We start from the raw sequence: 57,671 nt of genomic DNA on the forward strand, positions 1-57,671 counted from the left end.
AATGCCTGAGAAGCCTACACCATACCCGTTAGGGTTGGTGTAGGAGCGTCACTAACTCTTCAGCTACTGCTTTATAGAAACTAATCTCAGTTTGACACTTTCCATCTTGAAGCGACAGGTAAATCACCACATAGCGGCTGGGATCGTTGACTCGTTGCTGCCATGTCAGGAAAAAGTGATATAGTAACGATGATTTTCCAATGCGCTTGTCACCAACAACATTAATGCTTGTTGGCTGTACACCGCTCATCCGAGAGGCGATCGCCCGTAATTCATCCTTACGACCCACAAATAGTGTAGAGTCTTCAATCATTCCCGCAGCCACAAAAGGGTTGGAAGGAAGCGATCCGGAAGTCATGTAAAGATTTTGTGCCAGTGCTGGCGCTGTACATGTCGTTGATTACTTAAAAGGATAGCACCAGTCCAAAAATAGCTTTGCTATTTGAGTTACTATGCGATGACTTTGAAATTGTCGTTGTAGTTGGCGATCGCCCAAGGGCAGTGGCAAAGCCAATCGCATGACTGAGGAAAAAGCTTGACGATGGTGCTAAGCACGGGCAAATTTCACCGAACTTGTTGGCAATCTTAAGTGCTTGACACTCCCCACCCTGCCTGACGGCTGAGGATGGGGATTCTGTAATCTACGTTGCAACTTGCTCTACCAGGGTTGCCCCAAGTAGCGTAGTGGTCGCAACTCCTACAGCGTTACTTCGGGACTGCCCATCCCTAGCGATGCCGCGATTTAGAATATTTATCGCTGCGTTCACATCTCTTTGCAACTCGCATCCACAACTACATTTATGGGTGCGAGTTGAAAGAGATTTTTTCACAATTGCACCACAATCCGAACACTTTTGAGATGTCATGCTAGGGTTGACTGGTACAACTGTAGTGTTAAACTTAACAGCAAAATATTCTAACCAACGACGAAATAGACCCCAAGCCACATCATTAATGGACTTGGCAAGACAGTGATTCTTTACCATGCCTTTAACATTTAAGTTTTCATAGGCGACTAAAGCGTTAGCTTTACATACGTTACGCGCTATTCTCTTAGCGTGTTCATTCCGTTGCCTATTTACTCTTAAATGCTTCTTTGCATATCTCCGTCTAGCTATTCGTCGTTGGTTTTTGCCTTTTTCCTTTTTGTAAATCTGACGTTGAGCGTGTTTTATGGCTTTCTCAGCTTTACGAAGAAACCTTGGATTTTCTTCATGATGCCCATTTGAATCAGAATAGAAAAACTCAAGTCCGACATCGAGACCTATCTCACCATTACCCGTTCTCTGTTCGGGCTTAACTTCAATATCAACTGCAAATTGACAGTAGTAGCCGTCAGCTTTACGAACTAATCGAACTCGCTTGATTAATTTGACAGGGAAAGTATGAATATCCCACTTTCCTAACAACTTAACTTCACCAACAGCTTTCTTATCGGTAAAGGATATGCGCCTTTTAGTTGGGTGTAGCGACCATCCACTAGTCTTATACTCAACAGAACGGTTGTCTTTTTGAAAGCGTGGAAATCCCTTCTTACCAGGTTTATCAGACTTGCAATTGTCGTAGAACCTAGCAATAGATAACCACGCTCTTTCTGTTGCAGCCTGACAAGCCATTGAATTTAAATCTTTTACAAATGCAAATTCTTTACGCAGCGCTGTAGAGTAATTGTTTAGAGCAATTTTGTCAATCTTGGATTCACGAGGTGCATCCATCCAGTGACGAATAGCCTTATTTCTGATGAATTGAGTAGTTCTAATAGCTTCATCAATTGCTCTATATTGTTGTTGCTTACCCTTAATTTTGTACTCTAGTACTAGCACTGCGCCCTTCACCTCCTTGTTTCCTATTTGTGATATCATTACATTAACATAATAGGAAATAAATAGGAAACAAAATGAAATCAGAATATATCAGAATTCGTACTACACCACGACGTTTTAATAAGCTGAAGTTATTAGCAGAACAACGAGAAAAATCTATGACTCAACTTATAGAGGACTGGATTGACTCGTTACCCAACCCGGAGAGAGACAATTCCTCAAGCACCCCACTCACTCTTTGAGCAACGCTCATCTTCGTTCGGGAATGCTTTCGTTATTGTCCGCCTTATATCCCCTCCCTACTTCGTTGAGGAAGGGGTATTACGGCGCTTTTGATAAAAAGTAAGACTCACCCTTATGAAATAACAGAAGCGGTTAAGACCACCGCAAAACAAAAACTACAAAGGAACATCAGTTATGAGTTTTTCAGGTTCCAATGCCAATGATACCCTGATTGGCACTAGCGCAGATGAGACTTTATAGGGCGGTGCAGGCAACGATAATCTCAATGGCGCAGCCGGATATGATACCCTCTATGGCGATGCAGGCAATGACATTCTCAATTGCACTCAATTGAAAACGGCAATAATTCAAACAAACAATTTAAAAATAATCTAAAAAAAAATCATGGTTTAATGCCAAACAATTTTTGAAAATAAGAATGAATTTTCCACAGCATTTCTTCTAGCAAAAGCAAGGCAAGCAATGTAAACAGTTGGCTTGCCGCTTTCTTAATGCGATAAATATATAGGAATCCTATTTGATTTTTGAAACACACGTAGAGTGGGCACTGCCAGTCAGATTCTGCCCACTATATTCGGGTTTTAGTGGCAGTGCCCACCCTACACTACTCAAGATTTTTCATAAATGATTTAGGATTCCTATAACAATCTATAGCAACAGTTTTTCACCTATGGACACTATCAAATACACGCTTAGCGAAAACCAAATGCCCACAGCTTGGTACAACATCCAAGCTGATTTGCCCAAGCCCATGCCACCAGTGCTGCACCCGGCTACATATCAGCCGATAACAGCAAAAGACTTAGAACCCTTGTTCCCACAGCAGCTGATTTCGCAAGAAGTCAGCACTGAACGCTGGATTGAAATTCCTGACGAAGTCCAATCAATTTACCGTCAGTGGCGACCAACTCCACTTTACCGCGCCCGACGATTGGAAAAAGCCCTTGATACCCCTGCCAAGATTTACTACAAATATGAAGGTGTCAGTCCGGCGGGTAGCCACAAACCTAATACAGCTATCCCACAAGCATACTACAACAAGCAAGCAGGGGTAAAGCGCCTAACTACCGAAACAGGTGCAGGGCAATGGGGTTCTTCGCTGGCGGTTGCTGGTGCTTTTTTTGGCTTAGAAGTTGTGGTTTACATGGTGAAAGTCAGCTATCGGCAAAAGCCATACCGTCGTGCTTTTATGGAATCTTTTGGTGCGCGGGTAATCGCAAGCCCGAGTGATGAAACTGAAGCAGGGCGGAAAATTCTCCAAGAAAACCCTGATAGCACTGGCAGTTTAGGCATCGCCATCAGTGAAGCGGTGGAAGTGGCAGTTCAAGATGACAAGACGAAATATGCTTTAGGTAGCGTGTTGAATCATGTGCTGCATCATCAAACTGTCATTGGTCAAGAAGCACAGACACAACTAGAACAAGCAGGTGACTATCCAGATATTATTGTCGGCTGTACAGGTGGCGGTAGTAACTTTGCTGGTATTGCTTTTCCTTTCATGGGTGCAAAGCTGCGAGGTGAGCAAAGTGATATCAAATTTGTGGCAGTTGAACCAGCTGCTTGCCCAACATTAACTAAGGGCAAATATACATATGACTTTGGCGATACTGCACATCTGACGCCTCTTGTCAAGATGCACACGTTGGGTAGTTCCTTTGTCCCCCAAGGCATCCATGCTGGCGGGTTACGGTATCACGGTATGGCTCCTCTGCTGAGTCATGTTGTTGAGTTAGGTCTGATTGAAACAAGAGCTTTCACACAACTTGACTGTTTTGCGGCTGGTCTGACCTTTGCCCGTGCTGAAGGCATTTTACCTGCTCCGGAAGCCAACCATGCAGTGAAGGGAGCAATCGATGAGGCACTGCGCTGCAAGGAAGAAGGAGTAAGCAAAACTATTCTCTTCAACCTGTGCGGTCACGGTCACTTTGATATGCAGGCATACATGGATTATGAGGCTGGATTGTTACGCGATACTGAGTACAGAACTGAAGAGATAGCGATGGCGCTCTCCGGCTTACCTGTGATTGGTTGAAATATACCAGGATTTACGCAGAAAATGTCTGAAATAACAAACGTTTTGTAGGGTGAATTCCAATACTTCTCGGTTAACCTCTCCAGGTGCCCCTCTCCTTGCAGGAGAGGGGAGGTAGTTTCCCCCATTCCCTTATAGGGAAGGGGGGCTAGGGGGGTTAGGTCTGCCTTATCCTTTGAAGTATTGGGTTGAATTCATGAATTGCCCCTACAAAACGTTTGTTTTGCGTAAGTCCCATATACTCATCAAAAAGCCGCGAGATGTTAAAACTCAAAAGAACAATGACAGCGACTGCTATAGGAGTTGCATTACTGATTGGATTGGTGGCGGAACGTGCTTCAGCCTATCAGCTTTTTACTGATCGTGATACTTGGAACAGTGCGATCGCAGGAAAATCAATTCTTACCGAAGACTTTAACTCAGCCCCAAACGGGTTTGTAGAAACGGACAGGATTTTTCCAAGTGGGCTTAAATTTGTAGACTCTGGATTCTTTGGCGGTGCAGAAGTGTCTCAAGGCGCTTTGCGTGTAGGTTTAGCTTTCCCTGGGAGTGTTGAACAGTTCACCTTCCCTACTCCTATAGAGGGATTTGGTTTTGACTTTGGGAATTTATTGACTGGAGATTACGCTGATAAATTGTTTAGCGTTAGGGGTATTTTCGGTTCCTCTGATGTTTTACCAAAAAATGGTTTTTTTGGAGTCGTTGCTGAAGCTGGTGATTCATTAATAGGAAGTTTTCAGACTTTAGGTAGAGGCGAAATCGGCTCTTTATCTATTGATAATGTCAGTTTCACCCGTTCGGTTCCAGAAACAGGTAACGCTGTTGCTATAAGTGTTTTAGGTCTAGGCTTGCTGCTAGTAAAAAATAAAACAAAAGAGTGAAAATACTAACAGCTATTACTGGGGAAGTATTAATTAGACTACCTTGAAAAGATATCGTAATACTAGTTTATTGTGACGACATCAGGTATAAAATCAGGGAGAAGTTTTTACTTTAATGTTGAAGAGGAGTGACCATGAATATGAGTAAACTTGTTAGATCCATAGCAGTCTCCCTCATTTTTGGTGTGGCAAGTGCCATACCTGTTGCTAGCTTTCCATCACTAGTCCAAGCACAAACGACTAAACCCACAACAACTACACCCTCACCTAAACCCACAACTACAGCTAGACCTGGCACAAGTAAAAAGAAACCTAAACCCACAACTTCACCTTCACCTACAGGCACAGGTTCTGGCTCTGGCTCGTCTACATCCCCAGGCACAGGCACAGGCACAGGTTCTGGCTCTGGCTCGTCTACATCCCCAGGCACAGGCACAGGTGCATCACCGACACCGACACGTTCACCTAGGTGATAAAACAAAGCTTGGGTAAAACTCAAGTAAGCGATGCTCCAGAGGAGCCACCCTTTGGGCGATTGGGCTTTAGCCCAGTGCGATCCGCGCAATCGCCCTTCAATAACTGATACAAAAGCCCCTTGTGCCTTACGCCTTGGGGCTTTGTCATTGGCGTTAGTAAGAGAGCGGTTTTTTGTAGGGTGGGCATTGCTCATTAATCTCTCAAAAGTCAATCACATAGCCTTTTATGGGCAATGCCCACCTTACGATTGGGGCTTTGCCATGAGTCGTTAATTTAAGCTATTATCACAGGAATATTCTCTCAATTTCTATGCAAGAATCGGGCTATATCCTGGCATTGGATTTGGGTACAACAGGCAACCGTGCCTTTGTGTTTAACGCAGACGGCAAGATTGTTGCTCAGGCATATAAAGAACTGACACAATACTATCCTCAGCCTGGATGGGTAGAGCATGACCCTATGGAAATCTGGCAGGCGACTTGCTGGGTGATGCAAACTGCAATTCAAAATGCCCAAATTGCCCCAGGTGAAATTGTTGCGATCGGGCTAACTGTGCAGCGCGAAACTTGCTTGATTTGGGATAAAACCACTGGGCAACCCCTCCATCGGGCGATTGTATGGCAAGATCGCCGCACTGCTCCTCTTTGCCATCAGTTGCAACAAGAATATGCTCAGGAGATTTACGATCGCACTGGGCTGATCATCGATGCCTACTTTTCAGCTACAAAGTTGTCATGCCTCTTAGAACATTTTGCAGGCGTTGACCTCAAAAACCTCTTAGCTGGGACAATTGATACTTGGGTGCTGTGGAATCTAACGGGTGGGAAAGTTCATGCTACCGACCACAGCAACGCCAGCCGTACAATGCTGATGAATCTCGCAACTTGTGAGTGGGATGAGGCACTGTTAAATCTGTTTAAGATTCCTGCTCATATCCTGCCGCATATTCAGCCCAGTTTGGGAACATTTGGAGTGACTGATGCGAGCTTATTGGGGGTTGAGATTCCCATCACCGCCATTTTAGGAGACCAACAGGCTGCTTTATTTGGACATGGCTGCAATGAGCCAGGTTTAATGAAATGTACCTACGGCACAGGAAGCTTTTTGGTCGCTCACACTGGTTCTGAAATCGTGCGTTCCCAGCATCAACTCTTAAGTACCCTGGCATGGACTCAAGCAAATAGCGATGGTACTTTAGATGTGGGATATGCATTAGAAGGCAGCATCTTTACTAGTGGAGCGTGCATCCAGTGGTTGCGTGATGGCATCAAGCTGATTGCAACTGCTGCCGAAACTGAGGCGATCGCAAATCGAGTTGCAGATAATGGTGGGGTTTACTTTGTGCCTGCATTTAGTGGACTGGGCGCACCTCATTGGGATATGACTGCTAGGGGAGCGTTTTTCGGCATTACCGCAATGGCACAACGCGAGCATTTGGTACGCGCCGTACTCGAGGCAGTGGCTTACCAGGTTCAAGAAGTCGTGCAGGCAATTAATGCATCCAACAGTATTTCCATTGAACGGCTTAGCGTGGACGGTGGTGCTTGCGAGAACAACTTCCTCATGCAGTTCCAAGCAGATGTATTGGGAATTCCAGTTGAACGTCCTGTGATGCGCGAGATGACTGTGCAAGGTATCGCATTTGCCGCAGGGCTTGCGGCAGGATTTTGGGATAGCTATGCGGCACTAGTGCGCCAACGACAAATTGACCGCGTATTTGAGCCTGGTGTGGGAAGAAATCGCGCTTTGGAATTCGCTACTTGGCAAAAGGCAGTAGAACGCGCTAAGCGCTGGGCTGATTAACAGTTATCAGTTAACAGTTATCAGTGAGTCACTGCGGCTGGTACTGTTCACTGCTTTCACCTGCTAGTCCAGTCTTTCGGACTGCAAATTTCTCACCACTTTATTTTCTTGTTTGTTTAACTCCCCAGGCTGGATTCGAACCAGCGACCAATCGATTAACAGTCGATCGCTCTACCACTGAGCTACTGAGGAACGCTCCGATTTCTTATAGTAAGGCTAAGACTAGGATATGGCAAGTACTTTTGGAAAAAATTTTGCAATTTTTTTTTGGGAGAGGCGAAACACTAGTATTTGCAAGCCTTTGCGGTTCACACTTCCTCTCAAGGTTCACGAGGAAACTGCAAACAAAGTTTTCAACGCTGTCACAGAAACGTTCTACTGAGGACTTCACTACTTAAAAGTCAGCACTATTTAATTCAGCACTATTTACCCATCCGCAATTCAGCTAAACGCTGACGTGCCTTAGCGTCGATAGAATTAGCTAAAAACCTTGTGTTGGACTGTTTTCCTGGTTTATATTTTTGCCGCGCCCGACAAACGCTTGCTTGTACCTCATAACACAGTTGGTGCGCTGACATCCATTCAGCCCCGTAACCCTGTACCATCAACTGCTGCGGTCGGTCTGAGGTGGCAACAATCATGCGAGAAATAAGAGATTGGGCGATTGTTGAGCGTAAAGATGCACAGACTTTTTCAATGTAAGTGTCTGCTGTTTGCCCGAACTCTGTAAAATGAACTGATAAAAGCTCAGTAATCATTTCTTTGTTGCTACAGGTATTTTGATATTGGGCATCGAACACAATTTGAGTGTCATAACCCGCAAACGCACTGTAGCTGGTTAAAGCTTCAATCAGTTCGTAACGTGCTGCCTCTAGTCCGGCAGTATCACGGGTTTTTTTCAAGCAAGACCAAGCGCCGATGATGTTGTAGCCGTCCACAAGCAAAACGGCTTGAGGTGAGAAACGGGACATGATGTTGAATCACAATTTTCTAAAGTTAACAAAATTCATTCATAAGATTTATAGTAATTCAATCATTCCTTGTAACACTATGTTACAAAAAAAAAGGCATATAAGGGCTGTAGGCAAGAAGCCAAAAACAACAAGCCGATCAAAAAGTCACCTGCAGGAGGGTTACCTTCCTGCAGGTGACTGGCGTTCAAAAGTCAAAAGAATTTTTTTAACTTTTAACTTTTAACTTTTAACTTTTAACTTTTAACTTTTGACTTTTCTTGACTTACACCCCTAAGTTTGGTGAACTTTCGTCGTGCAATTCCATCAGGCGTCGTTTGAGGCGCTGCGGTTCACCCCGATCCACTAAAGAACCCCTTTCTAGTAGTAAAGCACCGTCACAGTAATTCAACTCGTCTAAGCGATGGGTTACCCAGAGGGCTGTAATACCCCGACTTTTGACTAGGCGGCGGACAGCAGCTACTAATTCCAATTGGCTATCTGGATCGAGTAAAGCAGTCGGTTCATCTAACAATAAGACTTCACAGCGACGGGCTAAAGCGCCAGCGATCGCAACTCGCTGTTTCTGTCCACCACTCAAAGCGTAGATCGGACGTTTTTGCAGTGATAGTAAATTTACCGCCCCTAGCGCCTCCTCAACGCGATCTCTGACAGCAGCTGGTGGCAGTTTTTCCTCCACCAGCCCAAAAGCCACATCAGCACCAACTGTTGGCATCACCAGTTGATGGTCAGGATTTTGGAAGACAAAGCCCACAGGATGCAAAAGTCCAATTTCACCAGACTGGGGAGTTAATAGCCTCGCCAGCAGTCTGAGTAACGTGGATTTGCCTGAGCCGTTTGTACCCAAGAGCATCCAAAATTCACCTCTGGGGACTTCTAGAGAGCAAGACTTTATAACATTCTCTCCCGACGACCAGCTAAAGTTTAAATCCTTGACCTCAATGCCTAGTTCCGCCATGAGTACACTACCAGATGGTTACTCAGCACCTATAGCGAAGAAACCAGGTGGTCTGCCAGTTCCAGCGGCTGAACCATCTTTCTGAGTCAGCTGCACCCCAGAAATTTCACTGGCGCGTACGGCAACTTTTTTCTCTGTCTTGCCTTCGCTCTCTAATTCCACAATATCAGGGTTGCCAGAGCGGATCGCTGTCAAAATGCGCTGATAAATCTCCTGGGCTTCCTCAGCTGACTTACGTTCTATGGATATAGGGAAAGCTGTGTTTCTTAGGGTTAAGTCGATGGTAAACATTTAGCCTTAATCAAATTTAACTGTAGAACTCATTTTAATGTTAGCTCGCAAGTCTAAGTTGGAAGTAGCAGAGGCAGTGCGTTGCTCCCGCCAGCACCTGTTTAAAGTAGCGTCGCAACAAGTGCCCATAGATAGACAAGCAGGCAACCCGGATTAGTTCCCTAAAAACGTACATTTAGACGTATTTATATATATTTAGTTAAAGAAATTAAAAATACACTGGAAAAATTACAGAATCTTACCTAGAATATATTAGAGTCGGTAAATAATTGTAAACTGGATTGACAACCCAGTTAACTTTCTGTTTTAAGCAGGCAGTCAAATGTCAGTCTTAGAATAGAGAAACCGAAAACCTGTAATTATAAAAGTTTGGAGATTTGTTGTAATGACCATCGCAGTTGGACGCGCCCCTAGTAGCAGAGGGTGGTTTGACGTATTAGACGACTGGTTAAAGCGTGACCGTTTCGTGTTCGTAGGTTGGTCAGGAATATTACTATTCCCCTGCGCCTTTCTAGCACTAGGCGGTTGGTTGACCGGTACGACGTTTGTGACAAGCTGGTATACGCACGGCTTAGCCTCATCGTATCTGGAAGGCTGTAACTTCCTAACAGTAGCTGTATCTACACCAGCAGACAGCATGGGACACTCACTGTTGCTGTTGTGGGGACCAGAAGCACAAGGGGACTTGACCCGTTGGTTCCAATTAGGCGGGTTGTGGCCATTCGTGGCGCTGCACGGAGCCTTTGGTCTGATTGGCTTCATGCTGCGGCAATTTGAAATCGCACGTTTGGTAGGGATTCGTCCTTACAACGCCATAGCATTTTCTGCACCAATTGCGGTATTCGTCAGCGTCTTCTTGATGTACCCCTTGGGACAGTCTTCCTGGTTCTTCGCCCCCAGCTTTGGAGTGGCAGCAATTTTCCGCTTCCTGTTGTTCTTACAAGGGTTCCACAACTGGACACTCAACCCCTTCCACATGATGGGCGTTGCGGGTGTACTCGGTGGAGCGCTGCTGTGTGCCATCCACGGTGCAACAGTAGAAAACACCTTGTTTGAAGACGGCGATGCAGCGAACACCTTCCGCGCCTTCAACCCCACCCAAGCCGAAGAAACCTACTCAATGGTGACGGCAAACCGTTTCTGGTCACAGATCTTCGGGATTGCTTTCTCCAACAAGCGCTGGTTGCACTTCTTCATGTTGTTTGTACCAGTCACAGGCTTGTGGATGAGTGCAGTTGGCATTGTCGGTTTGGCACTCAACCTGCGGGCATATGACTTCGTGTCGCAAGAATTACGTGCGGCAGAAGACCCAGAGTTTGAAACCTTCTATACCAAGAACATTTTGCTCAACGAAGGCATCCGTGCTTGGATGGCTCCTCAAGATCAGCCTCACGAAAAATTTGTATTCCCCGAGGAAGTTCTGCCTCGCGGTAACGCTTTGTAATAGTCTTCCTATTCCTAGCGTTTCATAGCTAAGTTTTCCCCGCCGAATGGCGGGGTTTTTTGTTATTTGTTCTTGTACTAATGACAAATCATGAATATGTGTTATATTGAGTAAAGGTGAATAACCCAGAGCTAAAAACTCTGCCTTTTTGAGACTAAGACCGTTTAGGCAACAAGGAGGTGATGCCCATGATAGAAAGTAGTAAACCCATGGGTCATCAGGTTGCAGTTAGCCGGCTGTGCGCCGGGGCTGTTCTCTAGAAGCTAGCCTTAGTCTTTTAGTAAGACTAAGTTAGACTAAGTGGCTAGGCAAGCTCGGAGTTCCTTCCGGCAGTCTGGTTGCAACCTGAAGACCCGCTAGACCGCTCTTACTTAGATCAACTGATCTGAGTAAGAGCGGATAGTTTTATGTAGGGAACGTCTTCTTAAGAAGAACAGGGAAAAAAGCTATTACAATAGACAAGATTGCACAAATATTATTTTGTTTCGCGCAAAGGCGAGGCAGCGCTGCAGGAGGGTTTCGCGACCTAGGCGACTGCCGTCGCAAAGACGCAAAGAAGAATACTAAGAAAAAGACTTTTGTAAGAAGTTTAATCAAAAGAAATAGCTTGTGTTTGGTTGAACCGATATAAATATTTCGTCTCTATCTTGCTGGAACATTTATTGAGCAAGTAACGTCAATTAAGATTGTCGGTCTAGGATTGTTGACTTTATACAAAATACAACAGTTACACTCAAAAATTTTGTAACAAAGACGTAGCTAGTACCACGTATGTAGCCATTACCTACAAAACGCGAGTACGGCGTCTGTGTGATCGGTTAAACAACCTTAAACAATTGAAGGAGTAAATTCCGCGTCCTATTTGCAAACTAGGGTCTTTTAAAAATTGTCAGGAGGAAGAGGAAATAGCAGCACTCAGCCTCTATATTCCAGAATGAAGAGGGCATAATGTCAGTGACTACCAGTCCTTTTTCAGTTCAAGATCCTACAAAAGAACAAAGAAATTCAGTTTTTGGGATTTCATGATATGGCGCAGCTACTTACTGAGGCAGAAATTCAAGAAAGGGTAAGCCATCTGCCAGATTGGACACGACAGGGGTCAACGTTGCAGTATAACCGCAAGTTTAAAGACTTTGTCCAGGCTATAGAATTTGTGAACAAGCTTGTTCAGCCTGCTGAGTCAGCAGGACATCATCCAGATATCGAGATTTCTTACAACAAAGTCAAAATTTTACTCACAACGCATGATGCTGGTGGGTTAACGCAGAAAGACTTTGATTTGGCAGAGGTGATTTCCCAAATCAATTAACTGATTTGCTTGCATTGCTATTTGCTTCAAATATTGCATATTTTGTTCATAGCTTTGTAAGTGGGAAAAAGCGCTTGCAGAGGAGGTTTTTGGCTTATTGTCATCTAGAAATTTATTTCCAGACACTGAGATGAGATGTGTGACAGTTTATAAGGCGATCGCTTCCATCTTGTCATCCAGTTTTTCCGACTTATAATTACGAGTAAATACAACTATGTTTTTGCATAAGTGAATTCCATGGTTTCTTTACCTAAACTTAATTGGTTCTTAGCTTAGCGGAAACTAAAATAGTGTTGAGGGCTAATATGCCTAATCCACAAGTATCAATAAAAACTCGCAAATTCGAGAATATTTCGAGAGTAATTGCAGCAAAAAAGTTATCTATAGAAGGTGTGAGGAGAACAGGAAAGATGTCTAATCTCTTGTGGAAATGCTTGATGGTCAGTCCAGCGCTTTTAGGAGCAACATTGTTGGTTCCCACAACAGCGATGGCTGGTCAAAACAACAGCAACAATCAAGTTGTGAAAACAGAAGTTTCACAAATCAACAATAATCAAGAAGCTTCTTCATCAGTATCAGTATCAACATCAACAACTTCAAATACAACTGAAGTTACCCCCAAGCCAGAAACATTGGCTCAAGCACAACAAACTGATGTCAATGTTTTGCAGCAAGTTAGCAGCTACAGCGACGAGGGGAAAACTTCTCAGTCCCAAGTGACATCAGTTTCCCAGTTCTCCGACGTGCAGCCAACAGACTGGGCTTTCCAAGCATTGCAGTCCTTAGTTGAACGCTATGGTTGTATTGCTGGTTATCCCAATGGTACATACCGTGGTAACCGTGCTTTGACCCGTTATGAATTTGCTGCGGGTTTAAATGCATGTTTAGACCGGGTCAATGAACTGATTGCTACAGCAACAACTGACTTGGTCAGGAAAGAAGACTTGGCTACGTTGCAGCGTTTGCAAGAAGAATTTTCTGCAGAACTAGCTACCCTGCGCGGTCGTGTAGATACATTGGAAGCACGGACAGCAGAATTGGAAGCTAACCAGTTCTCAACAACGACCAAACTCGTTGGTGAAGCAATCTTCGCCCTCACTGATGCTTTTGGCGAGACAGTAGGCGAAAACAACAATACTGTCTTCCAAAACAGGGTACGTTTAGACTTGCAAACAAGTTTCACAGGTAGAGACGTTCTGCATACCCGTTTGGCTACTGGTAACGCCAGAAGATTGAACACAGGTGGTAATATAGACGCCAACGGAAACGGAACTATAGATACCTCAGAGCTAAGTGGTGAAGGCTTTCAAACCTTTAACCTTACCGGGGATGCGAGCAACAGTAACGATATTGTCCTAGATTGGCTGGCTTACTACGTCCCTGTAGGACCTGCGCAACTTTACGTTGCAGCTACTGGTGGTGTTCACAGCGATTATGCTGCTACCAACAACCCCTACTTTGAAGACTATGACGGCGGTAATGGTGCTTTGACCACCTTCGCTTCGGAAAACCCCATCTATCGTATTGGTGGTGGCGCAGGTGCAGCACTCAACATCCCCTTTGGTAGGGGTGGTGGTATCCTCAAACCAAGTTCCTTAACCATAGGTTACTTGGGTTCTGAAGCGAATACTCCTAATGGAGGTTCAGGTATCTTCGAGGGTAACTACGCAGCTTTAGGACAGTTGAACTTTAATCTTGGTCAGCGGTTTGCATTAGCAGCCACCTACGTCCACGGATATCACGGTGCAGGTAGTGCTTTATTTGATGCCGGCGGATTCCAAGGCGCAAACGTCCCTGTAGTAGGTACTGCACAAGCCAACGCTCTCAGCGCCACCAACGCATCTTCTAGTAACTCCTACGGTTTGTCAGCAGCGTTGAGACCGAGTGACAAATTCTCTATTAGTGGCTTCGTTTCCTATCACGACATCAACGGCTTTGGTGCCAATGATAATTATGAAGCTTGGAGCTACGGAGCTGGAATCGCCTTACCTGACTTTGGAAAGCGCGGTAACGTCTTAGGTATTTTTGCAGGTGCACAACCCTATGCCCGTGGTCGAGTAGGAGGCGCTAATGATATACCTTACAGTATCGAAGGCTTCTACAAGTACCAGGTGAGCAATAACGTCTCCATCACTCCTGGTGTTATTTACCTGACATCTCCTGGTCAGAACAACAACAACGATGATGCGATTATTGGAACTCTAAGAACAACCTTCACCTTCTAGAGGGTTGACAATTCCTAGAACATTTTGTAAAGAAATGAATTGCTCCCCGCCTTACAGCGGGGCTTTTTATATTTTTGGGGGCTATACAGCAATACGGTTCAGATAAGACCAGAACCCTTATCAGGAACACAATGTAGAGACGCGCCACCTCTCGTCTCTACACACCTGATTTTGACACATCAACCTTAACTGAACCGTATTGGGCTATACAGGGCTTTCCTGTAATACCGATTCAAAAAATGTTTGCGACAGATACCCCACCCGCCAAAAGAGCGCACCCTCCCCATGAATCGGGGAGGGTTAGGGATGCGTATCTTACCATGTGTTGCATTCTTTTTTCACGCTTGGTATAAGGTGGGCATTGCTCACCAATATCTCAAATGTCCAGAAAGCTGTTAGGAGCAATGCCCAACGCCAGATGCGTGGCTGCCGGGAAACCCTTTCGCCAGTCGCCTGCGGAGGGAAACCCTCCTGCAGCGCTGGCTCACCAACGCACTGGCTCCCCTACGATTTGTGGTCTAAATGAAATACAAAACCTAACCCCCCAGCCCCCTTCCCTATGAGGGAAGGGGGAAAAGCCCCTCTCCTTGTAGGAGAGGGGTTGGGGAGAGGTCACAATGTACTGCACCCAAATGAAAACCGCTATAACGGATAGGCTTTGTACATAAGTCTTAATTTTCCTAATTTAAATTTAAAAAACCAAAACAACAAACCCCACCGAAGAACCGGAGTATACTAGTAAAGAGGACAAGAAAAGTAAAAAATAAAAAATTATTTTGACTTTTAACTTTCTCTGTATCTCCTCTGTTTTAAACCCATCACCTCTTCTAAAAGCTGCTGTGGAACTATCGTGTAAATCAGAATACGGAATTCTTGCTTTATTAGAGCTAGCAATTCATTACCAAAGCGGGGAACCCCTGCAAATTCGACAGATTGCTGCACAACAAAATATACCAGACCGCTATCTAGAACAGCTGTTGGCGACTTTAAGGCGTGGAGGTCTAGTCAAAAGCCAGCGCGGGTCAAAGGGCGGTTATCTGTTGGCGCGAGAACCCTGGAAAATCACTCTTTTCGAGGTTTTGAGTTGTTTAGAAGGGTTAGATGTGCGCCCATGTGAAGAAGATGCCAACCCTAAAACTCTAGACAGTGCTGTTGTAGAAGATATTTGGCAAGAGGCAAGGCTTGCGGCAAACACAGTTTTGCAAAAATACACGCTTGCGGAGCTGTGTGAAAAACGAGATTCTCGACGACAGTTGGACATAATGTACTACATTTAGTCAATAGTCAATAGTCAATGAGAAAAGAAGGTTGTTAATTTTTATGATTGACTGTTGACTAATGACTCATAACTAATAACTAATGACTAGGAACTAAGGTATGCGAATAGCTCGTGATATTACAGAACTTGTTGGCCGTACTCCTTTGGTGCAACTCAACCGTATCCCTCAAGCGGAAGGTTGTGTCGCACAGATTGTAGTGAAGCTGGAAAGCATGAACCCAGCGGCTTCAGTAAAAGACCGAATTGGCGTGAGCATGATCAACACCGCAGAGGCAGAAGGGTTGATTGCTCCTGGGAAAACGATATTAGTGGAACCCACCTCTGGAAATACCGGAATTGCCCTGGCAATGGTAGCAGCGGCAAAAGGCTATCGATTAATTTTGACAATGCCTGAGACAATGAGCGGTGAACGAAGGGCAATGCTGCGGGCGTATGGAGCCGAATTAGAACTCACACCAGGAATTGAAGGTATGAGTGGGGCAATTCGGCGGGCGCAGGAAATCGTTGATAACACGCAGGATGCTTATATGTTACAGCAGTTCCGTAACCCAGCTAACGCAAAAATACACCGGGAAACGACAGCAGAGGAAATCTGGGAGGATACTGACGGACAGGTGGATATGATTGTTGCTGGGGTCGGAACCGGTGGTACGATTACAGGTGTTGCCGAAGTGATCAAAGCACGCAAACCGAGTTTTAAGGCGATCGCAGTAGAACCAACAAATAGCCCAGTTATAGCTGGAGGAAAACCCGGACCCCACAAAATTCAGGGAATCGGTGCAGGGTTCATTCCCCAAGTGCTAAATGTAAATATGATAGATGAAGTGATTTCTGTTACCGATGAAGAGGCGATCGCCTACGGTCGGCGTTTGGCAAGAGAAGAAGGGCTACTCTCTGGCATTTCCAGTGGAGCTGCTTTGTGTGCTGCCATTCGTGTCGCTCAACGCAAAGAAAACGAAGGGCGCTTGATAGTAATGATTCAGCCGAGTTTTGGAGAAAGGTACTTAAGTACACCGTTGTTCCAAGATTTGGAGCCAAGGGTAGCAGTTAGCATCAGCTAACGATAAATTGGAAGAATGGCAGATAAGACGAACCACTACGAAACACTCAAAGTCAATCCCAACGCCAGCCAAGCGGAGATTAAGCAAGCTTATCGTCGCTTGGTCAAGATGTTTCATCCCGACAGCAATCAGGACACATCAGATCCTGATCAGATTATCCGCATTAATGCAGCATATGAGGTCTTGGGCGATGTTCAAAATCGCCAAAATTACGACCAAAGATTGCGTCAGCGCTCTCAAAAGACGACCAGCAATAGGCAACAGCGAGCTGCTGCAGCTCAACAGCAATACCAGGCGACCCGAAAAACAGGAAGGGATGCGGATGAACAAATTGAGGAATGGCTGCACCTGGTTTATCAACCAGTGAGTCGCCTGCTGTTTAGCATTCTCACTTCCCTAAAGGAGCAAATTGAGAAACTAGCAGCTGACCCCTTTGATGATGTCCTCCTAGAAGAATTTCAGGATTACCTAAACGCCTGTCGAGACGACCTGAAGCAGGCGCAAATTACTTTTCGTTCTCTACCAAATCCCCCTAGTTTAGCAAGAGCAGCAGCTCACCTCTACTATTGCCTGAATCAAGTTGGCGATGGGTTAGATCAGTTGGAATATTTCCCTCTCAACTACGACGAGAGTTACTTGCACGCTGGGCAAGAAATGTTCCGCACTGCTAGTCATTTATATCGTGAGGCACAAGAATCTGTGGGTGCGTATGTGTAGTGGTGATTAAAACAGTCAACACTCAACACTCACCTAAATAACACGGGAGCGTGGTAGCCCCGCATTTTTAAATCGGGGCCAAAGGAGAACACGTCGCATCTAATGCACGTGCTGTTATAATTACTAACAGTGGCAATGAGATACATACACCCATTAAGTGAAGGTGCGCAAATGCTTACGCCACGTTGTTTTTGTCCAAAATCCACGGTTGAAAGTACTGGGAAAAACTTGATTGGACAAGAAATCAGGAAAGTTTTCATGTAGGGGTTGATGCCCCAAGGACGGAGCCGTTCTGCTTGGAGGCATGAAAGCGTTGACCTAAACCGCAAGACAAGTAGGCAAGTCTGAAAGCCCGTGCCCTGATGAGCCAGTCCTGAAGGAGGGTTTCCCGACCTAGGGAACTGGCGTTGCCCGGTAGAGCGGTTCTCCTTATAGCTAGAAAAATATAGCCAGATAGTCATCTTGTGCAAACAAGTTCGGACGAAAAGCTATATCCAACTTCTAGCGTGAATCCACGCAATTCCCGCAGCGTGGTGTTGGCTCAACAGAATTAGTTTATGCTGGAAGCAGTGAAAAGTTAAGAAATTTCAAGTTTTGCTCCCAGCTTACTCATGCAATGTATTGTAAATCGCCGCGCTCAGTTTTCAGCAAGTCATCGCTATTGGTTGCCAGAACTGAGCGAAGCAGAAAATATTGAGAAATTTGATGCTTGCTCAAGATTTCCCGGACACGGGCATAACTATGTCTTATTCGTCTCCTTAATTGGGGAATTAGATGAATATGGCATGGTTCTCAACTTGTCCGATGTGAAACACGTTATTAAGCGAGAAGTGACCAGCCAACTGGACTTTTCCTATCTCAACGATGTGTGGTCAGAATTTCAACAAACTCTACCCACCACTGAGAGCATTGCACGGGTGATTTGGCAACGGCTTGCACCCCATTTACCTTTAGTCCGCATACAGCTTTTTGAACATCCTCAACTTTGGGCTGATTATTTAGGAAACGGCATGGAAGCATACCTCACTGTCAGCACTCATTTTAGCGCCGCCCATCGGCTAGCTCATCCTCGCCTCAGCAGCGAAGAAAACTTCGAGATTTACGGTAAGTGCGCTCGTCCCAACGGTCACGGACACAATTATCATCTGGAAGTGACTGTAAAAGGTGAAATTGACCCACGCACTGGGATGATTATTGATTTAGGCGCTTTCAATAAAGTTATAGAAGATTACGTTGTAGAACCATTCGACCACACCTTCCTTAACAAAGACGTCCCGCATTTTGCCGAAGTCGTTCCCACTGCTGAGAATATTGCACTTCACATCAGTCATTTACTGCGATCGCCCATCCAGGAATTGGGAGCCAAGCTTTACAAAGTCAAATTAATCGAAAGCCCTAATAACTCCTGCGAAATTTATTGTACTGAGTCAGATCCTAACTCAGTTAATGCTGCACAAAATGAACCTGTGTTAGTACGCGTGTAGCTGGTTTAAAGCTAATAGCGATTGATATTCGCTTATAAGCATTTGAAAGGGGCGCTCTAGTTTTACTAGTCGCCCCTTTTCAAGCTTGTTACCCTAAACGTTCCTTGGGTGTACGACTAGAGATGAGAGCGATTGCAAGGGAAAGCAGTGCCCTCGTGCCCAATCGCGATTCGGGGCAGAAAACGTCGCGTGAACTGGCGTGCTGATGAGCTTAACAGTTAATGCTGTGTCATGAAAAAGGTAAATCTAATTCTCTTGGGCAGTGAATCCAAGGGTATTTGTTTTCAACAATATGCTAATTTTTTATAAAAATAATAAATAAATCTCAAGGCTAGCAAAAAATTACTCATTGCGATGAATTAGTCAAATAATATAGATTTTTGGAAATTTTATAGCATTTATTAATTCGGTTCTCATACTCCTAAAGTTTAATGTCTGCATATTATACCGAGTTGCTTTCTCTATTGACAGGATTGTAGAAAGAAATCGAAAATATTTTTCATGAAAATAGAAAGATTAAGGAAACTTTTGCCTGCCTTGGGAGATTATTGTTTTCACAAGGTTGACTTAAATTAACATAGTCTTACCTTAGAGAGATAGCATCAAAAAGTTTTTAAATATAATAGTATTAATAGCTTTAATAATTATGCCAACACTGACTCAGTTCACAAATTTCACCAAATTTTTCTATTGAACTTGTACAGATAACCGTAAATTTGGGTGAAATCAAGCCATCATAAGTGTTAATTTTGGGCTTGGTAATACCCGGTTTATGAGGATTTTAGTGTGACAGAAAAAGCTCTAAAGGTATGCCTGACAATGATTATAGCGAATAACACCTATTCAATGAAAACGCAAAGTAAATTTGCTTATGTGAAAAAATAAGTAGGTGGAATTTCCTAATTCTTTTTTTAGAGTTTTTTGGAAACTAAATATTATTGTTTAACATCGAGTTTAAAGTTCCTTAATATTTACTTTACTTTGAGGATAAACAATAAGAAGAGCGTGTGCTAACACAATACTAAAGTCACCGAAAAAAGCTAAGGAGTAGAGGTTATGCAATTACAGCATCATTCAAATGAACCGCTGGTTAGCGTGATTATTCCCACTTATCATCGCCCTGATTATCTCAAAGAAGCTATAAAAAGTGCTGTTAACCAGACATACAAAAATATCGAGATTATTGTGTCTGATGATGCTAGCCCCGAGAATCCTCAAAAAATTATTGAATCTTTTCAAGATCCACGAATCCGGTTTCGACGCAATTCCAAGAATTTAGGAATTTCCTTGAATGTTATCGGAGCATTTCAAGAGGCAAAAGGTAAATATGTTGCTAGCTTGAACGACGATGATGTTTGGAACGACGACTTATTAGAAAAGCTTGTTCCACAGCTTGAAGCCAATCCAAATTTAGTCGTAGCTTTCAGCGACCACTACATTATGGATCCCGATGGCAAGATTAATCATGCAGCCACTGAGGAAAATACACAGCGCTGGAAACGAGATCAACTGAAAGAGGGAATTTATCAACCTTTTTATGAAATTGGGATAGTTCATCAAGCTGTCCCTTCTGCTGTGGCTACTGTTATCCGCAAGGATGCCATTGAATGGGATGATTTTCAGCCTCAAATGGGACCTTTTTGGGATCTGTACCTAACGTACTTGGCTTGTCGCAATGGCGGAGGAGCGTATTATTCTCCAGAAAGATTAGCTAGATACCGTGTGCATTCACAGTCGGAATCAATGATTAGTGGTGGTGTAAGCAGCCAGGCAAACATCCGGGCTGGCAAAGCTGGTATTTTTTGCTTCCGTAAGTTTATGGAAGATCAGCGGCTGCAAGAATTTAAGGACTATTTCCAAGAGAAATGGTTACAAGCACATACAACTCTAGCCATAGGCTTGCTGCGATCTGAACAAGTCAAAGAAGCGCGACCATATCTACTGCATGTTCTCAGACAAAAGTTCAACTTCAAAACAGTAGCAGCATTTGTACTCTCGTTGATTCCTCAACCATTGGCACGAAAATTGCTTGCTAGTAGTTAAGCAGTTAAAAATATCGACGCTGTGCTGAACGTCGCAAAGAGCGATAGATCACCCATGCCAAAAGTCCAAGGCTGAGATATAGCAATAAGCGACTAAGTGTAAATGATATGACATCAGGGTATAAAAGCTGAGACGGATTGAGGAAGCTCAGGCTTTTGGCTAAAAGAAACAGTCCAAAAAGAGCATTTCCAGCTAACATCAGGGTTAACAGCACCAAAGCTTGTTCTCGGAAACGTTGCTGAGGTGTACGACTAGAGATGAGAGCGATCGCGCCTTTGCCTTGCAACTTTCGCACGAACTGTTCTAGTCGCCAAAACATCCATACCAGAAACGGAAACAAACCGTAACTGAGCAAACGTAGTGGTATTGGATAGCGACCACTTATTGATAAAACATTTACTAAGGCATGACAAATCACAGCAAGAAGCCAAGCCCTAGGAACATGCTGCTGACATCGATGTAAATAGATGTTTGAGCCGATAGATATTCCTAGGGCATATCCCCAAGGGGCAGAAAACATGGCGTGAACTGGCGTGCTGATAATTCGCTCAAGAATTGATCCTGTGCCATGAAAAAGGTAAATCCAATTTTCTTCGGCAGTGAATCCAAGAGCAACAGCTATGGTAAAGAGGAAAATAGAAGTGGGGCGAAATCGGTATCGGCGTTGGAGATAGTAAGTCGGGAGCAAGACTGCTAGCAGCTTGCAGCCTTCTTCTATTGGACCGACTTCTATAAGTTGCCGCAGCATCACACCTGCAAAGAGACGCTGGATTCTCTGCCAGTCAACAACATGATTGGCTACTCTTTCAAAAACCAATTCTAAGTTAAGAGCAACAAAACCAGATACTGCTCCCAAGATAAAGAAAAACAGCAGCCGCTTCAACAATGGAACAGATGCAAGGCGGTTATAGTAGTAAACCAGAAGCAGCAGCGGTGGTATAGTTGCCCACAACAATTCCATGTAGAGACGTAGTATGCTTTTTTGACATCCTCACCGCCCTATAAGGGACGGTGATTCCCAAGACTCACGACTTGGGTTTCTGTTTCATAGCAACTGCCTCCACCCTTAAGGGACTTGGTCTTATGTTCGCTCCACAGACTGTAACGGTGTGTCCCACCGCCTCAAGTTCAGAAATCCAAAAAAGGAATTCTTATGCCTGCTTGTTGATTCAAGGGATATTCACCATTGCCCCATCCTCTTATCCCGATCTACCAATTTTTCTTCGCCGTTGCAGTATTGCAAACTTTGGTGTTAGGCTTTATGTCTCCATTGTTCGGGTGGGTCAGTGACCTCTTTGATTGTATCAGTAAAGCCGTCCTAAAAAGACGGGGTTTTAGACCCAAAAATTTCGATAATGTAATGAAACTGGATGTTACGTCTCTAAGCTTGAGCTATAACCGTGCGGTGGCGGGGGCTGTTAGGAGTGATGGTGGGAGCCTTAAACCCTGCCTCAATGATTGCTTGCTCAATATCTAAACTGAAATATTCATCTAAGTACGGTTCAGTACTTTTGAGCAGCGTCAAAATGTAAGGCGGTCTTTTCTTAATGACTTCAGATTGGGGATTCATGTCCATAATTGCCAAATGCCCACCCGGACGCAGTAAACGCCGCGCCTCACCAAAAATCTGTCGAGTCGCCGCTTGGGGAAGTTCATGGCACATCAGGAAAATGGAGATTAAATCAAACGAGGCATCTGGTAGCCCAGTGGATTCAGCTACAGCATGAATCCAGTTGATATTAGCATGGTGCTGCTCACTACGGTATTGAGCGACGGCTAAGAAGTAGGGAGATAAATCTAAGCCCGTAATTTTGGCGTGGGGATAAACTTTTTGTAAGGCAAAGGTACTCAAACCCACACTGCACCCCAAGTCTAGGATGTCTTGCGGGTCGTTGGAAATTTGCTTTTTCAGGATGTCGTGGTAACTCTGGCGTAGTTTGCCATCGCCGGAAAGGGACGGCTCCAAAGGAGCATCGCCCTGTGCGCCAGCATCAGGCCATATGGTAGCGTGAACAGTGTGTGCAGCAACTTCCACTTCTAGGGCGGCTTCCCAGCAGAGGTTACCTTTTTCGTAAGCGTGGAATGGGCGCAAGTAGTAGTCTGGGTAGGTGAACTGGAGGTTTTGTACTTTAGCCAAGTCAGTTTGCCAATCACGCGCTTGTAGCGTTTGCACTTCTTCGAGCCAATTTACCCCTAATTTCTGGGCGCGTTTAATCATCATTTGCCTCGCTTGATGCTTGGCTAGGTTAGCTAAAGGCTTGATTGCCAGTACCCCATTTACGAAGCGCGAAGCTAATCCCGGAGTATTTTTTACAGCCGTGTTCATCAGTAAAGTTGCTCAAACAATTTATCTACCTTTGGGAGCAGGAAAAAGCCTGCCGATATGAATCATAATCCACCACGTGAGCCGTGCTTTGTTTTAGGCTACAAGAATTTTATATTTTTTGATATGAACACCGCAGTACTTTAAGAAGAATGCACAATATCCCCACAGATGAAAACTGCGCTTGTTTAACAACGGAAAAATTTTTTGTTCTTCATCTGTGTTCATCTGTGGTTTTAAATATTTTTCTGTGACTTTTGCAAGAAGTCTAGAAAAAAAAGGGAGTTGCTTATCAAAAAGCAAACAAACCCAGTTTCTTGGAGAAACTGAGTTTGTTTTTGTTGAGATTTATAATTATAGCATGAGGGATGGGGTATTTGCTCCTAATTCCCAGTTTTCGGCTTGAGTGCGAGCAACATATCGACTTGGGTCGTCGTTTTGTCGGGGCTAGTAGCAGTGATACCCAAGCCGCGAATAGAATTCATGATCGCACTTGTTTCAGGAGTCATCGGCTGTTGTTGTGCGGTGGCGAGACGATTTAACAGAGGTAAAGTTTTGTCCATATCTAGGTAAAAATATCCACCGTTGGGTCTTTGCAAACTGTTAGTAACGGTTTTGAAGCTGTCGCTACCATCTAAGGACTGACCTTTACGGTCTGCGAGTGTTTCAGCGATGGGACCACCTATAGTGACAAATACAGAACCATTATCCAGCCAACCGTGTGCTAATAAAGCTCCTTGTTGAGGAATAAGCCATTCAGTGACTTCTTTCCCGCCGATATTTCTTTTGGCGACATTCACTGATTGTGCTTTGACGAGGTTATCGAGTTTGTCGAGGGTGGATTCAGCGGTTTTGCGATCGCTTGTATGAAAAACCAAAGCTCCCCCAAAACCAACCTGCGCCAACACGCCTTGATTTGATGGAATAGCTGCAAAACCGAATTCTCCATCCATCCACCCGAAAATCTCTTTATCCAGGTCAATATTAACTAATTTGAGTTGCGATCGCGCTTGTTCAACTGTGAGCTTCAACTCAGGAGCATCTTTTGATTGTGCCACAAGCCCTGACCACCAATTGGTGATTCCGTTTCCGCTTAAAAGAGCGATCGTATCAGCAGGAAATTGAGACACCACCTTAGCAGAACTATTTTGATACTGGTATGTGACCAATTGCGGATCTAACTTAGCAACGGCTTTCATCCGCACACCCGCATTATCAATTCCTACAGCCGCTACCATAGATTTCATCTGCTTCAACTGCTTCAGGGTTTCTGGCGGTATTGGGGTTGAGCGAGGATTGGCGGCGATTAATTGCTGTACCATGTTGCCATAATTAGGCACATAAATTTGTGCCAAGGTGTTATCTACATTGACACCGCTTGTCAGCATGCTGTTTGCACCTTCTTTACTGGCAAAAGAAGGTTCTCCTTTATAAGTGTCAATCGCATGTTCTACAGCTTGCTTGGACGGAGCAATGACAATATGGGTGTTATTCAAAACCGCAGTATAACTAGGTTCACTTTTACCAGTTGTTTCTATAATCTTTTCGCCTTTGTAGTCACTTTCCTGTACCTTGACATCTTTTTGTGCCTTCAATTTGTTCGCAAAATTCAAGGCGCTAAGTTTATCCTTAATCCCCACCACCATTAGAACCTTAGGTTCCTGTGACGCTTGCGGAGCATTCTGTGCAGCGGGTTTCACTGGATTTGGGGGTAGCATGGCAATCATCACACCACCTACCCAAGGTTTTAGATCTTTTTCATAAGAAATGTTGTTATCAGTTGACAGGCTTTTATTTAGGTTTTCCAAACCTTGTCCAACTATCTTTTGTGCTTCCGGAGTGCCAAACTGCTGCAATTTTGCCCAAACTTTTGGGTCAGTAGAAATGTAAGTTGCGAGTATTGCCTCATCTGGCACAACTTTAGCAGCACCCAAAGCGCTGGACATATCTCCAGAAGGTCCACCCTTAAAATACATATAAGCTGCTATTCCTCCTGCCACTACTATGGCAGTACCAACAGCAGGAATTAAAAATTTTGATTTACTCTCCGGCATTGTAAATATCCTCTTTTCCTCAACAAGTTGTCCTAGAGGTGAGTAAAAACGTCCGAAGTGGAGTTTTTGGATCTAGGACTCATCTCCACTAATTTTTCGGGATTTACTGATAAAATTAGTATTTCTATCTATTACGTTCTGGCTATGACAGCGCTCCTAGTATGACTTCAAAGGGGTTAAGAGCAAATCCGTAAACAATTTGTTTTTTCTGTGAAGAATATATTCCTTTCGACAGTTGCAAGTTATTCTAACTTATATAAAATTTCAGGATCTAATTAAAAAATGTTAAATGCTTAAGACGTAAAGCACTCTATGTCAAAAGACACTCTATGTCAAAAGACAACAGTGTACAAAATATTTCAGGGTGTATCGTGGGTTGATCTGGGAAGTACAGCCGATGAAGCTGTTTTTCCTCATAACATCAACTCAGAAGTTTCAGGGTTACCAAGATTCAGTAAACATCAATGTCGCAGTATTATTTTGATACAGAGAATAATCGGTATAAATCTTTTGAATTACCAGGGGCAAAACCGCACTACAATCCTGACCGTCCTGGACAGGTAGAGCATATTTTTCTAGACCTCCGCCTGGACATAAATAACAGCAGATACCACGGCAGTTGTAGTATAACACTCACACCAATCTGCAACGGTGTTTCCTTTTTGAATTTGGATGCTGTTAACTTAGACATTCAATCGGTGCAGGTGGATGGGAAAGCGCAAAACTTTGACTACGACGGACAACAGTTGTCTATCCACCTCTCACCACCCACACAGGTGGACAAGCGGATTGTTATTGCTATTGCTTACTCAGTAGACAAACCACAACGCGGTATTTATTTTATCCAACCAGACAAACACTACCCTAATAAACCCTCCCAAGTCTGGACACAGGGAGAAGACGAAGATTCTCGCTTCTGGTTCCCTTGCTTTGACTACCCAGGACAACTTTCGACTTCTGAAATTCGCATCCGAGTCCCTAAACCCCTAATCGCGATTTCCAACGGCGAACTGATTGCGACAGAAGAACAAGGTGATGACAAAATCTACCACTGGTCACAGCAGCAAGTTCATCCCACCTACTTGATGACTTTAGCAGTAGGCAAGTTTGCCGAAATTCGCGATGAGTGGAACGGTATACCTGTCACATACTACGTTGAAAAAGGTCGCGAGGAAGATGCCAAACGCTCTATGGGCAAAACTCCCCGGATGATAGAGTTTTTGAGCGAAAAATATGGCTATCGATACCCTTACCCCAAATACGCGCAAGTCTGTGTTGACGACTTCATTTTTGGCGGAATGGAAAATACTTCTGCTACACTGTTAACTGATAGATGTTTGCTGGATGAAAAAGCTGCATTAGATAACCGCAACACAGAAAGCTTAGTCGTCCATGAACTGGCGCACCAGTGGTTTGGTGATTTGGTGGTGATTAAGCACTGGTCTCATGCTTGGATTAAGGAGGGAATGGCTTCTTACTCGGAAGTCATGTGGACAGAACATGAATATGGTCTCCAAGAAGCAGCATACTATCGTTTACTGCAAGCTCGTAGTTATCAGGCTGAAGATAGCGATCGCTACCGTCGTCCAATGGTCACGCACGTTTACCGCGAAGCCATTGAACTTTATGACCACCACATTTATGAGAAAGGGTCTTGTGTTTATCACATGATTCGGGCGCAATTGGGAGAAGAATTGTTCTGGAAGGCAATTCAGACATTTGTACTGGATAATGCCCACAAAACTGTGGAAACAGTAGATTTGCTGCGGGCGATTGAAAAAGCAACTGGGCGCAATCTCTTGTTCCTCTTCGATCAGTACGTTTATCGTGGCGGTCATCCAGATTTTAAAGTCGCTTACTCTTGGGATGCAGATTCAAATCTGGCTAAGATTACAGTGACTCAAAGCCACGCAAATGCTGAAAGTCATAATAGCAGTGATTTATTTGATTTAAAAATTCCTATTGGTTTTGGGTACGTCCAAAATTCAGAAACCGCAGCTAGGAACTCAGAACCCAGCAAAAATTCAACACTCAGCACTCACAACTCAGTACTCAAGACTTTCACTGTGCGGGTGAATCAACGCGAACAAAGCTTTTACTTCCCTCTTGAGGAAAAACCCCAATTTCTTAGCTTTGATGTAGGGGATCATTTCCTAAAAACGGTGTCTTTAGAGTACCCAGTACCAGAGTTGAAAGCCCAGTTGGAATTTGACCCCAACCCCATCTCCCGCATTTATGCAGCGGAAGCTTTGGCGAAAAAAGGGAGTTTGGAGGCTTTAAAAGCGCTGTCTGCTGCACTCAAAAATGATTCCTTTTGGGGTGTACGCGTTGAGGTGGCGAAACAACTGGCGCAAATCAAGCTGGATCAAGTCTTTGATGAGTTAGTTGCTGGATTAAAAGATCAGAGTTCTTATGTGCGGCGTGCTGTGGTGGAAGCACTCGCAAAAATCAAAACTCATGAAAGCTATAAGGCGTTGAAAGAACTGCTGGAGGTGGGCGATCGCAGCTACTATGTGGAAGCCGCAGCGTCTCGCGCTGTGGGAGCGATCGCTGCTGCGACAACATTCGAGAAACCAAAGGAAGAAAAGGTTATTAAGCTGCTGAAATCTGTCTTGGAAGACAAGGCGGGTTGGAATGAGGTCGTGCGGATTGGTGCGATCGCAGGTTTAGCCGAACTCAAAACTTCAGAAGCTGCTTTAAATCTCCTAACAGAATACACAAAGCAGGGTGTACCGCAACCTTTGCGTTTAGGAGCAATTCGCGCTCTCGGGAAGATTTCTGTTGGTCAAAGTAGTGTGAATGTGGAACGGATTTTAGAGCGATTAACAGAAATTTCTAAGGATACGTTCTTTTTAACTCAATTGGCGGTAGTCACAGCCCTCGGACAAATGCAAACCCCCAAAGCAATTGGGATTTTGCAAGCCGTGGCTGACCAAACACCTGATGGACGCGTACGCCGCTATGCTGAGGAAGAGATTTCCAAGGTGCAAAACAACATCGGCTCCGAAAGTGCTATTCGTCAGTTACGTTCTGAACTTGACCAACTCAGACAACAAAACCAAGAACTCAGAAGCCGCTTAGAAAACTTGGAAGCCAGAGCCAAGTAGCCAGAAACACAATATGTGAAAGCAGATTGCACGCGTTAGGGAACATTGCTGTGCCTTTACGCGTCTTTCCCTATTTGGGCGTAGACTGTGAAGTTTACGTCCTCTTTTATATTTTTTATATTTTAATTTCTTAAAATATTGTAAAGTTTCTTTATAAACAAAAGTATAAAAAAACCGTTATATCATAAAACGTTTACTTATAAGATAAAAATTATACCTTAAACTATAAAATTTTTGTAAAGATTAGAATTACTGAGTGAAAATCGGCTCCAGAAATACTACGATTTGATAAGTGTAATTAAGCTTATGTGTAAAAATCGCACAAAAGCTGTGTGCCTTTTTGATAGGTGGAAATCCTTCTCCGTATTTGTACGAAAGTTGTCAGAGTCGGAAAAATGTGTCAAAAATGTGTAAACCCATGCTGACGATTTTTCACCCGTTCATTCTTCGGAATATTTCTATCGGAGGAATGCATACACTCATAAAAATCTTTAATCTGTAGGAGGGCATTTCTAAAGTTTTTTTGAGTGTTTTTGAAAATTGGAATACATTTAAACTTTTGCACGCAAATTGTGCAGGGTGATTGCCATGCGTAAACCTGTTGTCACGATTTTTTACCAGTTCAATCCTTGGAACGCCACAATCGGAGGTATACAAACACTCATCAACACTTTTATCAAGTACGCTCCAAGCGAGTTTCAGGTAAGACTCGTAGGAACAGGAGTCGATCCAAAAAAGCCTGTTGGTGAATGGCAACAAGCAGAATTTGCAGGCAGAGAAATTAGTTTTCTACCTTTATTTACATTGCAAAATGACAATGTTAGAAACTTAATACCAACAACACTCAAATATACTGCTGCTCTTTTAGGGCGTGACTTTGCCTCTGACTTCATGCACTTTCACAGAATAGAGCCAACAATAGCCGCCATAAATTGGCAGGGAGAAAAAACTTTATTTATTCACAATGATATACGGACGCAAATGCAAGCTGCGGGTAATAAGAAAGCGATTCTTTGGCGAAGATTTCCCGCTGCATATTTTGCTCTGGAAGGTTTGTTAGTTCGCCAGTTTAGCCAAATTCTTTCTTGTAATACGGATGCAGCACAGTTATATAAGGAGCGTTATCCTAGCTTGCAAGACCGTGTTGCATACATCAAAAATTCTTTCGACAACGAAATTTTTTATCCGTTAACAGAAGATGAACGAATAGTAAAAAGAAAGGAATTGGCAGCTCGGCTAGGTGTGGATGAGGAAACACGTTTTGTTTTATTTGCTGGTCGGCTCCATCCTCAAAAAGACCCGATTCTTTTGGTACGTGCATTTGCTGCTCTTACCGTTTCTAATGTGCACTTACTGATAGCGGGTGATGGCGAGTTAGGGGCAGAAATTTGTGCAGAAACTGCTAAATTGGGGATTTCTCATCGGGTAACAATGCTTGGAGCCCTTACCCAAGAGAAGCTTGCACAGATCCATCGTGTCTGCAATGCTTTTGTTCTAAGCTCTGCATATGAAGGTCTACCTTTGGTAGTTCTTGAGGCGCTGGGGAGCGGAACTCCTGTAGTCACAACTGAATGTGGTGAGACCCCAAAATTACTGAGTGCAGACAGTGGCGTTGTTTGTTCCGAACGAACGCCCGCGTGCATAGCAGATGCCTTACGCAAAGTGCTGCTGCATCCAGCAGATTATCCCACTCAGTCTTGCGTGCGGACTGCAAAACCTTATGCAGCTAGTACAGTCGTTCAACAAGTTTACAACGAAATGTGGAATCGCTGGGAACAGCGAGCTAGCACAGTCGCTGTTCGCGTGTGAGCGTTGCTGACGCTCAAAGTAGATACAAAAAACATAGTTCTTGGGGGAGAGGCAATCATGCTTTTTTAAAAAAAAATGAAAATTGAAACAAAGACACGGAGCTTTTTTGTGTTCCCACCTGCTGTGTTCTTATTTCAATCTCTGTCAATTTATACAAGCGTGTCCATAGCAAAACCAGCACAACGAAACTCGTATGAAAATTGCTGTCATTGGTGCAAAAGGTCTACCGCCCAAACAAGGTGGCATCGAACATTACTGTGCAGAAGTTTATCCTCGCATAGTCGAACAGGGACATTCTGTTGATTTATATGCCCGCTCCTCTTACACTGACTGTTCCTGGCAGGATCGTTATGACTATCAAGGCGTCCAAGTGATCTCATTACCAGGTTTGCCTTTGAAAGGAGTGGATGCTTTTACTACCTCGGCAATAGGAGCAATTGCAGCCTCTGCTACAAAATACGATATCATTCATTTCCACGCTCTTGGTCCATCTTTATTTACTTGTTTACCAAGACTTGTCAACACTGCAAAGATTGTCGTCACCTGTCAGGGGTTAGATTGGCAACGTGCCAAGTGGGGCAGTTTTTCAACTCGCGTGATTCAATTAGGGGAGAAGGCAGCAGTCCGTTTCGCCCACGAGTTAATGGTCGTATCAGATGCGCTCTCTACCTACTTTTGGCAAACTTATGGTAGGGATACGGTTTACATTCCCAATGCTCCAGCAGGCTATGGTAAGTCAGACCCGAATTTTGGTTACGGGACTCAACTAGGTCTTGAGCAGAAGCGCTATATTCTGTTTTTGGGCAGATTGGTACCAGAAAAGCGTCCCGACTTGCTGGTTGACGCCTTTAGTGCTTTGAACCCACCTGGATGGAAACTCGTTCTGGCTGGCGGTGTGAGTGATACGAAATCATTCACCTCAGAACTATTAGAAAAGGTGGCAAATAATCCAAATATTATCTTTGCAGGCGAACTTCGCGGACAACGCCTTTGGGAAATTGTCCGGGGAGCAGGGTTGTTTGTCCTTCCTTCTGATGTAGAGGGGCTCCCTCTAGCAATGTTAGAGGCGATGCAGGAAGGTATACCAGTCGTGGCAAGTGATATTCCTCCTCACAAGCAATTGATTAGTGGAGGTCGGGGCAAGCTGTTTGAAGCTGGAAACCTCAACTCTTGTATTAGTACGCTCGACTGGGCAATTCATCACCCCCAAGAACTAAGAGTTATGGCTGTGAATGCACAAAGGCATATACAGCTGAACTATAGCTGGGATCACATCACCTCTGAAACCCTGAAACTCTATACAAAACTTCTAAACTCCCCAGAGCCAGTACATATCTCCGAACAACGCCAAACTGGACTTGCTGAGGTTGTGGGCAAAAAATAGGTTGCAGTGTTCTTTGTCATAAGTCATTCAATTTAAACGAATGACTTATGACTGATCAAACAAAGAGGGTATATGTGATGGAAAAAGGAATATCAAGTGTCATAGCAGTGCTGAGGCGGCGAAGTCTTCCCGCGATCGCTGCATTTGTTGCTGTCATTGGTGGGGCGAGCGCCTACCTTGCAGTTACCCCTAGTAAGTATGCAGCATCTGCGCGAGTGATGCTGGACGACAAAAGGGTGAGTGTTTCAGAATTAGGTCGTGACCTTACCCAAGTGTCTTCAAATGCACCAGGAATTAGTCCCTTGGCTGACCAAGCAGAACTCGTCAAGTCACAACGTGTTCTGGAACGAGCCATTGCGATTGCTTTTCCCGAAATTAAAGGTAATTTATCTCTCTCTCCCGTAACAACGGGGGAACTCAGTCATAATTTAAAAGTCACAATTGTCCCAGCAACCAACATTCTTGAACTGAGCTATCAATCTGAATACCCTAAGTTAGCAGCCAGATTGCTCAATGCCGTTGCTCAGGCGATGGTTGAAGATAATATTAAAGCCATTAGTTCTGAGGCTACAAAGGTCAAGGCATTTTTGGAGAAAAAACAGGTCCCCGAAGCTGAAAAACAGCTGCTAGAGGCTGAAGAGAAAGAAAACAAATACAGAAAATCAAGCGGAATTGTCTCCTTTGAAGAGCAAACAAAAAGCTTGGTGCAGAGTATAGCTACAGTGGAAGACCAAGAGCGTACTCTGTCGGCTCAACTTCAAGAGATAAAAGCGCGGGACGCATCCTTGCGCCAAATTACTGACTCAGGAACCCTCAACAAAGCCTATTCATCTGTTCGCAGTGGACAAGATGAGGAAATCAAGAAGTTGCGAGCCAAATTATCAGAATTGGAGAATAAGATCATCGAAGCTCGTTTGCGCTTTACAGAAGAGCATCCAACTGTGACGAACTTAGTTGGAGAACGGGACGCCTTACGCGCCATCTACTCAGAACAAGTTGCTCGTGTGTCACCTCAGGATCAAACTGTTTCCGCAAACAATTTCGCAGGTGATCAGCTTAGTCAAGAACTGAACTCCAAATTTATCCTCAATAGGATCGAAGAGTCTGCAGTAAATGATAGGCTGAAACTTTTGCAGACTAGGAAAACCGACCTCCAAAAGCGTCTTGCACAACTACCCATTAACCAGCAAACGCTCATGCTACTGACCCGTAAACGGGAAGAAGCTGCAGTGTCTCTGAAGTTCCTACAAAGCAAACTTGAGGAAGCACGTCTTACAGAAGCACAAAAAGTCAGCAACATTCGCGTGATCGAAAACGCTGTACCAGCATCATCACCATCTGATCCGAAACCGAATGTTATATTAGCACTTGCTTCCGTGTTTGGAACAATGCTAGCCGTTGGCGTTGTGTTGCTCCTGGAAATAATGGATAATACACTACGCGATGCTTCTGAGGCAGAGGAACTGCTGCAGCTACCCTTGCTGGGAGTCTTGCCACGTCTAAGCGCTAAGACACTGGTTCTTGAGCCAGCCAATAAATTTCTAGATAATATTGGTTTGGTTGAGCCTTACCGCACACTCTTCAAAACCTTGGAGTTCCGCAGTTCTGAACAATTGCGGCTAATTGTTGTTAGCAGCCCTATTTCTGGGGAGGGTAAGTCTGTAGTTGCATCACACCTTGCCGCTGTTGCAGCGATGCTGTCTTGGCGGACATTGATTATTGATGCAGATTTGCGAAGACCAGTACAGCACACGCTGTTCAACCTAACTGGCAAACCAGGGATTACCGATGTCCTTGAAGGAAATGTATCCTTAGTGGATGCCGTCCAGCCGACAGATATTGAAAACCTGGATGTGTTGACTTGTGGCGAACTGTACGGACGCCCCTCGCAACTGCTAGAATCAATCGCAATGAAGTCTTTGGTGGCAGAAGCTGCTGAAAACTATGATTTAGTCATAATAGATACAGCACCTCTATGTGCTTGTGCTGATGCTTCAACATTAGCTCGGCAAAGCGACGGAGTTATGCTGGTAACTCGTCCTGGCTTCACCGAGAAGGAAGTTCTCTCAAGAACTGTATCCGAATTAACACAAAATCGCATACCTATCCTGGGAGTCGTGGTGAATGGAATGACAAATCAGACAGAAAAGTATTTCCGATATCCTGTTGATGGTTACCAGCCTCGACTACCCAAATCTCAGAAGCGGTTGATTGGTGTCGCAGATGATACTAAAAATTCTGCGAACGGTTCGAGGCAGAGGTAACAATGTTAACCAAACAACGCTCAACTCGTTCTTCTCGTCTGGGACTTTTGATTGGGTTAGCAGGTGTGGGGGTTGGTGTAGCGACAGGGTTTTTTGTAGGTATCAACCCCTTGTACCTGGTGTTACCTTTAGGTGCAATACCATTTCTTTTTTACTTCTTTAGCAACTTTGAGCAAGCGGTCATAGGTCTATTGATCCTGCGTAGTGCTCTAGATCCTTTTTCTGACCAGCAGCTTCCAGCTCTATTCGCCATCGGGCTAGACGCTTTAACTTTGCTATATGTGATAGTGATGTTACTAACGCGTCGGACTGTCCATACTGATGGGTTTTGGTGGTTCTTGACTAGTTGGGTAGCGTTTCAGGGCTTGTGGTTAATACTTATGGCACTGGGAGGTCTGGGGTTAGATGCTTCATATTTATCTTCTAGCATCCGTGAGTGGGTACGTCTTTTTTCGTGGCTGATGGTCTACTTGCTGGTGATGCAACTCAAGGATCGATTTTCCCCCGACAAGATGATTTCTTGGCTGTTCCTCGCGCTTGTTATACCCCTTACAGTAGGGTTGACACAGATTGGAACACATAGAATCAACGGAACTCTTGGGCACTCTAATACCTTTGCCACCTTTCTGTTGCTGTTCCTTGGTCTGACCTGGTGGAAGTTAGGTCATTCAAGGCCACGCTTGCCTTGGGTTCTCTTGCTAGGCGTAGTCGCCTTTTTCTACGTGGGTACCAAAGCTCTGTTTAGCTTGATAATGCTTGCCGTATTTGTCCTGGTTCTCATTGCCCCTAGGTTGAACTTGGTCAACCTGATCGGCGGGATACTCCTTATTGCGTTAGTCATAGGTTTGTTCATGAGTACCGAGTTTGGACAAGAACGTCTTGCATCGATTGCTAACACACCGCTACTTAATCCCAATATCGATATATCGCGTGCAATTCTGCTGTCATACGGAGACCAAAATAGTTTTAACTGGCGGCTTTCCCACTGGAATTTACTTATAAAGGCTTGGCAGCAGTTTCCAATTTTCGGTTACGGTCTAGCGAGTGCACAACCAATTGGCAATGGGTTTCTTGCCCACAGTGATTACGTCCGCGCTTTAGTAGAAGGAGGAATCGTCGGTCTGGTAGCTTTTCTAGCCTTTATCGTTGCTCAGTTTGTACGTCTTGTTCTGTTAATCAGATCAGCACCTCGAGGCAGTAGACAACGCAGTCTGTGTCTGACGCTGTTGGCGATTCTTCTGTCGATATCGGTGGGGATGATTACCGAAAACATTTGGAGCCATACTACTTTATTTTTCTACTGGTGGTCCTTATTTGGGATTGCTGGTTGGAAGTGGAACGAGCTTGAGCTTTCGCAATCTCCTACATCCACGAAAACTCGTTGGCAACCTCTTTCATAAGCAGGCGATCGCCTGCTTATCAATTTGTAAATCAATTTGTAAAAGGATAGCGATAAGAAGGAAAACTTAATGCAGAATTCTTCAACTTCTACTAAAAGGCTAAATCTCATACAGGTTTTTCGAGGAGTGGCATCAGTCCTTGTATTATTAGCTCATGGAGACCTTATATTTAATCAGAATCTCAATCAAGATTTTTTGTTTAAAATCTTCACTTTTGGTGGTTCCGGCGTAGATTTCTTCTTTGTCTTAAGTGGATTTATTATCTTTTATGTTCATAAGTCTGATATTGGTCACAGAAGTAAGCTGAAATCATTTTTATTCAAACGATTTACACGAATATACCCAATCTATTGGGTTATCCTGACACTCAAAATGTCTGCTTCTTTCTTCTTTTCTTACGACTTAGATGCTAATCAGCGAAATTGGCTTGAAATTATAAAAGCTTTTTTACTGTTTCCTCAAGACCGAGAAATTCTCTCAAGTAGCTTTCTTGGCGTCAGTTGGACATTAAGTTTTGAAATTTTCTTTTACCTTCTTTTTAGCTTACTAATAGCGTTTAAGCCTAAATTTTCTTTTCCAATAATTATAGCTTGGCTAGTAGGAACATTTGGACATTTTATTGGGATCTTTAAAATTCCTCAAGAAAGTCTTTTGCTACAATTCATTTTCAATCCGAGTAATCTTGAGTTTGCTCTAGGTTGCTTAGCAGCATATCTTCTATCTAGATACAAAATTGGTTATGGAATGGCTTTCATTTCCATAGGAGCTTTTTTATATACTTTGTCGGCAATAGATTACTACTACAACCTGACAGAGTTGTCGCATGTCATTACCTTTGGTATACCTTCAACGTTGCTTGTGATCGGATCTGTCTCTCTAGAAACAAGTAAAAAAGTTAATGTTCCAAGTCTCCTCATATACATAGGTAATGCATCATATTCTATCTATTTAATGCACGGCTTTGTCATAAATAATATTACAAAAATTGTCTTTCAAATCTACCCAGATATTACCGACAATCTTTTCATACTAAATATTTTCGGACTTATTGTTTCAGCTATAGCACTTATGTTTGGATGTGCTATTTATTCTTTTATTGAAAAACCATTGGTTTTAGCTATGAAACCTAAGTTAGCAACAACTTAGTGACTTAACAAAATATATTAAGCTGTCTCGCGTTTTCAGCAGGCAGCCTATTTGCTTTACTTCCTTGTCAAAGCTTTACAGCCATAAAAGACAAAACAATGACCCAGCAACCCATTGACTTCACCAATGAAACCCAACTAAACGCGCAAGGTAAACAACCCTACCGGGTTGTTCTGGTTCATCCCAGTGCTGGGGTCAATTGGAGTGGTGGCTCAGAAATTTTTGCTATAGAACTAGCCAAGCGACTAGGCGCTTATTTTGAGGTCGAACTGTTGAGTGGATCTCCCTGCGGCACTTTCTGCCATGCTGCTGGCGGTATCCCTCGAGTTTATGCCTATCGTGCGGTACGTCATCCCCTGATTGCTCCGCTAGTGCATCGCTTTGCGACTCATCCTGAAATCCTCATCGAACACCTGACTAGTTTTATACCCTGTGCCCTTCGCTGCCTAACTCACCCAGCTGATCTCATCTTTCCTTGTAATGATTACGGTGGGTTAGCTATGGCTGCTTTTGTAAGGGCTTTAATTGGTACTCCTATCCTTTTTACTGAGCATGTTGGGTTAATGGGGGGTGGACGTTCTTTAACACGCAACCTTCGTTTTCGACCTGACCGACTGGTGGTTTTTTCTGAAACAGTAGCCACTTTTGTTCGCACTCAGCGACCGAAGCAATCTGTGAGTGTTATTCCTAACGGTGTAGATCTTGAGCGATTTACTCCTAATGGTACTTGCATCGATCTTGATTTACCCAAACCAATAGTAATATGTGTGGCCTCTCTCAAATGTCATAGTCACAAGCGTGTTGAACTAGCTATGCAAGCAATGACGCGTCTACCTCAGGCAAGTCTTCTGTTGTGCGGCGATGGACCTGACCGTGCTTACTTTCAGGCTCTCGGTGAGCAGTTACTCGGTTCGGAACGCTTCGCCATTTGCACATTTCCCTATGACAGAATGCCTGAAATCTATCGAAGTGCAGATGTCTTTACGCTTCCTTCTATGGATGAGCCCTTTGGGCTTGCTTATGTAGAAGCGATGGCAAGTGGTTTACCTGTCGTCGCTACTGATGATGAGATGCGTCGTTACATCGTTGGTGATGGCGGCATATTGTGTGATGTTACCAACCCTGAGATTTATGCTGCTTCAATTGCAGAACTGCTTAGTGGTGGAGAGTGGAAAATGCGATCGCGACGGAACGCCTCGCGTTTTAGCTGGGAGCAAGTAACGTTGCGTTATCGGGATATGATTTTAGAAACGATTGCACAGTCCAAAAAAGCTCTATTAAACCACCCTGACCAAGCTAGTCAATTTTAGGGTTCTAAATATGCCAAAAGTTTCTGTCATTATTCCTTCCTACAACGCTATGGCTTACCTGCCAGAAACTCTAGATAGTGTTTTGAGGCAGACTTTCACAGACTTGGAAGTGTTAATTATTAATGATGGCAGTTCGGATCATATTGTGCAATGGGCTGCCAATATAGTAGATCCGCGAGTCAAACTGATTTCACAAGAAAACCAACGTTTAGCTGCGGCACGCAACACAGGTATTACCCACGCGAAAGGAGAGTACATAGCATTTCTGGATGCTGATGACCTTTGGGAGCTAACCAAACTGGAAAAACAAGTCAGTTGTTTGGATGATAATCCTACAGTTGGCTTAGTACACACTTGGACGCTTTTAATTGATCGTGAAGGCAAGAAGACAGGCAAAGTACTTATGACTCAATTAGAGGGTGATGCATGGCAGCAGATTGTTCAGAAAAATACAATAGTTGTTTCTTCTGTTATGGTTCGCGCCAGTTGTTTGGAAACTGTTGGGGGATTTGATCGGGATTTACACTATTGTGAAGATTATGATATGTGGATTCGTTTTGCATCTCGTTACGCGTTTGCAGTAGTTAGAGAACCCTTAACAAATTATCGTCTGCATCCTGGCACTTTGTCCACTCATTGCGAAGAAGTTCTCAAACATTTTCGTATTCTTATCGAAAAAGCATTTCAGTCTGCTCCAACAGAATTACTTTATTTAAGAAATCGAGGCTATGGAAACCAAAATCTCTACTTAGCCTGGAGATCTGTAAACAACAGGGATTTTAAGGCGGCGATTCATTATCGTCAGCAAGCGCTTGCTCATTATCCGCAATTACGTTACTCCTGGGACTGTATTCGCTTGAGCTTTGCTTTAGCCCTGGTGCAGTGGTTCAAACCGGATGGCTACAGCAAAGTGCGATCGCTCATCTACACCCTGCGTCGTCGAGTTTTGACATTTCGTCACTTGTCATAAATCAAAAATTTAAATTTATGCACATTATTGTTTTAGCTTGGGAGCCGACTTCTTTGCGCGGTGGGCAGGAGACAGTTCTGTTTGATGTTTGCCGTGGTCTAGCTCAACGGGGATACACGATTAGTCTTCTCTATACCAAAGAAGGTGATTTATTGGAGCGTTATCAAGAGTTTTGTAAACACACAATAAAGGTTCATAGATTTATCATTTCTCTCCCAGGACATATCTTCAATTTTTTAGCTGATATTCGTAATATTAGTGGTAAAATCTTAACATTTGAAAACAGTATTGTCCTTTGTAATCAAGTGACAGATACTCCTTTTGGCTATGCTTTAGCTTTATCCCAGAATATACCGTTAGTTTGTTATCTTCATTACCCTCCCATACGCCCAAGCTGGATAGCTGAAAGTAAGGGAATAAAGCGATTGAAATATTTTCTCTTGGAACCAATTCATAAATTACAGTGGACTACTGCCCTCAAGAAAGTCAAGCGTTTTATTGCAGTTTCCATTCAAATGAAGTTGGATTGGGTTAACACTGGATACAAAGAGGGTTTAGAAGAGATAATTGATGTTGTATACAATGGCATTGACCTGGAAGTATACAAACCTGCAAACGATTTGTCAAGAATTAGAAAGGAATGGAATATTCCTACCAATATCAACGTGATATCCTATGTAGGCAGGATAGATAAACAAAAGGGATTAGAAACACTGATTAAAGCCTTTGCTTTATTGCTAAAAACTGGTGTTCATACTAAGCTGTTGATTGCTGGTAAGCCAGTAGCCCAAGGCGAGGAATACAAAAAATATTTAGAACAGCTAGCAACTGACTTGGGCATAGAAAATCATGTAGACTTTCTTGGTCATATAACTAATACTACTAGTCTTTATCAAGTCAGCGATGTAACAGTCCTACCCAGTCTATGGTCTGAGCCTTTCGGGCGGGTAATTGTTGAATCGATGGCTTGTGGGACTCCTGTAGTAGCTAGCCGAATTGGAGGAATTCCTGAAAGTTTGACAGGAGAGTTTCAAAATGGGCTGTTTGAGCCGGGTAATGAGCGAGATTTGTCAGATACTCTTAATCGAATTGTGTATTGGAGAGCCAAAGAGCCTAAGTTGGGTGAGAGATGCCGCGAACACGTAGTATCTAAATTCAGTTTAGACAAAATGGTTGATGGTGTTGAAAAGGTACTAGAACACCGATTCATCAAATTATTCGCGTAATCGTTTTTTGAACAGCTTAATCACAAAATATTTCTCTGATAATTTGATTATTTATGATAAAAAATGATTTTCTTAAATAAGTGACAACAACATAGTTTATTCCGAAATTTCTTATTAACTTACTTTTCACAAATACCAGTGTGTCTAATTGATATAAAATATAGGTAAGTAGATGAACACTAAAGAACTCACCATTAAGGCAGGTCAGACAGAGAGCCAATACTGGAAAGACCTATGGAGATACAGAGAGTTATTCTACTTTCTGGCATGGCGCGATATTTTGGTACGCTACAAGCAAACGGCTATTGGGATGGCATGGGCATTAATTCGCCCCTTTCTGACAATGGTAGTGTTCACCGTTGTGTTTAGAGATGTGGCGGGGCTACCCTCAGAGGGTGATGCGCCTTACCCCATTATGGTTTTTGCCGGTCTGCTACCCTGGCAGTTTTTCTCTGGTGCGCTGACCGAATGCAGCAACAGTTTAGTTAACAACGCTAACCTGCTTTCTAAGGTCTACTTTCCCCGGTTGATTGTGCCAACTTCTGCCGTAATTGTCAGCTTTGTGGACTTCATGATTTCTGGCATGATAATGCTTGGGTTGATGGCTTACTACAACTTTGTACCCGATTGGCGCATCCTCACACTGCCGGTGTTTATTGTAGTTGCCTTTGCAGCGGCAATAGGGGCGGGATTGTGGCTAGCGGCTTTGACTGTGGAATATAGAGACTTCCGCTACATCGTGACATTTATAGTGCAGTTTGGTCTGTACATTTCTCCTGTAGGTTTTAGCAGCAGTAAAATACCGCAACAGTGGCGCTTGCTGTATTCACTCAACCCAATGGTAGGGGTCATCGACGGTTTCCGCTGGGCAATTTTGGGCGGAGAGTCGGGGATATATTTACCTGGATTTGCACTGTCTCTAGTTGTAGTGGTTCTACTACTCGCGAGCGGTATTTGGTACTTCCGCAAGATGGAACGCACTTTTGCTGATGTCATTTAGGTATTTGGTGGAGGTAGAGAGTAAGACAGAAGGTTCAGTTAAACATGATTAGTGTCATCACATGAATTAATAACTCAGAATAATTCATTTAAGCCTGCATCAAGGTTGTCATTAACCAACATTTTCCTAACAATATACTTCCACTACTTGGCTCTAAGTTAATGATATTGTTAACTTACGAACATTAGATTTCATGAAATACTAGGTAGTTCATGGGTGATGTGAAGAACTGAAATGATTAAAACGACAAATGGAAACATAATGAAAAGGTGGAAAGTATATGAAAGTAGTAAGCAGAGTAACATTTCCTAAGACAGCAGAAACTTCTGAAGTCTACATGAAGTTGGATGCTGGCACATTTATAGATTTTCAGGCAAGCAACAGCCAAATTATTTTGTCTGAAGGTAGTAGCATATCTTTGAACACTTACTTCAACTCAATCTACGAAATTTTCTATACAAAATATACAACTCTTAGCTCACTTTACTATTTGCTTAAGCTTGAGGGTGATTTTGAAGTTTCTGCTTATCGGGAAAGATATGAGGCAAGTACAAAAGAACTTATTTTAAGTAAGAAACTTCAGCAATGCCAACTCTCAGATAATGTGAAAATTTTATTACCAGAACTCAAGCAAACCCAAGAAGCTGGTCGCATTTATCTGGAAATAACTTGCCTGAGTGAACAAGGTTTGTTTACAGAAGGGTTAGTTGTCACTGAACAAGAAAAGCATCGAGATGTGTCATTAGGCATCATCACTTGTACATACAAAAAAGAAGCTTATGTAAAAAATACAGTCAATGCTATTTTACAAGACAGTTTTTTGCATGGTAAAAACTTTAAAATTTTTGTAGTTGACAATGGTAAAACTCTAAACAAGAGTGATTTTGAAGACTCTAGGGTTCAACTGATCTCTAATCGAAATGTAGGTGGAAGCGGCGGTTTTACTAAAGGACTGATTGAGGCGTTGCAGGAAGGCGTTTATACGCACTTCTTGTTTATGGATGACGATATAGAGTTAGACAGTGAAGCTATTTACAGGCTTTTTTCTTTATATGAGTATGCGAAGCAGGATTTTGCGGTAGCTGGCAGTATGCTTGATTTACACAAAAAACACATTTTGTATGAAGCAGGAGCATTATACAATAAATACTTTGACGATAAAGGAAACCTTCAATATCATCCATTCCTATTCACTGGTTTAAAGCATAATGTTGATCTACGAAATCCCACATCATTGAACTTACTTTTGATGGAAGACAATATAGATTATGGAGGATTTTGGTTTTTCTGTTGTTCTCAAGAAGTTGTTAAAACTATTGGATTACCACTTCCCTTTTTTATCAAGATAGATGACATGGAGTTTGGTCTAAGAATTAACGAACATCTTGAGAATGGAATAGTGGCTTTTCCATCTTTAGCTGTGTGGCATGATCCATTTTATGCTAAAAACCCTGGTTGGGATGTTTACTACGAATATCGTAACCAACTTATAAATCATGCAATTCATAATTTGTTTACATATTTCGAGACAATAAAAACCTTAACCAAAAATATCATTGATTGCTTATTAATATTTGATTATAATTCAGCAAAAATGATTGTCAAAGGTTTTGAAGATTATATGCAAGGTCCTAGTTTCATGAGAAGTCATGATCCTGAGCTTCTGCATTCCTCGATTTGTGAATACAGTAAAATTCATAAAAGCGAGAATATACTAACTAATTCTATCTCAAATAGTGATGGTTATCAAATTACTAAAGCAGGGACATTACAAAAAGTGGTTAGTTTGTTAACGCTTAATGGTCATTTCCTCCCGAAATTTCTAATAAGCGATGAGACAGCAATCATTCGATATGGCTCCAAAGAACGAGACTCCCTTTGTAAGGGTTTTGCTAAAAAAAGAGTTATCTTCATCAAGAAAAACCATCTTGTATCTTCTCAAAATGAACTGGATAATAAAGCTGGTATTAATATTTTAATCGCCTGGATTAAATCTATTATTAAAAGTAGTTTGAAATGGTCATATGTCAGTGCAGAGTGGAAAAAAGCTGCCAAGGATTTGACCTCTCTTCAATTTTGGCAGAATTACCTTGAACCTCAAAATAAAACGGAGTCTCAACATCCAAATTACGTCAAGCCAGGAGAAGCTGCATGAAAGTAGATTGGCTGATTGTAAGAGCTGAATATTCAGTCTATGTACTGGTTCAAGGGATTGCAAAAGAACTGGTACAACGAGTGCTCAGCGGTATTTGGTACTTCCGCAAGAGGGAACGTACTTTTTCTGACGTGATTTAGGCGTGTAGTGGAGGTAGGAGTTAGGCAGATGTCCGATTCTATAATTCGGGTTGAAAACTTAAGTAAGAAGTACTTCATAGCACATCAGGAACAAGCTGCTAGTTACAAGACATTTCGTGGGGCAATGACAAATGCCGCAAAATCCCTTGTTGCTGCACTTAACCCCCGTGCCAAGAAAGAAGCAGAGGTAACCAAGGAGGAGTTCTGGGCACTGAAGGATGTATCATTTGAGATTAAACAGGGCGATTGCGTTGGTTTTATCGGGCGCAATGGGGCAGGGAAATCAACACTGCTGAAAATTCTCAGTAGAATCACAGAACCAACAAGAGGTTCTATCACGATTAAGGGGCGAGTTGCCAGTTTATTGGAAGTAGGAACGGGTTTTCATCCAGAGTTGACGGGACGGGAAAATATATTTCTCAACGGCGCAATTTTGGGGATGAGCAAGGCGGAGATTCAACGCAAGTTTGATGAAATCGTAGCATTTGCAGAAATTGAAAAGTTTTTAGATACGCCTGTTAAGCGGTATTCCTCAGGAATGTATGTGCGGCTTGCTTTTGCAGTTGCTGCTCATCTAGAGCCAGAAATCCTCATTGTAGATGAGGTTTTGGCAGTAGGAGATGCCCAGTTTCAGAAAAAGTGTTTGGGGAAGATGGGGGACGTGACAACAAAGGAAGGACGGACGGTATTGTTTGTTAGCCATAATATGGCAGCGATGCGCTCTTTGTGTTCTACAGGAGTACTTCTGAACTCTGGGAAAGTTGTGTTAACTGGCGAGATCGATATGGTAGCAGATGAATATTTAAAAATGTGGATTGACCATAAATCAAGACAATCAAAAAAGTATGGTACTCGGTTTATTGAAGTTAGTATACAAGACGAAAATGGCGAAAATTTAGAAATACTAGACTTGGATAAAAAAGCGTATCTAAATTTTCAAATATATGTTGAAGACAATAGAGACTTGAATCTTGGTTTTACTGTTTACAAACATGATATTCCTATTTTATCCTCATCAGCCTTGGATAGTTTGGAAGAGCTACCTAAAGGATTGAGTGAACTAAAGATTGAACTGCCTATTAACTTATTGACTACTGGTGAGTACCGAGTTGAAGGAGCTATGTGGAATCACACTCAGGTGTATGACCAAGATGATTACCTGACTTCCTTCAAAATGTATAGAAATAGCGCGTTAGAAGTTCGAGGTACAACGTACAGGGGAATCCTGGCATTTTCAGGAAGTTGGACATCAAAAGTTCAAGCGCACACAAATTCATAATTCCGCAGCAATCACTACTATCATACTTTGTATCTATGAGCGAATTAATCACCATTAAAGACATTGCTGAAAAGCCTAAAGCCATTGCTACAAAATTGCTAACAATTGCAAAAAATTGTTTAAAGTTCACGTATCGCTACCTTGTGCCTACGGAATCAGCGGTCTATAAGCAAAGTATAGAGGCTGATATCGGCGAACACAAACACCTTTTAAAGGGAAGGGTTTTGAATGCGGGAGCTGGGTGGCGAGACTTATCTCATTTGGTAGATGGGGAGTTGGTGAATCAGGATCTTTATTATCCTGGTGACACCAGAAACAATATACAAATATATTCACCTCTGCATAAAATTCCAGTCGAGGATAATTTATTTGACGTTATTATCTGTATTGGGGTTATAGAGCATGTTGAAAATCCAGAAGAAGTGCTTCCAGAATTTTACAGAGTTCTCAAACATGGTGGTCATCTCATTTTAGATATTCCATTTCTCCAACCCGAACATAAGTGTCCAACTGATTTTCAGCGTTATACCAAGGATGGTATTACAAGGCTTGTGGAACATAATGGTTTTTCAGTTTTATCAGTAAAAGGTCGCTTTACAGTGTATCACACCCTTTATTGGGTAGTTTGGATTTGGTTGCATCATAAAAGCAACCTGATATACATGGTGATGCGTATGATTTTGCTACGTCCTTTACTCTTAGCTTCAAAATACTCGAAAACTTACTCTGATAGATTGGCTTCATGTTTTCAAATTCTTGCTGTTAAGAGTTAAGTCATAACTATTTTTAACTAATATCAATATTCAATAACGAAGATAATCAAAAAATATTGAGGAAAAAATGGCAATGATAAAAGACAAAGTCTTGATTTTCAATAATTATCTTCTAAATCTTACTGATGGAGGTCCAAGCGGATTCTTGGCTCAGAATATACTAGGACATAACTCTAAGTACTATGAGCTAAATTCTACGACTATTCGTACTTCCTTTAAAAGAAGGTTACTTAATAAATTAAACAGCCATTTCAAAAAGAAACCATATGAAATTGAGGCGGCTGGTCTCAATCGAACTTATACATTTAAGGATTGGTGTATAAATGCCCAGCAAATATTTAAGAGCATTCAAGCTCTTAAATATAAATTTATTTACTTCCATGACGTTTGGCAACTCAAATCCTGTCTACCTTTAATTCATCCTTCACAAATAATTCTATTACAATCCCACTGCCCTGAGTTACCTTCGGAGGAAATAGCCTCTTTACAACCAAAATTTACACAGGAAGATGTTGAATGGTGCAAAGAAGCAGAACGAGATGCTTTTAATCGAGCAAATATCCTAATTTTTCCAAACTACGATTCAACTAAGATTTATGCTTCACTCATTTCTCCTAAGTCTATCATCTATTACTTAACCTCGGGAGCAAAAGAAGTTAAAGATTTAAAAAACTATCCACTGAACCAAAACATACAACTTTTATATGTTGGTAGAAGAAATAGAATTAAAGGGTTTGACATCATTAGAGAGTCATTCCAGAAAGCTTATGCTCAAAGGAAAGATATAAATTTGATTGTGCTGGGAAACGGTGAAAAGATAGAGGAAGATGGTATATTTGACATAGGGTTTAGTCATTCACCACATGATTGGATATATAACTGTGACTACGTTATAAATTGTAACCGTCAGAGCTACTTTGATTTAAGTGTTTTAGAAACTTTGTCTATAGGAACTCCTTTGCTCATTTCAACCAACTTTGGTCATAGAGAATTGGCTGAAGAAAAATCAAAAGGAATTATCGATATTGGAGAACCTACAGTACAAAATCTAACGAATGCTTTGCTTTCTCAATCAATTGTCAAAAAGCAATTTAACCAACAAGCAATTGAGGAAAATAAGCTCCTTTTCAAAAGGAAATATTCTGATTCACTTTATCGAGTAAATCTTGAAAAGTTATTGTACAAAATTATTTCTTCTAGTTGATTAACTTTAGACATAGTAACTATCCCTTACAAATGAAGATAGCTATTGTTAGCAAGTCTGATAGAAATGGTGGAGGCGCAAGTAGAGTTGCTGAGGATCTCGCTACTTGGTTAAATGATGCAGGGTACCCAACCGATCATTTTGTTGCCTTTAACTGCAAAGAACCTCTTTCATTCCAGCAAAGTCTTTATGCAGGAGGTCGTAGATTCAAGCTCTGTAAAGGGATTCATGAAACTACTAACGAATACGGTTTTCGTGAGCTGTTGCCTGTTGAATACTGGTTGAACCTGAGCAGAGTTCTTGATAATTACGATATTGTCCATTTTCACGATCTATATACTTCCATATCTCCGGTCACTCTAGCTCTAACTTCTCGACGCAAACCTACTTTTTTCACAGTACATGACTGTTCCGCATTTACTGGTGGCTGTCTGTACCCAATGGGATGTGAAAAGTTTACTACTCATTGTCACCAGTGTCCTCAATTACCTGCGGGTAAACATAAAGATAAAATTCCGGATCGTACAAGAGAAGTTCAGGCAATTAAAAGATGGGTTTCTAGGCACTTCAATATTCGCTACATATTTCCTAGTCACTGGATGGTTCAACAAGCTCAACAAGCTCTCAAGTTTAAAATTTCACCTACAGTTATTCCAAATGCTATTGATTTAAAACCTTTTCCTTCTGTCACAAAGACACAAATAAAAATTAATTTAAATATTTCAGAAAGTCGTAAAGTAATTGTTATATCAGCACACGTACTCGATGATCTTCGTAAGGGTGTGAAGTATGCAGTGACAGCGCTTCAAAGTGTGCGCGATTTGTCTCCATTTGTTCTAATTGTAGGATTTTGCAACGATGAGTTGAAGCAGGCATTAGAGGGACTTGAGTTTAGAGAAATGGGTTATATTTCAGACCCTAGCTTCTTGGCTAAAGTTTACTCTGCAGCAGATATTATGCTTTTTTGTTCTCTTGCTGATAACTTACCACTCACTGTTCTTGAAGCAATGGCTGGATCTACTCCAGTCGTTGGTTTTTCTACGGGGGGCGTGCCAGAGATGATACAGACTGGACACAATGGTATCCTAGTTGAGCCTACTAATCAGCAAGCACTCAATCAAGCCCTCCGCCAAGCATTACTGTCCGTCAATTTAGAAGCAATGGGCCAGCAGGCAAGAAAGGATATTGAAAATAACTTTTCAAAGGCTGCATTTGTTGAGAGGCATCTGCAACTCTACCAAGATTTTAAGCATTCATTGCCGAAAATATGCATACAGTCTCTTGTAGAGGCTGAACCTGTAATAAACAAATAGGTCAAGCATTGCGTTACAAAAAACACATTTGAGGAATGATATGGTTTTCACTCCAACTCTCACACTTTCAACCACTACCTCAATCGCTGCAGAAAATAACCGTCTTTGCCTGATCTCTGGCTCAGCCAATCTCCCACTATCTCAAGAAGTTGCTCAATATCTTGGCATTGAACCGACTCCTACAGTCTGTAAGCGGTTTGCTGATGGAGAAATTTATGTTCAAATTCTAGAATCAATCCGAGGTTGCGACGTTTATCTGATTCAACCCACATCTCGTCCAGTCAACGATCACCTCATGGAATTGATGATCATGATTGATGCGTGTCGTCGCGCTTCGGCAAGGCAAATCACAGCAGTGTTGCCCTACTCTGGCTATGCCAGAGCAGATCGCAAGACAGCTGGACGGGAATCGATTACAGCTAAACTAGTAGCAAACTTAATTACCAAAGCGGGTGCCGATCGCGTTCTAGCAATGGATCTGCACTCATCTCAAGTTCAAGGCTTCTTCGATGTTCCACTGGATCATGTCTACGGCTCTCCCATCCTGCTAGATTATCTGCAAAGTAAGCAACTTTCTGATATCGTTGTCGTTTCCCCTGATGTAGGCGGAGTAGCGCGGGCACGAGCATTCGCTAAGAAACTCAACGATGCACCGCTTGCCATTGTCGATAAGCGTCGTCAGGCACACAATGTTGCTGAAGTCATGAATGTCATTGGTGACGTACAAGATAAAACGGCTGTTCTTGTCGATGACATGATCGACACGGCAGGAACCATTACCGAAGCGGCAAAAGTGCTTCGTAAGGAAGGTGCACGCCAAGTTTATGCTTGTGCAACCCATGCAGTCTTTTCACCACCAGCGATTGAACGTCTATCAAGCGGTTACCTTGAAGAAGTCATCGTTACAAATACCATTCCCATTGTGGACGAGAACCGCTTTCCACAATTGACAGTATTGTCTGTTGCTAATCTCATCGGTGAGACAATCTTCCGCATTCATAAAGAGAGTTCTGTAAGCAGTATGTTTCATAACTAAATCAAAAATTTCTATACAGACACTCAGTTACCTGAGTAAAAGAGTCAATCAACAAATAAGTTAAGCCTTGTACTTTTCGTTGAATACCTAAGAACATCAGTGGAATTGTGATGAAAAAGATAGTTTATTCATTTGACGTGTTTGATACATCCATTGTTCGGATTTGGGCTAAACCAACCGACCTCTTCTGGGAATTAGGCTATCAACTGCACAAAGACAATCTCATTCAAATTTCGCCAGAATCTTGGTCTCAACTGAGAATGGAGGCGGAAAGAATTATAAGAGAGACTGGACCAGTTTATGAAGTCACACTAGAAGAAATATATGCACAGCTTGCTCGTTCCTTAAACTGGTCAAATGATGAAACTGAAAAGGCAAAACAGAAGGAACTAGAAATTGAGTTATTGAGTTTACGTCCAGTACCAGCAACCCAAAAGAAAATTCAATCGCTCTATCAAGAAAACCAACGAATCATCTATATTTCAGATATGTATCTACCTGAAGAGGCGATTCGGAATTTATTGAAAGAGAACAAGGTCTGGACACCTGGCAGTACTTTGTACGTTTCATCAGAGGTAAGGATCAATAAAGGAACTGGCAAATTATTTCAACACTGTTTAGCACAAGAATCACTTCAACCATCTCAGTTGTATCATGTCGGTGATAATCTACATGCAGATGTAGAAGTTCCCAAAAAACTTGGTATTCCATGTGAATCTTTTACTCAAGCCCACCTTAATCGCTACGAAGGACAAATAGCCGATACCACTCAGCTTCCCTTAAAGTTTAGATCCTTGCTTGCTGGAGCTAGCAGACTGACACGTTTGCAATCTCAAGAAACAACTCACCATAAACAAGTTATTTGGGATACAACAGCAAGTGTCATTGCTCCAATGTTGTTCGGTTTTGTTTACTGGTGTTTAGTAGAAGCGCAAAAAAGAGGGATTCAAAGACTCTACTTTGTTGCCAGAGATGGGCAGATATTGCAAAAAATTGCTCAAGTGATGTCCCAGAATTGGGGATTTACAATCGATTGCCGCTACTTCTACGGTTCTCGTCAAGCATGGCACCTACCCGCTATTCAAGAGATTGGCGAAGTTGAACTTGATTGGATATTGTCTCTAATTAAGGTTGATACTCAGTTTGTATCCATTCGTTCCATTTGTACCCGGGTTAAGATATCACCAGATCAAATTAAAGATGTCCTAAGCCGCTATGGTTTTCCAGCAGAGAAATGGGATGTTAATCTTAAGCAGCACGAACGTGACTTACTGAGGCAAATTGTTAGCGAAAAGGAAGTGAGTGAACTTATCATCTCAACTGCTGCTGGCTATCGTGAGAAAGTGATTGGCTACTTCCGTCAGGAAGGGTTAGGTGATGGAGTTCCCTTTGGGTTTGTTGATATTGGTTGGAGTGGACGCACACAACGCTCTTTTAGTAAATTGCTGAACATTGCTGGTTTCTATCCAGAATCTGGCGTTTGTGGTTTTTACTTTGCCCTTGAGACTCGGGTTAAGTCATTTCAAAATGATCGTTTACTGGCTTATTTCTATGATGTAGACACAATGTCTGGCGATCGCGATCGTTATCTTATGTGTGGGTACAGATGCCTTTATGAGCTTTTCCTTGCAGCAGATCACGGTAGTACTTTAAGCTACGAGCGATCTGGCGAGCAGTATATTCCCGTGCTTCGTTCCCTAAAAAACGAAGAAGCAATTAATTGGGGATTATATGTTCTGCAAAGCGCTGCCGTTGAATTTGCAAAGCAAATCACGACCAATTTAAGTGAGCAAGAATGTACAACTGAACTTTTCCTAAAAGCATCTGAAATTTTGGCAAAAGAATTTGTCCTAAATCCTTCCCCTCAAGAAGCCCAAGTGTTTGGCTCCTTTGTCATGTCTGGAGATATCACTGAAAATGCCTTCTATGAACTAGCACCTATCTACAATTTAGCTGACTGGTGGAGACTACTCCTTTCTGGTAAACATCCACATGTAGATGTCTGGTTTCATGCTTCAGTCGCCAGAAGTCACCCTATTATCAGAAAATTCTTTAAATTGAAAAACAACACGAAAAATAGCACGATTCTTAAAATCAGGAAAACCTTGGGCAAATTTAGACGTGCTCTTATATCGAAAGTCGTGAAAACCGCCTAGTGTCGCCTTGTTCTGTTGTCTTCGTTCAGTGAGTTAAAACCTGAGGAAAGAAAACAATCTTCACTTTAGTGTGAAAGTTCCAAACCTCTATTTAGCCTTAAAAAGGGAGAAATCACATGAAATTTGACTGGCTAATCATAGGCGCTGGATACTCTGCCTGTGTCATAGCTGAACGAGTTGCAACTCAACTAGCACAACGAGTACTAATTGTAGAAAAACGAGATCACATCGGTGGTAATGCCTACGATTACTACAATGAGCATGGCATCCTAGTACATAAATACGGACCCCACATTTTTCACACCAAATCCAAAAAAGTTTGGGATTATCTGTCTCAATTTACTGAGTGGAGACATTACTTTCACCATGTCCTTGGAGTCATAGATGGCAAGAAAGTTCCCATACCTTTTAATCTCAATTCTCTCTACGCTCTTTTTCCGCCAAAATATGCAGAGAAGCTGGAGAGTTTACTTTTAGAGAACTTTGGTTTTGGAGTCAAAGTACCCATTTTGAAACTACGTGAGAGTGCAAGTGGTGACCTCACTTTTCTCGCTGATTATATTTATGAAAAGGTTTTCCTCAACTACACAATTAAGCAGTGGGAACTGAAACCAGAGGAATTGGATCGGGGAGTCACAGGACGTGTTCCAGTTTACATTAGTCGGGATAACCGTTACTTCCAAGACTCCTACCAAGCTATGCCCAAGCTTGGCTACACTGAGATGTTCCGCAAAATGCTGGCTCACCCCAATATTAAGGTGCTACTCAATACAGATTACCGCGAAATTATCAACGACGTTAAGTTTAACCGACTACTCTGCACAGGTCCAATTGATACTTTCTTCGATTATATGTATGGGGAACTGCCTTATCGTAGCATCAACTTTCAGTTCGAGACTTTAGACCAAGAGCAGTATCAAGAAGTCGGTACAGTCAATTACCCCAACGAGTACGATATCACCCGCATCACCGAGCAGAAGTATTTGTCGGGGCAAACTTTACCAAAAACGACTTTAGTGATGGAATATCCTCAAGCTTATGTACCAGGGAAAAACGACCCCTACTATCCAATTCCTCGTGAAGAGAACCGTGAACGCCTAGAGCTTTACCTCAAAGAAGTCGAGAAACTCAACGGTTCAGTACTGTTTGCAGGACGACTTGGAGATTACAAGTACTATGACATGGATCAAGCAGTAGTTCGGGCGCTTGGTGTATTTGAGAAAGACATAGCAGGTAAGTAAATTGACCGCTGGCTTGATAACACTACATCTGAACGGATTGCAACGCAATAACAGAAAACAACCAGAAAAGGGAGGAGACAGATGAAAGTATTAAGCCGAGTACAATTGCCGAAAACAGCAGAAACTTTTGAGTTATATATCAAATTAGATCAATCATTTTCTCTAGAGTCTCTAACTAAGAATAGACAGATTAGTTTGCACCAAGGTAGTACTCTATCTTTCAACACTTACTTCAACTCAATTTATGAACAATTCTATACAAAATACACAACTGTTAGCTCACTGTACTACTTACTAAAGCTTGAAGGCGATTTTGAAGTTTCTGCATACCGAGAGACCTATCAGGAGAGTGCTAAACAACTTATTTATAAGGAAAAAATGTATCAATGTCAAACATCAGATTACATAAAAGTCTTATTGCCAGTTCTTAATCAAAACCAACAAGCTGGTCGTATTTATCTGGAAATAACTTGCCTGAGTGAACAAGGTTTGTTTACAGAAGGGTTAGTTGTCACTGCACAAGAAAAACTTAGGGATGTTTCATTAGGTATTATCATTTGTACATATAAAAAAGAAGCTTATGTCAAAAAGACAGTTAATACTATTTTAAAGGACAATTTTTTACAAAATAATAAGTTTAAAATATTTGTAGTTGACAATGGCAAAACTCTAAATAAAAGTGATTTTGAAGACTCTAGGGTTCAACTCATCTCTAATCGAAATGTAGGTGGAAGTGGGGGTTTTACTAAAGGACTGATTGAGGCATTGCACGAAGGCGTTCATACCCATTTCTTGTTTATGGATGACGATGTAGAGTTAGACAGTGAAACTATCTTCAGGCTTTTTCCTTTATATGAGTATGCGAAGCAGGATTTCGCCGTAGCTGGCAGTATGCTGGATTTATACAAAAAACACATTTTGTATGAAGCAGGTTCATTATACAACAAATACTTTGATGATGAAGGAAACCTTCAACATCGTCCATTCACACTCACTGGTCTAAAGCAAAATCTTGATCTACGAAACCCTACCTCACTGAACTTACTGTTGTTAGAAGAAAATATAGATTATGGAGGATTTTGGTTTTTTTCTTATTCTAAAGAAGTTGTGCAAAGTATTGGATTACCGCTACCTTTGTTTATTAAAACAGACGACCTAGAGTTTGGTTTAAGAATCAACGAGAATCTTAAGAATGGGATAGTGGCTTTTCCATCTTTAGCTGTGTGGCATGAACCATTTTATGCTAAAAAGCCTGTTTGGGATCTTTACTACGAATATCGTAATCGGCTCATAGTTCATGCAATTCATAGTTCCCTGGAATATTTGGATACAATTAAACTCTTGACACGAACTTTAATTTATCACTTATTAATATTTGATTATAATTCTGCACAAATGATTCTCAAAGGTTTTGAAGATTATATGCAAGGTCCCAGTTTCATTAGAAGTCATGACCCGGAGATTTTGCATTCTTGGATTTTTGAATTTAGTAAAAGTCATAAAAGCCAGACTATACTGGCTAATTCTAGCTTGAATAGTGAAGGATCTCAAATTACTAAAGCAAAAAAATTACAAAACCTGGTAAGTTTGTTGACACTTAATGGTCATTTCCTGCCGAAATTTTTCATTAGGGATGAGACAGCAGTCATTCGATTTAGCTCAAAAGAAAGAGACCCCTTGTCTAACCCCTTTTGTAAAGGATTTGCTAAGAAAAAAATTATTTTTACTATGGAAAACAATCCTCAAATATATCAAAATGAGCTAGATAATCAAGCTGGTATTAATATTTTATTTGCCTGGGTTAAATCTGCGCTCAGAAGTCGTTTGAGATGGTCAGACGTCCGTGCAGAGTGGAAAAAAGCTGCCAACGATTTGACTTCTATTCAATTTTGGCAGGATTACCTTCAACCTCATAGTGACACCAAGTCTCAACAGCCAAATTATGCCAAGCCAGGAGAAGCTGCATGAAAGTAGATTGGCTGATTGTAGGCGCTGGATATTCTGGCTGTGTACTAGAACGCCGATTCAGTAATCAGAGTGTTGAACCGTTAACCTAAGCATGGAAGTCACCCCCCATGCAAGGCGTAGGAACCGGACATGAAAGTTTGCCCTTCATCCGGCTCCTCTCCAAGTTGACCGCAAGTCAAAGGGTACTAAGCTGAGTTGAAAGATTACCTATACCACCGTGTATCTGGTCGTGACAGTGTAGGTGGATGGCAACTAAGTTTTCCAGTCGATTGTCCGCTTCATTTCACCTGTAAAAACTGCGGTGCCTCATTACAAGTTAACGGGTTTAGAATCAACGTTGTTGACGGAAAAATCGCTAGAACTGTAAAATGGTATACAAAATCAAGATTTTTCATAGGGCATTAAAAGGAGGCTGGCAGATTTTTCAATCGTTGTGACCCAACCCTGGGATTTCCATTCTTGTGATGGATTTCTATTAGGTCGTCTGGATGGAAGCTTAGTCCACATTCGGCGCATTTTCCTTTTTGTCTCTTAACGGTTATAGTTACCTTTTTGGAGATTCCAGGATATTCGCCTTTAGGCAGGGGTGTTGACCAGTATTGAGTCGGTTTTCTGACCCAGATTCCGCACCTAATATTATCACTTAGGCAAATAGTAAAAAATAAAACTAATAAACAGTGGGGTGCGCTGGAACCGTTCGGGTGGGATGGACTGAGCTCAACCCTACGGGCGATCGCACCTCTTTATCATTCTCTCTTGTTGTAGTAGATACATACTGATTTTGACTTCAGTTGCCTACTGCTTATACTGTGTGACACCACTGGGTGCGGAATATGGGTTACAATAGTATAAAAATGAGTAATAGTAAATCGTTTGCTACGGTGGCATATTACGAGGCAACATTCTCCACGCACAATCCGTACGTAGAAACTCGTGTTCACCAGTGCTTTCATATCCACCGTTCTTAGTCCTTTGCCCCCAGCAGGAGGAATGAAGGGTTGAAGAATATCCCACTGTGGATTTGTGCATTTGTCAGACTGCTGGGGAACTATAACCTTAGCTAATTATGAATGGTGAAACATAGGGGTTTGATATGCCGAAAATTTCTGTCATTATCCCAGCCTACAATGCTGTGGCTTACCTCCCAGAAGCTGTGGAGAGCGTTCTGAAGCAGACATTTACAGATTTTGAAGTACTGATTGTTGATGATGGGAGTTCTGATGGAACTTTAGAGTGGGTTTCTCAAATCAAAGACTCGCGAGTTCGACTGATTTCGCAACAAAACCAAGGTTCATCTGGAGCACGAAACACAGGGATTACTGCGGCTCTTGGAGAATATATCGCACTTTTGGATGCTGATGATATTTGGGAGCCAACCAAACTCCAAAAGCAAGTCCGTTACCTGGAAGAAAATCCATCAGTAGGTTTAGTAGATACGTGGACAGTTTTAATTAACCAGCAAGGTAAGTCCACAGGGAAAGTTGTTGTTTCCTATGCAGACAAAAACGACGTATGGAAGCAACTTGTCCAGTTTAAACCGATATGTCCTTGTGACAGTACACCCTTGATTCGTCGCTCTTGTTTTGAAACGGTAGGGTTATTTAACCAAGAATTACCGTTTCTTGAAGATTTAGATATGTGGATTCGCCTTGCTTCCCAATATCGCTTTGCAGTTATCAAAGAACCCTTGGTTCGCTATCGCCAACATCCTGGTAGCAAGTCCACAAATTGTCAAGGAACTTTGGAAGCTTTTCGGACAATTATCGAGAACGCTTTTGAGTCTGTACCCGCAGAATTACTGCCTTTAAGAGAGAAAGGATATGGTCGTATTAATCTCTACTTAGCTTGGAGAGCTATTAACAATAAAGATTACGACCAAGCGTTTCATTTTAATCATCAAGCTATTGCTCATCGTCCGCTACTTATTTTTTCTTGGGACTTCATCCGCCAAAGCGTAGCTTTAACACTCTTAAAAACATTCGGTGCTCAAACCTATGACAGAGTGAAAACACTTACCCAAGTCCTGCGGCGACGTACATCATCGGCTAATGGACAATGGGAAATAGGTAATAGTTAGTAGATAGTAGGTAGTGGGTAGTGGGTAGTGGGTAAAAACAATTAACAAATGTAGAGACGCGCTGAATGAAAGCGTCTCTACAAGCAACAACTAACAACCAACAACTAACATTTAGAACTATGCCCAAAGTTACTGTTATTATTCCGGCATATAATGCCATGAAATATCTCCCAGAAACTCTGGAGAGTGTTCAGAAGCAGACACTTACAGATTTTGAAGTATTAATTATTAATGATGGCAGTTCCGATGGAATTGTTGAATGGGCTTCTCAAATCACAGACCCGCGAGTCAGACTGATTTCACAAGAAAATCAAGGCACAGCTGCGGCACGAAACACGGGTATTGTTGAGTCTAAAGGCGAATACATTGCCTTTTTAGATGCTGATGATATTTGGGAACCAACTAAGTTAGAAAAACAAGCACAATGCTTAGATAATAATCCCTTGGTGGGTCTAGTAGATACATGGACTGCTTTTATACAGGAAAATGGCAAGCTTACAGGCTTAATCATGAAGCATGATAAAGAAGGTGATGTCTACAAGGAAGTTGTGGAATCATGTGACAGTTCTGTTTGCTGTGGAAGTTCACCCATGATTCGTCGTTCTTGTTTCGACACCTTGGGCTTATTTGACCGAGAGAGCTACATTGAAGATGTGGATATGTGGATACGTATTGCGACTCGCTATCACTATGGCGTGGTCAAAGAACCTTTGGTGAGATATCGTATGCACCCAAACAACAAATCAAAAGATTGCCAATCCATGTTCAGAGGTTTTCGCCAGTTAATTGAGAAAACCTATCGTTCTTTGCCCACAGACATTCTCTATCTGCGACCCCGAAGCTATGGTCGATTGTATATCTTTTTAGCTTGGAGATCTATAGATACACAAGATTACAAACAAGCTTTTCATTTTAGTCGTCAAGCAGCTGCACTTTACCCACAACTCCTTTTCAGTCCACGGTTTATCCGCTTGAGTGTAGCGATCGCGGTGCTTTGGTTGCTCGGACCTAATGGATACGACAGAATACGGTCTTTTAATCGTAACCTACGCCGACGCTTGTTCGCTCGTGCTACATGATTCATAAACAACTCAGAATTCAGGATTCCGAATCCTGAATTCTTCTGTAGGGAGATTCTGAATTCGGAATTTTATGCAAAAGTAAAACTCATTCATTTTTGGAGTAGCCGTGGGATTGCGTAGTAAAGTCATCAAGGGCGGAGCCTTGATGGTCATACGTCAAGCTTTGGGTATCTTACTCAGCTTAATTGGTGTATTATTCATCACTAGAGTCAT

At 42.5% G+C, this 57,671-nt stretch carries 44 protein-coding genes, 1 tRNA gene and 1 pseudogene (1 of these 46 running past the window's edge); 36 read left to right on the forward strand and 10 right to left on the reverse strand.

Going from position 1 to position 57,671, the window contains the following annotated elements; all coding sequences use genetic code 11:
* Positions 1-28 precede the first annotated feature (28 nt).
* Both ACM0OZ_RS22020 and ACM0OZ_RS22025 read right to left on the reverse strand, forming a co-directional pair.
* On the reverse strand, positions 29-358 hold the full coding sequence (locus tag ACM0OZ_RS22020; RefSeq protein WP_414584951.1) for a hypothetical protein: 330 nt from the start codon (positions 356-358) through the stop codon (positions 29-31).
* Positions 359-641: 283 nt separating this feature from the next.
* Entirely contained in the window at positions 642-1,823 is a 1,182-nt protein-coding gene (locus tag ACM0OZ_RS22025) for an RNA-guided endonuclease InsQ/TnpB family protein (protein ID WP_414584952.1), read from the reverse strand.
* 74 nt (positions 1,824-1,897) lie between these two features.
* Here ACM0OZ_RS22025 and ACM0OZ_RS22030 point away from each other — a divergent pair, with 74 nt between their 5' ends.
* From ACM0OZ_RS22030 to ACM0OZ_RS22045, 4 genes and pseudogenes are all read left to right on the forward strand, one after another.
* Positions 1,898-2,065, forward strand: a complete 168-nt coding sequence (locus ACM0OZ_RS22030; RefSeq protein ID WP_414584953.1) for a hypothetical protein — start codon at positions 1,898-1,900, stop codon at positions 2,063-2,065.
* 253 nt (positions 2,066-2,318) lie between these two features.
* Positions 2,319-2,441 (forward strand): annotated as a pseudogene (locus ACM0OZ_RS22035) (hypothetical protein); the annotation flags it as partial.
* Between the two features lie 295 nt (positions 2,442-2,736).
* Positions 2,737-4,098 carry a TrpB-like pyridoxal phosphate-dependent enzyme gene (locus tag ACM0OZ_RS22040; protein ID WP_414584954.1) on the forward strand — a complete coding sequence of 454 codons (1,362 nt, stop codon included), beginning with the start codon at positions 2,737-2,739 and terminating at the stop codon, positions 4,096-4,098.
* A gap of 281 nt (positions 4,099-4,379) precedes the next feature.
* Positions 4,380-4,979 (forward strand): hypothetical protein, encoded by a 600-nt coding sequence (locus ACM0OZ_RS22045; RefSeq protein WP_414584955.1) that lies wholly within the window; start codon positions 4,380-4,382, stop codon positions 4,977-4,979.
* A 112-nt stretch (positions 4,980-5,091) separates the two neighbouring features.
* Here ACM0OZ_RS22045 and ACM0OZ_RS22050 read toward each other — a convergent pair whose 3' ends face one another.
* The gene (locus ACM0OZ_RS22050) at positions 5,092-5,649 is read right to left on the reverse strand and encodes a hypothetical protein (RefSeq protein WP_414584956.1); all 558 of its coding nucleotides are present in this window, start codon (positions 5,647-5,649) and stop codon (positions 5,092-5,094) included.
* 116 nt (positions 5,650-5,765) lie between these two features.
* On the opposite strand from ACM0OZ_RS22050, the gene glpK reads away from it, so the two are divergent.
* Positions 5,766-7,259 carry a glycerol kinase GlpK gene (gene glpK, locus ACM0OZ_RS22055; RefSeq protein ID WP_414584957.1) on the forward strand — a complete coding sequence of 498 codons (1,494 nt, stop codon included), beginning with the start codon at positions 5,766-5,768 and terminating at the stop codon, positions 7,257-7,259.
* Between the two features lie 120 nt (positions 7,260-7,379).
* Here the strand turns inward: glpK and ACM0OZ_RS22060 are convergent.
* The 4 genes from ACM0OZ_RS22060 to ACM0OZ_RS22075 all read right to left on the reverse strand — a co-directional run bounded on the left by ACM0OZ_RS22060 (position 7,380) and on the right by ACM0OZ_RS22075 (position 9,479).
* Positions 7,380-7,451, reverse strand: a tRNA-Asn gene (locus ACM0OZ_RS22060).
* A 230-nt stretch (positions 7,452-7,681) separates the two neighbouring features.
* Entirely contained in the window at positions 7,682-8,230 is a 549-nt protein-coding gene (locus tag ACM0OZ_RS22065; protein WP_414584958.1) for an NYN domain-containing protein, read from the reverse strand.
* 265 nt (positions 8,231-8,495) lie between these two features.
* The gene (locus ACM0OZ_RS22070; protein ID WP_096563496.1) at positions 8,496-9,188 is read right to left on the reverse strand and encodes an ABC transporter ATP-binding protein; all 693 of its coding nucleotides are present in this window, start codon (positions 9,186-9,188) and stop codon (positions 8,496-8,498) included.
* An 18-nt stretch (positions 9,189-9,206) separates the two neighbouring features.
* Positions 9,207-9,479: a hypothetical protein gene (locus ACM0OZ_RS22075; protein ID WP_414584959.1), complete on the reverse strand. Its 273-nt coding sequence runs from the start codon at positions 9,477-9,479 to the stop codon at positions 9,207-9,209.
* Between the two features lie 385 nt (positions 9,480-9,864).
* Here ACM0OZ_RS22075 and psbD point away from each other — a divergent pair, with 385 nt between their 5' ends.
* The 8 genes from psbD to ACM0OZ_RS22115 all read left to right on the forward strand — a co-directional run bounded on the left by psbD (position 9,865) and on the right by ACM0OZ_RS22115 (position 21,041).
* Positions 9,865-10,923 carry a photosystem II D2 protein (photosystem q(a) protein) gene (gene psbD, locus ACM0OZ_RS22080; RefSeq protein WP_096563495.1) on the forward strand — a complete coding sequence of 353 codons (1,059 nt, stop codon included), beginning with the start codon at positions 9,865-9,867 and terminating at the stop codon, positions 10,921-10,923.
* A 1,027-nt stretch (positions 10,924-11,950) separates the two neighbouring features.
* Complete coding sequence (locus ACM0OZ_RS22085; protein ID WP_096563494.1) at positions 11,951-12,232, forward strand: 4a-hydroxytetrahydrobiopterin dehydratase; 282 nt, start codon at positions 11,951-11,953, stop codon at positions 12,230-12,232.
* Between the two features lie 410 nt (positions 12,233-12,642).
* Positions 12,643-14,457 carry an iron uptake porin gene (locus ACM0OZ_RS22090; protein WP_414584960.1) on the forward strand — a complete coding sequence of 605 codons (1,815 nt, stop codon included), beginning with the start codon at positions 12,643-12,645 and terminating at the stop codon, positions 14,455-14,457.
* A gap of 839 nt (positions 14,458-15,296) precedes the next feature.
* Positions 15,297-15,734 (forward strand): RrF2 family transcriptional regulator, encoded by a 438-nt coding sequence (locus ACM0OZ_RS22095; RefSeq protein WP_414585015.1) that lies wholly within the window; start codon positions 15,297-15,299, stop codon positions 15,732-15,734.
* Positions 15,735-15,834: 100 nt separating this feature from the next.
* The gene (gene cysK / locus ACM0OZ_RS22100) at positions 15,835-16,797 is read left to right on the forward strand and encodes a cysteine synthase A (protein WP_414584961.1); all 963 of its coding nucleotides are present in this window, start codon (positions 15,835-15,837) and stop codon (positions 16,795-16,797) included.
* A gap of 15 nt (positions 16,798-16,812) precedes the next feature.
* On the forward strand, positions 16,813-17,514 hold the full coding sequence (locus tag ACM0OZ_RS22105) for a DnaJ domain-containing protein (protein ID WP_414584962.1): 702 nt from the start codon (positions 16,813-16,815) through the stop codon (positions 17,512-17,514).
* Positions 17,515-18,125: 611 nt separating this feature from the next.
* Positions 18,126-18,998 (forward strand): 6-carboxytetrahydropterin synthase, encoded by an 873-nt coding sequence (locus ACM0OZ_RS22110; RefSeq protein ID WP_414584963.1) that lies wholly within the window; start codon positions 18,126-18,128, stop codon positions 18,996-18,998.
* Positions 18,999-20,054: 1,056 nt separating this feature from the next.
* Positions 20,055-21,041 (forward strand): glycosyltransferase family 2 protein, encoded by a 987-nt coding sequence (locus ACM0OZ_RS22115; protein ID WP_414584964.1) that lies wholly within the window; start codon positions 20,055-20,057, stop codon positions 21,039-21,041.
* A gap of 4 nt (positions 21,042-21,045) precedes the next feature.
* Here the strand turns inward: ACM0OZ_RS22115 and ACM0OZ_RS22120 are convergent, their stop codons facing one another.
* The 3 genes from ACM0OZ_RS22120 to ACM0OZ_RS22130 all read right to left on the reverse strand — a co-directional run bounded on the left by ACM0OZ_RS22120 (position 21,046) and on the right by ACM0OZ_RS22130 (position 25,418).
* The gene (locus tag ACM0OZ_RS22120; RefSeq protein WP_414584965.1) at positions 21,046-22,002 is read right to left on the reverse strand and encodes a PrsW family intramembrane metalloprotease; all 957 of its coding nucleotides are present in this window, start codon (positions 22,000-22,002) and stop codon (positions 21,046-21,048) included.
* Between the two features lie 420 nt (positions 22,003-22,422).
* Positions 22,423-23,367 (reverse strand): class I SAM-dependent methyltransferase, encoded by a 945-nt coding sequence (locus ACM0OZ_RS22125; RefSeq protein WP_414584966.1) that lies wholly within the window; start codon positions 23,365-23,367, stop codon positions 22,423-22,425.
* A 380-nt stretch (positions 23,368-23,747) separates the two neighbouring features.
* The gene (locus ACM0OZ_RS22130; RefSeq protein WP_414584967.1) at positions 23,748-25,418 is read right to left on the reverse strand and encodes a DUF3352 domain-containing protein; all 1,671 of its coding nucleotides are present in this window, start codon (positions 25,416-25,418) and stop codon (positions 23,748-23,750) included.
* Positions 25,419-25,882: 464 nt separating this feature from the next.
* Between ACM0OZ_RS22130 and ACM0OZ_RS22135 the strand changes: the two genes are divergently transcribed.
* The 23 genes from ACM0OZ_RS22135 to ACM0OZ_RS22245 all read left to right on the forward strand — a co-directional run.
* Positions 25,883-28,525 (forward strand): M1 family aminopeptidase, encoded by a 2,643-nt coding sequence (locus tag ACM0OZ_RS22135; RefSeq protein WP_414584968.1) that lies wholly within the window; start codon positions 25,883-25,885, stop codon positions 28,523-28,525.
* Positions 28,526-29,113: 588 nt separating this feature from the next.
* Positions 29,114-30,334: a glycosyltransferase family 4 protein gene (locus ACM0OZ_RS22140; protein ID WP_414584969.1), complete on the forward strand. Its 1,221-nt coding sequence runs from the start codon at positions 29,114-29,116 to the stop codon at positions 30,332-30,334.
* A 193-nt stretch (positions 30,335-30,527) separates the two neighbouring features.
* Positions 30,528-31,718, forward strand: a complete 1,191-nt coding sequence (locus tag ACM0OZ_RS22145; protein ID WP_414584970.1) for a glycosyltransferase family 4 protein — start codon at positions 30,528-30,530, stop codon at positions 31,716-31,718.
* A gap of 77 nt (positions 31,719-31,795) precedes the next feature.
* A complete protein-coding gene (locus ACM0OZ_RS22150; RefSeq protein WP_414585016.1) occupies positions 31,796-33,982 on the forward strand; it encodes a GumC family protein in 2,187 nt (728 codons plus the stop codon).
* A 2-nt stretch (positions 33,983-33,984) separates the two neighbouring features.
* On the forward strand, positions 33,985-35,382 hold the full coding sequence (locus ACM0OZ_RS22155; RefSeq protein WP_414584971.1) for an O-antigen ligase family protein: 1,398 nt from the start codon (positions 33,985-33,987) through the stop codon (positions 35,380-35,382).
* Between the two features lie 69 nt (positions 35,383-35,451).
* Positions 35,452-36,528 carry an acyltransferase family protein gene (locus ACM0OZ_RS22160; protein ID WP_414584972.1) on the forward strand — a complete coding sequence of 359 codons (1,077 nt, stop codon included), beginning with the start codon at positions 35,452-35,454 and terminating at the stop codon, positions 36,526-36,528.
* Between the two features lie 98 nt (positions 36,529-36,626).
* Entirely contained in the window at positions 36,627-37,838 is a 1,212-nt protein-coding gene (locus ACM0OZ_RS22165) for a glycosyltransferase (protein WP_414584973.1), read from the forward strand.
* Positions 37,839-37,848: 10 nt separating this feature from the next.
* Entirely contained in the window at positions 37,849-38,808 is a 960-nt protein-coding gene (locus tag ACM0OZ_RS22170; protein WP_414584974.1) for a glycosyltransferase family 2 protein, read from the forward strand.
* 17 nt (positions 38,809-38,825) lie between these two features.
* Entirely contained in the window at positions 38,826-40,034 is a 1,209-nt protein-coding gene (locus tag ACM0OZ_RS22175; protein WP_414584975.1) for a glycosyltransferase family 4 protein, read from the forward strand.
* A gap of 172 nt (positions 40,035-40,206) precedes the next feature.
* A complete protein-coding gene (locus tag ACM0OZ_RS22180) occupies positions 40,207-41,034 on the forward strand; it encodes an ABC transporter permease (protein WP_414584976.1) in 828 nt (275 codons plus the stop codon).
* A 280-nt stretch (positions 41,035-41,314) separates the two neighbouring features.
* A complete protein-coding gene (locus ACM0OZ_RS22185; RefSeq protein WP_414584977.1) occupies positions 41,315-43,189 on the forward strand; it encodes a glycosyltransferase in 1,875 nt (624 codons plus the stop codon).
* Positions 43,186-43,329 carry a hypothetical protein gene (locus ACM0OZ_RS22190; RefSeq protein ID WP_414584978.1) on the forward strand — a complete coding sequence of 48 codons (144 nt, stop codon included), beginning with the start codon at positions 43,186-43,188 and terminating at the stop codon, positions 43,327-43,329. Before ACM0OZ_RS22185 ends, ACM0OZ_RS22190 begins: the two co-directional genes overlap by 4 nt.
* 28 nt (positions 43,330-43,357) lie before the next feature.
* Complete coding sequence (locus tag ACM0OZ_RS22195) at positions 43,358-44,608, forward strand: polysaccharide ABC transporter ATP-binding protein (protein ID WP_414584979.1); 1,251 nt, start codon at positions 43,358-43,360, stop codon at positions 44,606-44,608.
* 35 nt (positions 44,609-44,643) lie between these two features.
* On the forward strand, positions 44,644-45,381 hold the full coding sequence (locus ACM0OZ_RS22200; protein WP_414584980.1) for a class I SAM-dependent methyltransferase: 738 nt from the start codon (positions 44,644-44,646) through the stop codon (positions 45,379-45,381).
* A gap of 73 nt (positions 45,382-45,454) precedes the next feature.
* The gene (locus ACM0OZ_RS22205; protein ID WP_414584981.1) at positions 45,455-46,585 is read left to right on the forward strand and encodes a glycosyltransferase; all 1,131 of its coding nucleotides are present in this window, start codon (positions 45,455-45,457) and stop codon (positions 46,583-46,585) included.
* Between the two features lie 32 nt (positions 46,586-46,617).
* Positions 46,618-47,898 carry a glycosyltransferase gene (locus tag ACM0OZ_RS22210; protein ID WP_414584982.1) on the forward strand — a complete coding sequence of 427 codons (1,281 nt, stop codon included), beginning with the start codon at positions 46,618-46,620 and terminating at the stop codon, positions 47,896-47,898.
* Positions 47,899-47,938: 40 nt separating this feature from the next.
* A complete protein-coding gene (locus ACM0OZ_RS22215; RefSeq protein WP_414584983.1) occupies positions 47,939-48,934 on the forward strand; it encodes a ribose-phosphate pyrophosphokinase in 996 nt (331 codons plus the stop codon).
* Positions 48,935-49,044: 110 nt separating this feature from the next.
* Entirely contained in the window at positions 49,045-51,090 is a 2,046-nt protein-coding gene (locus tag ACM0OZ_RS22220) for an HAD family hydrolase (RefSeq protein WP_414584984.1), read from the forward strand.
* A gap of 116 nt (positions 51,091-51,206) precedes the next feature.
* Positions 51,207-52,331: a UDP-galactopyranose mutase gene (glf, locus tag ACM0OZ_RS22225; protein ID WP_414584985.1), complete on the forward strand. Its 1,125-nt coding sequence runs from the start codon at positions 51,207-51,209 to the stop codon at positions 52,329-52,331.
* Between the two features lie 81 nt (positions 52,332-52,412).
* On the forward strand, positions 52,413-54,299 hold the full coding sequence (locus ACM0OZ_RS22230; RefSeq protein WP_414584986.1) for a glycosyltransferase: 1,887 nt from the start codon (positions 52,413-52,415) through the stop codon (positions 54,297-54,299).
* A 1,093-nt stretch (positions 54,300-55,392) separates the two neighbouring features.
* Positions 55,393-56,376: a glycosyltransferase family 2 protein gene (locus ACM0OZ_RS22235; RefSeq protein ID WP_414584987.1), complete on the forward strand. Its 984-nt coding sequence runs from the start codon at positions 55,393-55,395 to the stop codon at positions 56,374-56,376.
* 119 nt (positions 56,377-56,495) lie between these two features.
* Positions 56,496-57,455 (forward strand): glycosyltransferase family 2 protein, encoded by a 960-nt coding sequence (locus tag ACM0OZ_RS22240; RefSeq protein WP_414584988.1) that lies wholly within the window; start codon positions 56,496-56,498, stop codon positions 57,453-57,455.
* A gap of 109 nt (positions 57,456-57,564) precedes the next feature.
* Positions 57,565-57,671 carry the 5' portion of an oligosaccharide flippase family protein gene (locus ACM0OZ_RS22245; protein ID WP_414584989.1) on the forward strand. 1,279 nt of this gene lie beyond the right edge of the window, so the window shows 107 of its 1,386 coding nt (coding positions 1-107); it begins with the start codon at positions 57,565-57,567; its stop codon lies off the right edge, out of view.

Origin of the sequence: Scytonema sp. PCC 10023 (assembly GCF_963920835.1) — a bacterium.
Lineage (GTDB): Bacteria > Cyanobacteriota > Cyanobacteriia > Cyanobacteriales > Nostocaceae > Kalymmatonema.

Bases quoted from the DNA above. Each gene is read 5' to 3' on its own strand.
- ACM0OZ_RS22020 (WP_414584951.1), bottom strand. From the start codon at position 358: ATGACTTCCGGATCGCTTCCTTCCAACCCTTTTGTGGCTGCGGGAATG.
- ACM0OZ_RS22030 (WP_414584953.1), top strand. From the start codon at position 1,898: ATGAAATCAGAATATATCAGAATTCGTACTACACCACGACGTTTTAAT.
- ACM0OZ_RS22040 (WP_414584954.1), top strand. From the start codon at position 2,737: ATGGACACTATCAAATACACGCTTAGCGAAAACCAAATGCCCACAGCT.
- ACM0OZ_RS22045 (WP_414584955.1), top strand. From the start codon at position 4,380: ATGACAGCGACTGCTATAGGAGTTGCATTACTGATTGGATTGGTGGCG.
- ACM0OZ_RS22050 (WP_414584956.1), bottom strand. From the start codon at position 5,649: ATGAGCAATGCCCACCCTACAAAAAACCGCTCTCTTACTAACGCCAAT.
- glpK (WP_414584957.1), top strand. From the start codon at position 5,766: ATGCAAGAATCGGGCTATATCCTGGCATTGGATTTGGGTACAACAGGC.
- ACM0OZ_RS22065 (WP_414584958.1), bottom strand. From the start codon at position 8,230: ATGTCCCGTTTCTCACCTCAAGCCGTTTTGCTTGTGGACGGCTACAAC.
- ACM0OZ_RS22070 (WP_096563496.1), bottom strand. From the start codon at position 9,188: ATGGCGGAACTAGGCATTGAGGTCAAGGATTTAAACTTTAGCTGGTCG.
- ACM0OZ_RS22075 (WP_414584959.1), bottom strand. From the start codon at position 9,479: ATGTTTACCATCGACTTAACCCTAAGAAACACAGCTTTCCCTATATCC.
- psbD (WP_096563495.1), top strand. From the start codon at position 9,865: ATGACCATCGCAGTTGGACGCGCCCCTAGTAGCAGAGGGTGGTTTGAC.
- ACM0OZ_RS22085 (WP_096563494.1), top strand. From the start codon at position 11,951: ATGGCGCAGCTACTTACTGAGGCAGAAATTCAAGAAAGGGTAAGCCAT.
- ACM0OZ_RS22090 (WP_414584960.1), top strand. From the start codon at position 12,643: ATGTCTAATCTCTTGTGGAAATGCTTGATGGTCAGTCCAGCGCTTTTA.
- cysK (WP_414584961.1), top strand. From the start codon at position 15,835: ATGCGAATAGCTCGTGATATTACAGAACTTGTTGGCCGTACTCCTTTG.
- ACM0OZ_RS22105 (WP_414584962.1), top strand. From the start codon at position 16,813: ATGGCAGATAAGACGAACCACTACGAAACACTCAAAGTCAATCCCAAC.
- ACM0OZ_RS22110 (WP_414584963.1), top strand. From the start codon at position 18,126: ATGCAATGTATTGTAAATCGCCGCGCTCAGTTTTCAGCAAGTCATCGC.
- ACM0OZ_RS22115 (WP_414584964.1), top strand. From the start codon at position 20,055: ATGCAATTACAGCATCATTCAAATGAACCGCTGGTTAGCGTGATTATT.
- ACM0OZ_RS22120 (WP_414584965.1), bottom strand. From the start codon at position 22,002: ATGGAATTGTTGTGGGCAACTATACCACCGCTGCTGCTTCTGGTTTAC.
- ACM0OZ_RS22125 (WP_414584966.1), bottom strand. From the start codon at position 23,367: ATGAACACGGCTGTAAAAAATACTCCGGGATTAGCTTCGCGCTTCGTA.
- ACM0OZ_RS22130 (WP_414584967.1), bottom strand. From the start codon at position 25,418: ATGCCGGAGAGTAAATCAAAATTTTTAATTCCTGCTGTTGGTACTGCC.
- ACM0OZ_RS22135 (WP_414584968.1), top strand. From the start codon at position 25,883: ATGTCGCAGTATTATTTTGATACAGAGAATAATCGGTATAAATCTTTT.
- ACM0OZ_RS22140 (WP_414584969.1), top strand. From the start codon at position 29,114: ATGCGTAAACCTGTTGTCACGATTTTTTACCAGTTCAATCCTTGGAAC.
- ACM0OZ_RS22145 (WP_414584970.1), top strand. From the start codon at position 30,528: ATGAAAATTGCTGTCATTGGTGCAAAAGGTCTACCGCCCAAACAAGGT.
- ACM0OZ_RS22150 (WP_414585016.1), top strand. From the start codon at position 31,796: ATGGAAAAAGGAATATCAAGTGTCATAGCAGTGCTGAGGCGGCGAAGT.
- ACM0OZ_RS22155 (WP_414584971.1), top strand. From the start codon at position 33,985: ATGTTAACCAAACAACGCTCAACTCGTTCTTCTCGTCTGGGACTTTTG.
- ACM0OZ_RS22160 (WP_414584972.1), top strand. From the start codon at position 35,452: ATGCAGAATTCTTCAACTTCTACTAAAAGGCTAAATCTCATACAGGTT.
- ACM0OZ_RS22165 (WP_414584973.1), top strand. From the start codon at position 36,627: ATGACCCAGCAACCCATTGACTTCACCAATGAAACCCAACTAAACGCG.
- ACM0OZ_RS22170 (WP_414584974.1), top strand. From the start codon at position 37,849: ATGCCAAAAGTTTCTGTCATTATTCCTTCCTACAACGCTATGGCTTAC.
- ACM0OZ_RS22175 (WP_414584975.1), top strand. From the start codon at position 38,826: ATGCACATTATTGTTTTAGCTTGGGAGCCGACTTCTTTGCGCGGTGGG.
- ACM0OZ_RS22180 (WP_414584976.1), top strand. From the start codon at position 40,207: ATGAACACTAAAGAACTCACCATTAAGGCAGGTCAGACAGAGAGCCAA.
- ACM0OZ_RS22185 (WP_414584977.1), top strand. From the start codon at position 41,315: ATGAAAGTAGTAAGCAGAGTAACATTTCCTAAGACAGCAGAAACTTCT.
- ACM0OZ_RS22190 (WP_414584978.1), top strand. From the start codon at position 43,186: ATGAAAGTAGATTGGCTGATTGTAAGAGCTGAATATTCAGTCTATGTA.
- ACM0OZ_RS22195 (WP_414584979.1), top strand. From the start codon at position 43,358: ATGTCCGATTCTATAATTCGGGTTGAAAACTTAAGTAAGAAGTACTTC.
- ACM0OZ_RS22200 (WP_414584980.1), top strand. From the start codon at position 44,644: ATGAGCGAATTAATCACCATTAAAGACATTGCTGAAAAGCCTAAAGCC.
- ACM0OZ_RS22205 (WP_414584981.1), top strand. From the start codon at position 45,455: ATGATAAAAGACAAAGTCTTGATTTTCAATAATTATCTTCTAAATCTT.
- ACM0OZ_RS22210 (WP_414584982.1), top strand. From the start codon at position 46,618: ATGAAGATAGCTATTGTTAGCAAGTCTGATAGAAATGGTGGAGGCGCA.
- ACM0OZ_RS22215 (WP_414584983.1), top strand. From the start codon at position 47,939: ATGGTTTTCACTCCAACTCTCACACTTTCAACCACTACCTCAATCGCT.
- ACM0OZ_RS22220 (WP_414584984.1), top strand. From the start codon at position 49,045: ATGAAAAAGATAGTTTATTCATTTGACGTGTTTGATACATCCATTGTT.
- glf (WP_414584985.1), top strand. From the start codon at position 51,207: ATGAAATTTGACTGGCTAATCATAGGCGCTGGATACTCTGCCTGTGTC.
- ACM0OZ_RS22230 (WP_414584986.1), top strand. From the start codon at position 52,413: ATGAAAGTATTAAGCCGAGTACAATTGCCGAAAACAGCAGAAACTTTT.
- ACM0OZ_RS22235 (WP_414584987.1), top strand. From the start codon at position 55,393: ATGCCGAAAATTTCTGTCATTATCCCAGCCTACAATGCTGTGGCTTAC.
- ACM0OZ_RS22240 (WP_414584988.1), top strand. From the start codon at position 56,496: ATGCCCAAAGTTACTGTTATTATTCCGGCATATAATGCCATGAAATAT.